The organism is Ornithinibacillus liuyingii (assembly GCF_055550225.1).
Genome location: NZ_JBPWOS010000006.1, coordinates 115344 through 173014 on the forward strand (window position 1 = coordinate 115344; position 57671 = coordinate 173014).

The window sequence follows — 57671 nt, forward strand, 5'->3', positions numbered from 1 at the left end:
GGTATATATGGTTGATGAATCTAAATTTAGTAATGAAACTTATGAGGCATTAGAAAAGGTTTACGAAAGTTTACCGTGTTATTTAGGAAAGAAAACAAATTTTCCTAGTTGGTTCGGTGATGAGGAAAAGGGAGATAACCATTTTATTACAGTTTCATTTGAACCTTCAGGGTTACAGTTTTGGGGCAAACTACCTATTTCAGATTTTTTAAAATGGCAAAATAAATTCCATGAGCTGATAGCAAACTTTCCGTTTAAATATGAATATTAGAAAGTTGAATTATTTGTATAAGTTTTTTTGTACTTAAGCAAACTGGTGTATTTAGTTTAATAAGTTGATTTGTGAAGCCATTTAAAGGAATCTTAAGTCTAAAATAGAGGGGTGATTACATGAAGGGATTTTTGTGTTCACTACTATTTTTAGCTATATGTATTACACTTTTGTCTGCGTGTGATTCAGACCAAGTTGACGAAACAGAAGATTGGGAACCCACTGAATATGAAAGTGTCAATAGCTTGGATGGAGTAACCATGATTGTAAAGGAGGGAACGGTATCTTCAACTGGATTAACCGTAATGTTTGAGAATAAATCCGACAAAAGGTGTATATATAGCGAAGATTTTTTGGTGGAAAAGAAGATAGAGGGAAAATGGTATCAAGTCCCCTTTATCCCAGGAGCTTCCTATGGCTTTGGTGATCCTGGATATGAGTTAAATTCATCAAATGTTAGTGATTGGACAGTCGATTGGGAGTGGCTCTATGGAAATCTGGATAGTGGAGAATACCGTATAGTGAAGAGAATACTGGATGTTAGAGAGCCAGGAGACTATGATGAGCATAATCTGTTTGCGGAGTTTACTATTAATTAGTTAATATAATTTTATAAAACGTAGATTGTGAAAGATTCTACTTTAAGTAAAGATTGCTTTACTTAACAGAGCGATCAAATTTAAGATATTACTATATGGGAGTACAACGATTGGAAAATTGCATTAGAATTGAGGTAGAGGTATTGAACTATCTGAGCAAGTTAATTTAAACGAACATTAATTTTACAAATTAAAAGACGTGCTGTTATTTGCACGTCTCTCCTGTATCCGCACTAATGAAGATTACTTTTCCAATAGCCATTTTAACATATTATTTTCTAAGCCAATTCGCTTCATCTGTAACTTTTCTAGCACTCTTATTGAAGGGGCGTTATCATCAAGACATTCAGCAACTATCTTCGTTACGTTTTTATCTGAAAAAGCCCACTCTACAAGTTTTTGAACAGCTTCAGTTGCATAGCCTTTCCCTTGTGCGGAAGGTACAATTCCATATCCAACTTCAACAGTGTTTGCTGAGTTAGGTTTTCCCTTAAAACCAATATCACCAATAATGTTGTTATTTTCTTGATCTATCACAAACCATACACCCCAACCCAATAGAGTAGGATCTTCTCTTAGTTCTCCTAAGTACATATTTATATGTTGACCCACTTCATATTCTTCTGACGTGCTTATTATGGATATTGACTCCTCTGTACAAGGAATTAATTTTAGTCTTGCTGTTAGTAATTCCATCATTTATCTCCTTTTTAAAAGTTATATCACCTCAGTAATATTTAGCGAAATAATAGTCTCAATCATATTCCTATCCCCTTCCAGTTCTTCTCCTTTTATTTTATGCTAAAATAGGGATTGTATATATTAATATTAACACTTTTATAAAAATTCACATAAAATATAAATAGTTGTATTGCTTAGATTTAGAGAAATGGGAATGATAGAAGGGGATATACTAAGATGTGGGAGCAACGTTTAATTGAAACAGCGAGAGGAACTTTTGAAGTTTTCCAAAGTGGAAATGGACAACCAATATGTATTACTCATTTGTATAGTGAGTATGATTCGAGGGGGAATCTATTTGCCAATCTATTTACGGAAAATTATTCCGTGTATTTAGTGAATTTAAGAGGCTGTGGAAATTCAACGGATGATATATCTCTTTACAATTATAGTTTGATAGATAGTGTTGAGGATTTAGAAGCTATTCGAGAGGCTTTAGAATTCGACAAGTGGATTTTTGCAGGTCATTCTACAGGTGGAATGCTTGCATTAAAGTATGCTATCCATTACCCAAATAGTTTAGTACATATTGTAGCGGGAGGACTTTGTGCTTCCTCTGAGTATATGCGACATCCTGATAGCATTTATTGCACTGATAACCCTAATAATAAGCGTATTAGAGAAATAATCGCAATACTTCGAAACCCAAATTCAACAAAAGAGGAACGAAGAGCTGGTAGTAAAGAATGGTCGTTGATGTCTTTATATTCTGAGGCAAGTTATGAAAAAATGATTAGCCGACCTAATAGTGGAAAAACCGTCTCGAAACGTTTAGATTATTTTTCGTATGAGGAATTACCCACTTATGATTTGCGCCCACAATTACCGAACGTTACATTAAAGGCTTACATATATGGTGGCAAATACGATGCTCAATGTCCCTACGAATTTGCAGTGGAGGTAGCGGAATTGATGTCCAATGCATTATTAAAAACGTTCAACTACAGTAACCATTTTCCATTCGTTGAGGAAGAAGAGGAATTTAAGCGATTTTTGAGAACAACTTAATTAAGTTATGGATTAAAAGGATTATGGAGGAATTAATTTGTCCAAAATAAAGTTAATCTTATTTATTGTGCTAGTGTTTTTGGTGGGCTGTGAGAATTACGAGTCAGACGCTGTTGATAAAACTATAGATGACTATTTTACAAACATAATAAACGAAGATTATAAAGAATCATTTGAAGTGGTTAAGTTTTATACGGATGAGCCTAATGTGTTATTAGCTGAAGAGGCATTTGACGTATGGTTAGATCGTGTTGAGGAAGCTAGGAAATCAAATACGTATATCACGAGTTATTCTGTTGAATCAATAGATGTAATAAAAAATGAACCATTTGCTAGTTCAAAGGTGCTTTTACATTTGGTAGAGAATGGTATAAAAAATACACGCACTATCTATTTGCATTTAGAGAAGGTTGACGAAACATGGAAAATAGAAGGAATTTGGAATGAAAATCAGGAAGACCCTGATGAATTAAATGCTATATTTGGAGGCTTTATACCATAACAATAGATAAAATGAGAGAATTAGGAATTCAGGAATTCTCTCATTTTCTTATGTTTCTTGGAGATATAGTATCTTCATTAAAAATGAATGATTTATAACAAGTAAGAATCCATTATTTGTGCCTTTTATTTAAGACTTCATTCTCTTCGGATAAACCTTAATAATGTTAAACAAAAGTAAGAAAGTCCAAACTAAAGATAACAATAAATATGTATCTTCAATTGGATAAATTAGGGCCACTACCGTATAAAGTATAAACGGGATTGTTGTCGTATACGCAATCATCTTCCATAAAATTTGTAGCTTTAGCTTACGATGCATAAGCTTCGCAACCCATGTAAAGAGATAGCCAAGGAAGGTAATAAATAGAAATACCATAATCGTTAACGGCAAATAGTAAAAAATAAAGAAGTAAATGAGTTTAAAGATGACATTCATATCAGAGCCTATCCCGGTAGATCTAGTTAGCTGATCAATTAAAGAAGGAATAGAAACAATAAACAGCAAAATAAACATATAGAAAACCGTTATATCCATCGGAATTCGGTTTAAATGAAAGACAACCTGTTTTGCTGGGAGCTTGATACTTAATAGAAATGTTTTCCATAAAAGCATTATTTTCAATCCTTTAAATATGGTTTCCTTTATATTATAATGGAAGTTGTCATATAAAGCTTGAACAATTACCGAAATTTCTTCTTCTACTTCACCTATGCCCTCATTATAAAAGCAATCGCTTAAAGATACTCAGTTCTATTACCATTTACACAATTAAACATGTTATCATATTATAATAAACTTTTTTTAAAGCATGAGGTGCATATTGGATGAATAAATCAAGACAATTAAGAGATGGAGCACTACTCACAGCAATATATATCGTATTATTATTAGTATCTATTTTTATTCCGGTATTATCAGTAATTACGATGCTATTACTAGCTGTTCCATTTATTATTTTTGCCGCTAAATATGATTGGAAGCCTTCCTTGATTATGTTAGGGGTTGCGACCATATTATCGATACTGTTCGCTTCTATTATCGTGTTACCTATACCGACCGTTGCGGGAATTGGTGGTGTCATGATTGGAACAGCGATTCATCGTGAATTATCTCCATATGAAACATGGGCTAGGGGAACGATTGGATTTGCTGTAGGCCTACTCTTGACCTTTGTGTTTTTGCTTTCCGTATTAAATATAAATGTAATAGAGGAATTTTCCCAACAAGCAGATGAGGTATTAGAATTAAGTAAAGATATGGCCAATCAGCTTGGGATGGAAGCAGAGGCAGAGTTTACTGTCATGGAGCAGCAGTTGAATTTGTATAAACAACTTGTACCTGTATTTGTTGTGCTTGCTTCTCTTTTACTGGCACTATTAAATCAGTGGGTTAGCTATAAAATCCTAAATCGATTGGAAAAACAGCGACTACGCTTTCCGAAGTTTAGAAATCTGCGCTTTCCAACAGCAATACTTTGGATTTACCTATTAGCAATGATTTTGATATTTATCCAAGGTGAGCAAGATGGAACACTGGTTGTTGCCTTACAGAATGTTATGATGCTTACTGGGTTGTTTATGGCGTTACAAGGACTTTCCTTTATTTTCTTTGTTTCCCATCATAAAAATATATCGATTGCCATCCCAATTGTGCTGGTAGTTGTAACGTTGATATTTGCACCATTACTTCTTCCTTTGGTACGAATCTTGGGTATAATTGATTTAGGGTTTGGACTAAGAGATCGTATGGTAAAATAGAAGTTAATAATTATATTAGCGCTCATTTATAGGAGCTGAATGTTCAATGTCAGATAAGTTGAAACGACCAACGTTAAGCAAGCATTTATGGCTGATTTATGCTGTATCTGTCATCTTACTTGGAGTCATATGGTATTATGAATGGATACTCGGGATTATCATGACCGTGCTTTTAATGCTGTCGTTTTATTATACGATTCAACGAGAAAGAAAACGATCCGATGAAGCGGAGCAATATATTGCCACGTTATCCTATCGTGTTAAAAAGGTAGGAGAAGAAGCGTTATTAGAGATGCCGATAGGGATTATCTTATTTAGTGAAGATTATACCGTGGAATGGACGAACCAATATATGAACCAGTTTACGGAAGAGGATACGATTGTTGGTCAGTCTTTAAATGTTATTTCAGAGGAACTTATTCCGATGATAAAAGAGAATAATGAAGAAGTTCGTATCCGCTTAGAGGATTTTGAGTTTCAAGGGATAATCCGTAGGGAAGAGCGATTAATTTATTTATTTGATCGTACAGAACAAGCAGAACTGGAAACCTTATACCAAAATGAACAAACGGTATTATTTATTATTTTTCTTGATAACTATGACGAAATTACCCAGAACATGGATGATACGATAAAGAGCCAACTAAACTCGGAAGTAACAGCCTTTTTAAATCAGTGGTCACAGGATAATGGCTTATATTTAAAGAGAACGTCACAAGACCGTTTCTTAGCTGTTGGAACGAAGGAAATATTACAAGAGCTAGAGAAAACGAAATTCGATATATTAGATGAAATGCATGAATTTAACAATGAATTAGATATCCCGATCACCTTAAGTATTGGTGTAGGTGTAGGAAATGCACCATTACCAGAGCTAGGGAAGCTCGCCCAGTCTAGCTTGGATCTAGCGCTAGGACGTGGGGGAGACCAGGTGGCCATAAAGGACGATTCTGGAAAAGTTCGCTTCTATGGTGGAAAAACCAATCCAATGGAAAAACGAACGCGTGTAAGGGCAAGGGTAATTTCCCATGCACTACGAGATCTCGTCAAAGCAAGTGACCGTGTCATAATTATGGGGCATCAAGCTCCTGATATGGATTCGATTGGTTCTGCGATAGGAATATTGAATATTGCCCAAACCAATCAAGTAGATGGGTATATTGTATTTGATCCGGATGATGTAACGACAGGGGTCAATCGTTTAGTCGAGGCAATTAAATCAGAGCCGAATTTATGGCAGCATTTTGTGAGCCCAGAAACGGCAGAGGACCTTATTACGAGTAGGAGCTTAATTGTTGTAGTCGACACCCATAAGCCTTCTATGGTAGTAAGTAAGCGACTATTAGGTAAGTCAGAATACAAAGTAGTCATTGATCATCACCGTCGTGCAGAGGAATTTATAGATAATCCTACATTGGTATATATGGAGCCATATGCTTCATCAACTGCTGAATTAGTGACGGAATTACTGGAGTATCAGCCAAAGGGCGAGAAGCTTAAGATGCTGGAGGCAACGGCATTACTGGCTGGTATCATTGTAGATACGAAAAGCTTTACATTACGAACTGGCTCTAGAACATTTGATGCAGCCTCTTATTTACGAGCGAAAGGGGCAGACACCGTTCTGGTGCAACAGTTCTTAAAGGAAGACTTGGATTTATATGTGAAACGGAGTAAACTAATTGAACGAACGGAGATTTATCGTAACACTATTGCGATTACAAAAGGAGCACCCGGTGAAATCTACGGGGCGGTACTAATTGCACAGACAGCAGATACATTGCTGACTATGACGGGCATTTCTGCTTCATTTGTTATTGCAGAGCGTAGTGATGGTAGGGTTGGAATCAGTGCCCGGTCATTAGGGGAAATCAATGTTCAAATCATTATGGAGCAAATGAATGGTGGAGGTCACTTAACAAATGCGGCTACCCAATTAGAGGATATGACAATTGAAGCTGCAGAAGCACTTTTAAAAGCTATATTAGATGAGTATTACGAGGGGAGAGAAATAGAATGAGAGTAATATTTTTACAAGATGTGAAAGGTAAAGGTAAAAAAGGCGAAATTAAAAATGTTTCAGATGGCTATGCTAGAAACTTTTTATTAAAAAATAAATTAGCAGAAGAAGCTACTCCTGGGAATTTAAAGGCTTTGGAAGCTCAAAAGCGAAAATCTAAGCAGTTAGAACAAGAAGAGAAGAATGAAGCGGAGAAATTAAAAACGAAGCTTGAAAGTCTAGAAGTTAAATTGAACGCTAAATCTGGTGATGGTGGAAGATTATTTGGTTCCATTACAAGTAAACAAATTGCCGATAGTTTAAATAAAGACCATGGGATTAAAATTGATAAACGGAAGGTCGAGCTGGATCAACCAATTCGTGCTTTAGGATATACCAATGTCCCGGTTAAACTTCATCCGGAAGTTATGGGGACGGTTAAAGTACATGTTGTGGAACAGTAAGTTGCCGATGCTTACGGTTAAAGGAGGAATAAATCATGAGTGAGTGGAACGATCGAACTCCGCCACATAATATAGAGGCGGAACAAGCTGTCCTTGGAGCCATCTTTCTTGAACCAGAGGCATTTTCAACAGCGTCTGAGCTACTTTTGCCAGGCGATTTCTACCGAGCAAGTCACCAGCGCATATTTGAAACGATGCTTAAGCTATCGGATAGAGGAGAACCAATTGACTTAGTAACGGTTACGACGTCATTAGCAGATAGTAAGCAAATCGAAGAAGCTGGTGGTGTTTCCTATTTAACGCAGTTAGCAGAAAGTGTACCGACTGCAGCAAACATTGAATACTATGCTAAAATCGTGGAAGAAAAAGCAGTTCTTCGTCGTCTCATTCGAACGGCAACGGATATTGTCACCACAACATTCGCCCGGGAAGATGAGGTAGAGGATGTTTTAAACGAAGCGGAAAAAAGTATTCTAGAGGTTTCTGGTCGTAAGAATACGGGTAGCTTTAAGGAAATCAAGGATGTACTAATCGAAGTATACGATAAGATTGAAATGCTTCATCGTAATAAAGCAGACGTCACTGGTATCCCGACAGGCTACCGTGACTTAGATAAAATGACATCTGGATTCCAGCGCAATGACTTAATTATTGTGGCAGCCCGACCATCTGTAGGTAAAACGGCATTCGCCTTAAATATTGCGCAAAATGTTGCCGTAAATACGGATGAAAATGTTGCGATATTTAGTTTGGAGATGGGTGCAGACCAGCTCGTACAACGTATTCTCTGTGCAGAAGGAAATATCGATGCCCAGCGTCTACGTAATGGTGCACTCGAGCCAGATGATTGGACAAAACTTACGATGGCAATGGGGAGCCTATCCAATGCGGGAATCTTCATTGACGATACACCAGGTATCCGTGTAAGTGAAATTCGTTCCAAATGCCGTCGCTTAAAGCAAGAGCATGGATTAGGAATGATTTTAATCGATTATCTTCAGTTAATCCAAGGTAGTGGTAAGCCTGGCGAAAACCGTCAACAAGAGGTATCGGAAATCTCACGTTCCCTAAAGGGGTTAGCTCGTGAATTAAATGTTCCATTAATCGCATTATCACAGCTATCACGTGGTGTAGAACAACGTCAGGACAAGCGCCCGATGATGTCTGACCTCCGGGAGTCTGGAAGTATTGAGCAGGATGCGGACATCGTTGGCTTCCTATATCGTGATGACTATTATGATAAAGAGTCTGAGAAACAGAACATTATAGAAATTATTCTGGCTAAACAACGTAACGGTCCAGTTGGAACAGTAGAATTAGCCTTTGTAAAAGAATACAATAAGTTCGTGGATTTGGATCATCGCTATCAAGCTAGTGATATCCCACCAGAACCTATTCATGCCTAACAGCCTTGAGAGAGGCTGTTTTTTTGTGGTTATATAACATAACGTTCGTGTTCTGTTTATACCCCTCCCCCTTTGTTTATTTTTACAAGACTATAAATAAAGCGGATATTCCACCACGATAGAGTTAAACTAACGATAATAGCTTGTCTTTCACCAAGCTCGAAAATATTATTACAAATTGCCGAACGATATATGATTAAATCAAATTATTATTCGTGTTTACATTGACTATTAGCTGAAACATTGGTACACTTACCAATGGAATTAAACCAAATACATATAATGTATAAAATTATGGAGGTGCGCTATGTCCTCAGTAGTAGTTGTTGGAACCCAATGGGGTGACGAAGGTAAAGGAAAAATCACAGATTATTTATCACAAAACGCAGAAGTGGTTGCTCGTTATCAGGGTGGTAATAATGCTGGTCATACTATTAAGTTTGATGGAGTTACTTATAAGCTTCACTTAATACCGTCTGGAATTTTCTTTAAAGAAAAGATATGTGTATTAGGTAACGGTATGGTTATCGATCCAAAAGCGTTTGTTGAAGAAATTGCTTATTTACATGAGAGAAATGTTTCAACCGATAATTTACGAATTTCAAATCGTGCCCATGTTATTTTACCGTATCATTTGAAATTAGATATATTACAAGAAGAAGAAAAAGGTATCCATAAAATTGGTACAACGAAAAAAGGAATTGGACCTGCTTATATGGATAAAGCAGCAAGATCAGGAATTCGTATTGCGGATTTACTTGATAAAGAGGTGTTCCGTGAGAAGCTGGAGCAGAACTTAAAAGAAAAGAATCGTTTATTTGAAAAGGTATATGAAGTAGAGCCATTAAATGTGGAAGATATAGTAGAAGAGTATTATGAATATGGACAACAAATGGCGAAGTATGTTTGTGATACTTCCGTTGTGTTAAATGATGCGCTTGATGAAGGCCGTCGCGTTCTATTCGAAGGTGCACAAGGGGTTATGCTGGATATTGACCAAGGGACTTATCCATTTGTAACATCCTCTAACCCAATTGCTGGTGGGGTAACGATTGGTTCTGGCGTTGGCCCGACGAAGATTAAGCATGTCGTTGGTGTCTCTAAAGCCTATACAACGCGTGTAGGAGATGGACCATTCCCGACGGAACTACATGATGAAATTGGTAATCAAATTCGCGAGGTTGGTCGCGAATATGGTACGACAACAGGAAGACCACGCCGTGTTGGCTGGTTTGATAGTGTCGTCGTTCGCCATGCAAGAAGAGTAAGCGGAATTACCGATTTATCATTAAACTCCATCGATGTATTAACTGGAATTGAAACATTGAAGATTTGCGTGGCGTATAAATATAAAGGGGAGATCATGGAAGAATTCCCTGCAAGCCTTAAGGTACTAGCAGAATGTGAACCAGTTTATGAGGAAATGCCTGGTTGGACAGAGGATATTACGAATGTGAAGAGCCTGCATGAACTACCAGCGAATGCACGTCACTATTTAGAAAGAATATCACAATTAACACAAATCCCATTATCCATCTTTTCAGTAGGACCGGACAGAACACAGACAAATCTGGTTCGCAGTGTATATGGAAACTAAGCAGAAGGAGAGCAGAGATGCTCTCTTTTTTTGTTGGCGTAAATAGTCGATTTTCTATAATAGACGAACCGCAGACGATCGTATTGTTCCCTCAAAAGTCGTGTTACACGAATGTAAACAAAATGTATAAAAATGGAAGAAATACCCCATTTTTCAACAAAAATCGGATAAAAATACAGTGATTTTAGAAAATTTTGTTGCTTATTATACAATTAGTTTACAAAAAGGCGGATGATGTTCCTTACCCTATAGGATTATGGTAGATTAGTAGAGGGTAGACATAGGTCTTTTAATCTATAAAAAAATAACCATTTATATATATATTACATATAGTAATAGGGGGAAAGCATGTGTTCTCGAGAAAAAGAAAGCAAGCTAAGCAGAAAAATAGTCTGCTTAAGAAAGCCATCATTAGTACGGGGCTGGTAACCGTCTTAGCGACAGGAGTCGTCTTTGCGGAGGAGACAGATACGGTAGACAAGGTGCATCACGTTTATATTAATGGCGAATATATCGGCCAGGTAAGCGATGAACAAATTGTTAACCAAGTCATCGATGCCAAGCTTCAAGTAGAGGAAGAAAAATATCAGGATATTGATCTAAGCATAGGAGAAGACGTTAAATTAGTCTCCGAATTAGTGTTTAATCCGACCTATAACAACGACTCAATTAAGGAATATCTAGAAAATCATCTTTCTGTTCAAGCTCAAGCGGTTGAGCTAACCATTGGTGATAAAGTAGTAGGATATTTTGAAAATGAGCAAGACGCCCAAAAGGTAATAGAAGATTATAAACTAAAGTATACGGATAAAGATACATTAGATTTACTAGAAGCTGCTAAATCAGCGTCGAGTGATACACCAAAAGAACTAGTAGACCTAGAGGTTGGTGAATCTACTATTGTAGACGTTACATTATCGGAAGATGTTTCATATTCTACTAAAAAAGTGAATCCAAAAGAGGTTTTAACAGTAGCAGACGGTCTGGCGTTACTGGAAAAAGGCACCCTTAAAGAAGAGACACATGCAGTTCAAGAAGGAGAAGTGCTAGGGGAAATTGCCTCTCAATACGATTTAACGATAGAAACTTTGTTAAAGTTAAACCCATCACTTAAAGAAGATTCGCTTCTTCAAATCGGACAAGAACTTCATGTAACAGAGTTAAAGCCTTTTGTTGATGTAATCGTGACAAAGGAAGAGAAGAAAAAGGAAGATGTTTCGTTTGAAACCGAAGTCGTTGAATCGGACGAGTTGTATAAAGGCGAAGAAGAAGTACAGCAAGAAGGCTCTGATGGTGAGAAAGTCGTTCATTATGCGATCGAAATTCGTAATGGCAAAGTAACATCTACTGATGTAGTAGATGAAGAAATGGTGAAAGAGCCGGTTAATAAAGTCATTGTCAAAGGAACTAAAGTAATCCCATCCAGAGGGACCGGCGACCTATCCTGGCCAACGGTTGGCGGATACATTTCCAGCCATATGGGAAATCGTTGGGGATCTTACCATAAGGGAATTGACATTGCACGGCCATCGAATCGTTCTATATTAGCTGCTGACAATGGAACAATTGTATCTGCCGGCTATCAAGGTGGATTTGGTAATAAGATTGAAATTAACCATAATAATGGTATGAAAACAATTTATGCACATCTTTCATCTATTGATGTAGAGGTCGGACAAACCGTTGAAAAAGGCCAACAAATCGGTGTCATGGGATCAACAGGAAATTCAACCGGTGTTCACTTACACTTTGAAGTGTATAAAGATGGCAAATTAGAAAACCCTGTAGACTATTTGAAATAGCATTAGAAAACGCTGACTCATCATGATGTAATGAGTCAGCGTTTTTAGTGATAGCTTTTTCTTCATATATTTGTTGCATGAGGGAAAGCTTAGACCAAGTTACCGTCTTTCATAAAGCTGTTACAACCTACATCGGTCTTTAGAAACAAGACATTTAACTTAAAGTACGTTAAAATAAAGGAATACCAACCTAATAAACAACTAACTTTGAATATATATTAATGAATAAAGAAGAAAAGGATGTGTTCATATGGCACAGAAAATTTTAGTAGTAGATGATGAACAACCAATTGCAGATATATTGAAATTCAATTTAGAAAAAGAAGGCTATGAAGTAGTCGTGGCAAATGATGGTGACGAAGCAATTAAATTGGCTGAAGCAGAAAATCCAGATTTAATCTTATTAGATATTATGCTACCGAATAAAGATGGTAATGAGGTATGCCGTGAAATCCGTAAAACGAAAACGACACCTATTATTATGCTAACAGCTAAGGATTCTGAAATTGATAAGGTATTGGGTCTGGAGTTAGGTGCAGATGACTATGTTACCAAGCCATTCAGTAATCGAGAATTAATTGCCCGGGTAAAAGCCAATCTTCGCAGACAACAGCAAGTACCTGAAGATGATACAAGAGAAAATAAAGACATTACAATTGGATCCCTTACGATTCGCCCGGATGCCTATACGGTGTCACGTGATGGAAAAGAAATCGAACTAACCCACCGCGAATTTGAACTATTACATTATTTAGCTCGCCATATCGGGCAAGTTATGACCCGAGAACATTTACTTGAAACGGTATGGGGCTATGACTACTTTGGTGATGTTCGTACGGTCGACGTAACCGTAAGAAGACTAAGAGAAAAAATTGAGGAGAATCCAAGTAACCCAGCGTGGATTGTGACACGACGTGGTGTTGGATATTATTTACGTAATCCTGATCAGGAGTAGGTTTTATGCATAAAGTCGGCTTTTTCCGTTCGATACAGTTAAAATTAATCCTTATTTATATCTTGCTAATCTTATTAGCCATCCAGATTATCGGTTCTTATTTTACTACTTCCTTGGAAAGAGAGCTAACGTCTAACTTTAAGAGCTCCATCGATGGCAGAATCGAAGTGTTAAGCCATTATTTACAAGAAGCTTTTAACAAGGAGCGCACCGATGAAGAAGAGCCAACTATCCAAGAGGATGTCCAGGGGATTATTGGCGATATCGAAACCGATAGCTCGTGGAAAAATCTAATCGTTGTCAATAATCAAAGTAAAGTGTTGGCTACAAACAATTATAGTCAGCAGGATAAGATTGGCAAAAAAGATACGCGAGACATCATTCAAAAAGTATTACTTTTCTCCGATGAACAGGTTCAGGATAGAAAAGATTCAGATGGGAATCGTATACACGTTCAGGCAACCCCCTTATTTGATAACGAAGAGAATATGGTCGGTGTCATTTATTTAGAAGCATCGTTACAAGACATTTATGATCAGTTATCGGAAATCAACCAAATTTTTTATCAGGGGACAATATGGGCGATATTAGTATCTGCCATACTTGGAATATTAGTGGCTAGAGCCATCACAAAGCCGGTTATGGAAATGCGTAGGCAGGCCCAAATTATGGGGAAAGGTGATTTTACGCAAAAGGTTAATGTTTATGGTACCGATGAAATCGGGCAGTTAGCCATCGCGTTTAATGATTTAAATGATCAGCTGAAACACTCCTATGCTAAGACAGAAGAAGAAACGAGGAAATTAAACTCTGTTATTGAAAATATGTCTGACGGGGTAATTGCAACTGATGAGACGGGTGCTGTAACCTTAATGAACGAGCCAGCAGGTATCCTTCTAGGGGTGAATCCAGAAGAGATATATGGCCAACGAATTATGGATGTATTAAAACTAGATGAAAAAGTAGTAGATCCATCCGAATTACCGGAAAATGGCTCCATGATTATTGACTTTAGTGAAGACGATGATATATTCCTCATTCGGGCGAACTTCTCTACGGTAACCGATGAGGATGATGACGTTACGGGCTTTATTACGGTTATTAGTGATGTTACCGAACAGGAAAAGATTGAACAAGAGCGTAGAGAGTTTGTATCGAATGTATCCCATGAGCTAAGAACACCATTAACAACGATGAAAAGCTATATGGAAGCATTAATAGATGGCGAGTGGAAAAATGAAGACATCGCGCCTAGATTCTTGGAAGTGACACAAAACGAAACAGAACGCATGATTCGAATGGTCAATGATTTATTACATCTTTCTAAGATGGATAATAAAGAGCATCAGCTGCAAAAAGAACGAACCGAGTTTATCCAGCTATTCCATCATGTTATTGATCGATTTGAAATGAATTCGCCTGAACATATTGAGATTGTTCGGGAATTACCAAATGAAAAGCTCTTTGTCTGGATCGATCAGGATAAGTTAATCCAGGTTATTGATAATATCATTTCAAATGCTATTAAGTATTCCCCTGAGGGTGGCAAAGTTACTTGCCGCGTAATTAAACAAAGACATCAAATCCTAGTGTCTATTACGGATGAAGGTATGGGAATTGCTTATGATAAGCTGGAGAAAATCTTTGAACGATTCTACCGAGTGGATAAAGCGCGTACGAGAAAGCTTGGCGGTACCGGATTAGGTCTTGCTATCTCGAAGGAATTAGTAGAAGCACACCATGGCAGAATTTGGGCGAAAAGTAAAGAAGGCAAAGGAACGACGATATTATTTACGCTCCCGCTAATGGGTAAGAAGCGGAGGAATAATTCATGAAGCTAGAAGTGATCAAAACTTATATTTTAGCTATACTAGTCGGAATTAGTCTTATTCTGTCCTATAGCCTTTGGAATTATAATCCGGATAAAGAAACGTTAGAGGAAGAACAGTTATTAGATCCTAATGAATTAGACTTAGGTGGTACGACGGAATTAAGGAACTCACTCGTGGTGCCCAGTCAAATGATTTTTAGTAAATATGAAAATAATTACTTTAGTTTTTCCAATCCAGAAGAGCGTACGAAATTATTTCAGGACATGACCTCGTGGGTTCTGTATAATTTCCGAATTAGTGAGGCAAATGGAAGGCCGAATGTAACACAGGGATATCTAGTAGAATTAATTTTCCCAGAAGCGTTACCGATGGATGTCATTCCGAACTTTTTTACCGTAAATAATCAGGATGAATTTCAGGTTCCAGACAATGAGAGTTTTGAACGGGTTTATGTCACGTTTAATGAAAGCGAGCAATCAATGACATTTAGCTTTCTTTCTGTAGATGGAAAAACACAACTACGAGCAGATGTAAATAATGCACAAAAATACGATCTATTATATAGTACCATTTCGAACTTAACCGATTTAGAAGAATATACGATGCTAGAGTCTTCGGACTACCCGATCTTTGTTCCGATAGAACCTAGTAATTTAATGAAATATGATTTAAGGATCAAAAAATTGCCTTATTCTGTATTAAAGAATGCTCTATTCTTAGATCCTTCAGCGGTAATAGAGAATATTACAGCAGATCAGACACTTTGGTATCAGGATGGTCCTAGATCGATGCAAGTATTTGATGCAGATAGTAGTATTCGTAGTATGGAGTTCATTTATGCCCAAGCAACTAGAAGTCCGATGACCGTTCTTGAAATATTAGATAAAAGTATTTCCGAAATTAACGGATTTAATGGTTGGCCAAATCATTATCAATTAGAGAATATTGACACGCTATACAATGATATTCAGTATCTGATGTACTATAAGGGATATCCAGTTTTTCACCCAGATAACGTTACGATGATTGAACAACGGTTAACGAGTACGGAGATAATAGAGCACAGGCAACCATTATTTTCGATTTCATATGTAGTAGAGGGAGAGGAATATAGAATCCCTTCTGGTAAAAAGCTAATTAATTGGTTGAAGGGTGAGGATTCCCTTTATTCATTGGGGGATATCCAAGATATTAAAATTGGGTATCGACTAAACCCTCTTTCTGATATAGCCATTAGTTTAACACCTGCTTGGTACATTAAAGTTCATGATAGGTGGCTGCAAGTAAATCTAGACGATAACCTACCTAGAAAGGAGTGAGTTAAGGATGCAATGGGGTCAAATAAAATCATTATTTATCCTTTCCTTCTTACTTCTTGATATATATTTGATCGTTTTAGTCGTGCAAAAGCAGGATGATGTAAGCTTATTGGAATCAACGTCAACAGAGGAACAAGCATTTCTGGAAATAGAAAACATAACCATTCCAGAAAATTTACCTGAATCGGTACCGAATGAGTCCTTAATGGCTACAGAGCCAAAACAATTTACCGAGGATGAAATAGCAGAAATCACCGCTAGAGAAGATCAGGATGTGGTAGTTGTCAATGATAGATTTATTATTGCCCAAATGAAAACACCTTTTGCTGTTCCAGAAAATGCTAAAGGAGAAGAAATAGAACAATTGCTTGCTAGTACGGTATACTTAGGGGATGAGTATACGTTTGATTCTTGGGATAGTGATCGGAATGTGCTGATATTCTTTCAGAAAAAGGATACTCGCACCATATACTATAATCAAAATGGCATGATCCTCGCCTTCTTAAATGATAACGATGAAATAGTTGGCTATATGCAAACCTATTTGGGAGAACTGGAAGTAATCAATGCGGAAGAGTCGGTAGTAAAACCTCTATCTGCGATTCGAGAGCTATATAATAAAAACGCATTATTTTCCAATGAAGAAGTGACAGGTTTTGAACTTGGTTACCATACATTCTTCCCTTCTGATAGTGGACGTCAAGTACTAGTTCCAACATGGAAATTTACGATCAATGAATCTCGAAGTCGTTTAGTGGACGCATTTGAGAGAAAAGTTATTCCAGTTAACCATGAATTTGTCGAAAATGTAATAAACTTAAGTATCGAGAATACTTTAGCAATTGCTGGAAATGAAGATTTTAAACAGGAAATGCTAGACCTATTGTCTAGCAAATTAGAGCAATCGGAGTGAATCAACATGGCATTACGTTTTAGTGTCCTAGCATCCGGGAGTACGGGAAATGCTTTTTATATCGAATCAGATAAAGAGAAGCTGTTAGTGGATGCGGGCCTGAGCGGAAAACAAATGGACAAGCTCTTTAGCGATGTTCACGTTTCACCGTCAGACTTATCCGGGATCCTCGTCACACATGAACACAGTGATCATATTAAGGGATTAGGGATCCTAGCGAGAAAGTATAATCTACCAATCTATGCAAATGAAAAAACCTGGAAAGCGATGGAAGGCTCCATCGGTAAGCTATCGCTCGACCAGAAATTTATATTTAATAGAGAAGAAGTAAAAACATTCGGTGACATCGATGTGGAATCATTTGGCGTTTCTCATGATGCAGCAGAGCCGATGTTTTATGTCTTCCGCAATAACGGAAAAAAGGTAGCACTGGTTACCGATTTAGGATACGTGTCCGAGCGAATTAAGAAAACCGTTGAAGGTGCCGACGCCTACATCTTTGAAGCCAATCACGATGTCGGTATGCTCCGCATGGGCCGTTACCCATGGAGCGTCAAACGCCGTATCCTAGGCGACTCCGGCCACGTATCCAACGAAGACTGTGGACTAGCTTTAACAGATATTATTGATAACAATACAAAGCGGATTTACCTAGCACACTTAAGTAAAGACAACAACATGAAAGACCTCGCCCGCATGTCAGTAGGAAACATCTTAGAGGAGCGAGGAATAAAGATAGATTTACATGATACCGACCCAGCCGTACCAACACCAATGTTTGAAGTGGGGTAGGATTGGGATAGGATTTTGATTTGGGTTTGGGAGAGCGACCGGGGGCGGGGCGCTCTCTTTTTTGTGCGGATGGGATGGAGGGGGGCAGTCTATGGCCTTTTTTGGATGCTAGCGGGGATAAAGGTAACAGAGGAAGAGTATCAGAGCTCTTTTTCGGTTGAGCGGGGTGAAAAAGGTAACGGAGAGGTGCTGTCAAAGCCCTTATTAGGTTGAGTGAGAGTCAAAAGGTAATAGAGAGATGCTGTCAGTGGCTGTTTTTGGATGGTAGCGGGGAAAAGGTAACAGAGAGGAGCAGTCAGTGCCCATTTTCGATTGGGCGGGGTGAAAAAGGTAACAGAGAGGAGCAGTCAGTGCCCATTTTCGATTGGGCGGGGTGAAAAAGGTAACAGAGGGATAGTATCAGTGCCCATTTTCGGTTGAGCGAGGCGGAAAAGGTAACAGAGAGGAGCAGTCAGTGCCCATTTTCGATTGAGCGGGGTGAAAAAGGTAACAGAGGGATAGTATCAGTGCCCATTTTCGGTTGAGCGAGGCGAAAAAGGTAACAGAGAGGAGCAGTCAGTGCCCATTTTCGATTGAGCGGGGTGAAAAAGGTAACAGAGGGATAGTATCAGTGCCCATTTTCGATTGAGCGAGGCGGAAAAGGTAACAGAGAGGAGCAGTCAGTGCCCATTTTCGATTGAGCGAGGAGAAAAAGGTAACAGAGGAAGAGTATTAGTACCTTTTTCTGGATAAGTATCGTCAAAATAAGCGTTATTCATGCCCTTTTTCTTGCTAACAAACACAAGAAGGTAATAGATACGGGCAGTCTGAGTTCGTTCTCCATCTGATAAGCATATTCCAAAAGGTAATCCACCCTAAAGAAAAAAGTTCAAAAGGGAGTAGTTAGTCCCTTTTGAACCAAGTTACTGATAGTAAGACCATCGGTTGACGTTTATTAATGTATATTTTTTTGTTAATATTCTTCTGAGTTTTTTCTTAGAGGTGGTGATTCTGCACCAATCGTAGATAAGGGGAATGGTGATTTTTTTATTTGGGAATAGCAATCTTAACTCTTCTATACTTCGTAAAACGGCATCGTCAATGAACTCCTTGTGATTACAATTGGAACAAATACAATGTTTACCTTCAACTACCAGTTTGATCCTCCCACAGACTTTACAGCTAGCACCCTTTCTCAGCTCCTCATATTTATACTTGGGCAACTTGGAATATGGAGATTCCTTCAAATGAAGGGAAGCTAACTTTTTGGCCAGTGCAAGATGCTTCTTGGTTAGCCGGGATGAGATGGTATTAAGTTGTTTTACATGACGCTTTAGTTGTGTAGGAAAAATGATAGGTTTATCAGATGGTGCGTGATACATGGTGAACTCGGGGTTTATAAAAACAACGGAAGCATGGAGAGTGAAGTTCATTCCGAGGGTCTGGAGTAATTGTCTAAGGAGGGTTTCGGTTCTGTTGAGTTGGGTAAGTGGATTTGCGATTTCGAGTTTATTTCGGTAAATGCGGTCTCTATCGTAGTAAAAATCCCCATCGTAATTTTTGACTTCATACAAGTAAATTCTGTCGGCAATAATCAGGGTATCAATTTGAAATGTTGTATGGTTGACCTGGAGTAGTAAATCATTCAATACATAACAATCTAGATTCAGCTCTCGCGTCACGGCATCAAACATTACCTCTCCTTCATAGCCTTTTTTCAAATGGAGTAAATACTGTTTGTCCTTCTCTGATAACTCTATTCTGTTCTGCAAGATTTCCAGGACTGCTAGTTCCACTGGTTTGGTTCGTTTTTTATATTCCATATGCCACATCCTTTCTACTAAAAATCTATTATATTTCCTTGCTAAATGCAACCTCATGTTTATTCCAATCAAAACAGAACATAATAAAAACTGGAATTCGATATAAAGGAGCTATTATATGGGTTACTACGATCAACATTATCCACCGAATCCCCATCGAAGGAGAAAAAATAATTGGCTTCCTATTTTGCTCGGTGCTGCTATTGGGGTGCTAGTGATGGCGATAGCGGTTCCGAGAATCCAAGAGATGGGGCAAGAGGATAATAATCATACGAATATGGTAAACAACACGGAGGAACAGCTCGTTTCCTTAGATATTTCCACGCGCATCACGGAGGTGGTGGAGGTTGTGTCGCCTACTGTGGTTGGGATTACGAATCTACAGCATAAGGCCGATTTTTGGGAGCAACAGCAGGAGAGTGAAGCGGGAACGGGATCTGGGGTAATTTATAAAAAAGATTCCCGCTATGCGTATGTCGTCACCAACCATCATGTCATTGAGGGGGCGGATGACATTGAGGTGATGCTCAATGATGACACGGTATTACAGGCCGAGCTTTTGGGAGCGGATTTGTTCTCTGATTTGGCGGTATTACGGATAGATGGGACTAATGTAGACCGGACGATCGAGCTTGGATCAACGGAGCATTTAAAGGTTGGAGAGCCTGTTATTGCGATTGGCAATCCGTTAGGGCATATGTTTTCTGGGTCTGTGACGCAAGGGATTGTGAGCGGGACACAGCGGACGATACCACAGGATTTTAATTTAGATGGTCGAGCAGATTGGCAAGCCGAGGTTATTCAGACGGATGCAGCGATTAATCCTGGGAACAGTGGTGGTGCCTTAATTAATATGGATGCCAAGCTCATTGGTATTAACTCGATGAAAATTAACCAGGAAGCGGTTGAAGGAATAGGCTTTTCCATCCCAATTGATACGGCAAGGCCCATTATGGATGAGTTAGAAAAAACCGGGCAAGTAAAACGACCATACTTAGGAGTAGAAATTTATTCGCTTGAAGAGATCCCTAGAATGGAATGGTCTGAGACGCTAAATCTTCCAAGTAAAGTGGAAGGTGGCGTGTATGTGTGGAGTGTGGAGCCGCGCTCACCTGCAGATCAAGCAGGGTTAGACCGACTGGATGTTATCACCCATCTAGATGGAAGACAAATCATGAATATGATTGATTTACGAAAAATCCTGTACCAGGAAAAAGAAGTCGGGGATGAAATTCAGGTGACGTATTACCGAGAAGGTAAGAAAATCGAAACAACGTTAACATTAGATGTACAGCGATAAGGACAGGAAAAGGGCATCTTGATTCCGAGTGAAGGAGTCAGGATGCTGTTTTATTCACAGCTAAGTTTCATGTTTTCTGTGTAAAGACCCACAACTTATCCCCATTTTCAAAAAGTTATTCACAAATTATGTGTATAAATCAGAGTGCACTCTATATTTTGTGTCAAATAAAATCGAAAACACAAAATATCTGCGAACATTTGTGCATATGTGGATAAAAATGTGTATAACTAAACAAAACTAAGTTGATAATCTGTTAATATCTGAATTTCCTCTAAAACTTTTTCCAGGGACATGCTTGATTAATAATAGAAGCAAAATAAGAAGTACAATATCTAGCCGAGCTTGAAAGGCAAAAGCAAGAAAACCATCTACCGCTATCAACGGAAGTTTTGAATAATAAATCGCCCCTACCATAATTACGAGCAAAGGAATGCTTGCTTTTCGAACATACATCCCACCCGCTATTAATGCCCCGCAGCCTAATTCGGTAACAGCTACTAGGAATAAGGTCGTTTCAGGAAATGGGACACCTAGAGAATGAAAGGTGGCTCGAAAATCGGTATTGATTAACTTCATCACCCCAGAAGTAATAAACACATAACCAACCGCGTAACAAAGCCAGGTTGCCATATTCAAGGACACTTTTATCGGAATCTCCCCCTTTACGAGATGATACTCCCTACAATGTATGCGAAAAGGTGGACAAAATTGACAAGCAATCAAAAGTTTCACTTCTTGAAAAATTCTAATCATAACATTTTCCTTCTGGTAAACAAAAATGTATAGTATAAAAAGAGACTGAATTGAGAAACGCTGATTCTATAGTGTTTTGTTTATGGTAGATAGGAAAGAAAAGGAATCCTTTCCGACTGCTAAGAAAAACCCCTAGAGTGAATGGGCGTTTATCTAATAACAGAAGGAAGTGCAACAGATGTTAAGACGTTTTTTCTCTTACTATAAGCCTCATAAAAGGCTTTTTATTATTGATTTTACTTGTGCGGTATTTGTAGCTATTTTGGAATTAGCCTTTCCAATTGCCGTACAGCAGTTTATCGATAAATTACTCCCTACTGAAAATTGGGATATAATCGTGCTTGTTAGTGTATCGCTATTAGCGGTTTATTTATTAAGTACGTTTATGCAATATGTCGTGACCTATTGGGGTCATAAGCTTGGTGTCAATATTGAAACCGACATGCGCCAGGATTTATTTCAGCATGTACAAAAACAGTCGTTCCGTTTTTTTGATAATACGAAAACAGGACATGTTATGAGTAGAATCACCAATGACCTTTTTGATATTGGGGAATTTGCTCACCATGGGCCAGAGGATTTATTTATCGCGTTTATGACATTTGTTGGTGCATTTACCCTAATGTTCAATATTAATTTCCATTTATCGGTTATCATCTTGATTATCGTTCCGATCCTCATTTGGTTAATTACATATAGTAATATCAAAATGAATCAGGCTTGGAAATCCATGTATGAAGAGATTGCAGAGGTAAATGGACGTGTAGAAGACTCTGTTTCTGGTGTACGTGTTGTCCAATCATTTACAAATGAAGATTACGAAATGAGCCGTTTCACAAAAGATAATTACAACTTTAGAAAAGCAAAGGTTGGCGCTTATAAAATCATGGCATTTGTTCATTCCAACATTTACATGATGATGCGGTTAATTGTCTTAGTTGTTTTAGTTTACGGTGCATGGCTAACCTTTAACAACCATATGTCGTATGGGGAATTAGTAAGTTTTATTTTATTTACGAATGTATTGTTTAACCCAATCAATAAAATTAGTGCCTTACTTGAAATGTATCCAAAAGGAATGGCAGGATTCAAACGATTTATTGATATTCTTGATACAGAGCCGGATGTGCAGGACAGACCAAATGCTAAACCAGTGAAAAACCTAAAAGGCTATATCTCTTTCCATAAGGTCACCTTTGGCTATGAGAAAACCCAAGGCCCGGTAATAAAAGCAATGAATTTCCATATTAATGCAGGAGAGACGGTCGCTTTTGTGGGTCCATCTGGGGCAGGAAAAACAACAATCTCTTCCTTAATTCCACGTTTTTATGATGTGGATAGTGGGCAAATTACGATTGATGGCATAGATATTCGCGACATGACAAAACGCTCTTTACGTGAGCATATTGGGATTGTGCAGCAGGATGTGTTCCTCTTTACTGGTACACTGCGTGAAAATATCGCCTATGGTAAGTTAGATGCAACAGAAGAGGAAATTCGCGAAGCAGCGAGACGAGCACATTTAGAAGAATTCATAAATGAACTACCAGATGGATATGAAACTCAAGTTGGAGAGCGTGGACTGAAGTTATCCGGTGGTCAGAAGCAGCGGATTGCAATTGCTCGGATGTTCTTAAAGAATCCACCAATTCTAATTCTGGATGAAGCAACGTCCGCATTAGATACGGAAACAGAAATGATTATTCAACAAGCATTAAATGATTTAGCCAAAGATAGAACGACACTAGTTATTGCCCATCGACTTGCGACCATTCGCAATGCAGATCGCATTATGGTCGTGACGAAAAAAGGAATCGAAGAAGAAGGAACACATGATGAATTAGTGAAACGAAATGGTGTCTTTGCTAATTTGCATAAAGTACAAATGCATTAAAGGGAAGAGAAGATTTGCTACGGAAAACGGGCAAATCTTCTTTTTTTACAAGATAAAAACGTATAAAGTCAAAGCGGTCTAGCTCCGGTCACTTGCGACTGGCGAGCACCCCACCACCGTACGATAAGTCAACATCAGCTTACTCCGGTCACCGCGTTCCCTTTCTCTCTACAGTTAAGTCTAGTCCGTACGTCGCAAGTGGTCGCACTAGCTTTTCTCATGACCCAAGGGAATCAGAGAAAATACTATCAAATTAGTACCAAACCATTCTTTAATCGTTTAGACTAGTAGTAGATGGAATTTCTTTACGGAATAGGAGGTTGTCATGTGGTAGCTGAAAATAACAGCTCGACTAAGTTTACGGTGTTAGCCACTTTCTTTAATTGTTTACTTTTTATCGTCTCAGTAGTAGGTATCATTTATGTGGCCTTTTTAGAAAATCAGGATGTTAATAAATCACTCTTTTACATTACTTTCGGATTGTTGACGATGAGCTTTGGAGGCCGATTCATTTTGAACATCTTATCGCTAAGAAAAGGATAACGTGTAGAAATCCTAGGGTATCATGTTAGCTTCCAGGTACTAGTAAAGTATGTCCTGTCTACTGCACTAGTACCTTGGGTTATAGGTGGTCCATTGCCTTGAACTACCCACCACTTATCGACCTTATGGTCTGATTGAAGTGCAGGATTCCTAAGAACACCAACCTATTGGTTAGTTATGGATTAGGCTATCCCCGCAGTTCCTGCGGTTAATCGTAATGCTTCGTTACGAAGATTCAAACTTGCGTTAATATCTCTATCGTGACGGGTTTTACAGGTAGGACACTCCCACTCACGCAAAGCAAGATTTTTAACGTCTTTATACTTATGACCACACGTTGAACAAAGCTGACTGGAAGGGAAATTTTTCGCTACGGTCACAACCTGTTTTCCGTACCAATTTGCTTTATATTCCAACATTGTGCGAAATTGTGACCAAGATACCTCGCTGATAGCCTTAGCAAGATTATGATTCTTTAACATGTTTTTGACAGACAAATCTTCAATACCAATGATGTCGTGGTTTTTGACAATTTCGGTAGAGATTTTATCTAACATATCCTTTCTAGCATTTGCTATCTTTTCGTGAAGTCGTGCCACTTTTACTTTTTGTTTGTTCCAATTGGAAGAACTAATTTGTCGTCTTGAAAGAATACGCTGTGCTTTTGCTAATTTTCCTTCTAATGTTCGGAAGAATTTTGGATTTGCATACGTCGTTCCATCCGAAAGTGTGGCAAAGTCTTTTAATCCAACATCAATTCCAATTGCGGAACCTGTTTTTCCAAGTTGTTCAACTTCTGTTTCGGCTAAAATCGAAACGAAGTATTTTCCCGAAGAGTTACGTCTAATCGTTGCGTTCATAATGCGACCTTCTACTTCACGACTTTTCGCAAAACGAACAAGACCTAATTTCGGTAGTTTCATATGCTTATCCAAAACAGCAATATTCCCATTTACAAATTTTGTTGTATAGGATTGAACAGGATTCTGTTTTGATTTGAAACGTGGTTCGCCGTTTTGTTTTTTGTAATATCGAGTGTAAGAATCGTTTACTATTTCAACTGATTTTTGAAGGGCGATACTATCGACTTCTTTTAAAAACGGATAGTGTTTCTTTAATTCACGAACTGCCTTAATGGATTGGTTTTTATTGAAAAACTCACCTTTCCAATTATTTTCAGTCAGTTGACCGTTCTGCACCATTTCATTGACGATGTACCAATAAGCATCTTTACCTTTTTGTTTTCCAACAAAATAGTTGTAAACAAAGCGAGAACATCCAATTGTTTTGTTAATCAGTTCCATTTGCTTTTTACTTGGATAGATTCGGAACTTGTAGGCTTTTTTCACTACCATTGATTTTCACCTCCTTCATTATGTTGGATGGAAACGAATGGATGACTTTACAGAAAAAAGGTTTTACCACTCGTACCAAGCTATTATTTATCTCATCAACACGCACTCGAACAGTCGGACAATCAATCGAGATGGCAAGTAAGCCATCCCTTGTCCGAAGGCGATTCATCCCCCACTTACTCATTGGGCTTTACCCTTCTCATTCCTTGAAGTTGGGGGTTTTCTCGCCTATTTTAGATAAACCCCTAAAGGAGATGCTCGACACTTAGTCATAATCCCTATTTTGAAGCCGTAACAAATCCTATAACAGCCTTCTTAAATTCTTCTGGACAATCAAGATATGGATGATGCCCACTGTCTAATGGTTGATAAGTCGCATCTTTAAAATCAAACCCCTCTTGATGGACCGGTCCAATCGCATGATCATATTTCCCCGATAATACTAGTACAGGTTTAGTTATTAGTGGGGTAAGCTTTTTAAAGTCTTGAAAATACTCCTCAGAAGAAAAGATATGCTGCTGGAAATCTGGTTGGGTGTCTAATTGAGCATCTATTTCATCCAATTTTTCCTTATCCGCGATAGACCTAAATTGGAGTTTATAAAATAGATTCTTCTCCATTAATTGCACGGCGGTGGAAAAGAACGTATCTACTAAATCGTGGATACGATATTCCTCGATATCAATGCTGTCATGCTCTAGTCCAAGTAGCTCCCGTCCTTTCTGAATCTGATGTGCAAAGGATTCCTTCATATGTAATGTCCCATTGGAAAGGATGATGCCTTTCACTGCATTAGGGTATTTCAGTGCATAGTTCATGGCGAGCAATGCTCCAAAGGAATGCCCCATCACATACCATTCTTTTATTTGTAGCTTCAATCGGACCTCTTCCAAATCCAGGAGTAGCCTGTCTAATGTGTAATCCCCATTCTCTGCTAAATCAGACCGTCCGCACCCTCGTTGATCTAAATAGACTAGATTTAGATCCTTATGTAGTAAATCCCCTGCAAGATGCTGAAAGGATTTACTCCAATATCCAGGCCCGCCATGAAGATATAGACATGGCATCCCAGCTCCTTCTCGTTCAACATATAGATTTACGCCATCACTCGTTTTTATCATCATGTTGCTCTTTCCTCCTTAAATAATCCTCGAAAAATCACATTGGCCGATACTGGCTTCAGATTTAGCTCTCTAGCCCAGATCGATAGTTGGCCGATATGATGAATTTCATGTGCAATAATATGATGGAGAATTTCATGACGTGTAAAACTACCTTCCATCCAAGGCGCTGTAACACGTTCATTAGAGATTGCCTCATTGGATTGTAAAAAGCCCTTTATTTCATCACGACATTGGTGAGATAACTCTCTAACCTGATGGACTTCCCCGTAGCTGCTGAAATCCAACGGGATATCCTCCTTTTGTTGCATCGCACGGACCCAGCTATATTCCACATCGATAATATGTAATAACGTATGGAGGATATTGTGATGTCCCCCAATTCGTTCTTTTAAAAGTTCTTCTTTAGCGAGTTGTTCACACCAGGTAAACCACTCATCCCGAACCTGCCAATTATATTGAAAAAATGTATACATTAGCTTAACTTCCTTTCCATTCTGATTCGACAACGTATGTCGATATTTCCCGGGAAATGGGAATGCTATATTCCTTCTAACATCTCATCTAACTCCAGAAGATGCTCGGAAAGCCAGATCATTTCCTGTGTAAATCGTTTTGGTGGACCTTGACGAACATCCATATTTGCATCCAACCACCATTCACTCTCTAAGTACCAGACTAATATTAAGGCATCCGTAATAAATCGAACTCCAGTTGGATAGAAGTGGCCATACCCTTGGACAAAGGCTTTAACGCCATCGATACGAAGCGAATCGTCATCCAATGCCCCAGAGAGAACAGCCCGTCCGACATCCAATAGAAGATGGTCAACGTCCATTCGGTCAAAATCAAGTATTGCTGACAGATGACTATCTTGGAACAACAGATTATCCACCCATAAATCGCGGTGACACCAGCCTATATAATCAAGCTGAAGCTGATCCAATGGAAAAGCTTCCGTCAACTTCGATTGTTTCTCTATGATCGGTAACAGCGCTAGTTTCTTTGCTTGATCAATTTCTTCATATACCTTATTCCAATAGGTAATCCGTTCTTCTTTAGTAGGGGGGAGGAAAACGGGTTTTGCTTTAGTAGGTAAACTCCCATCATTTAATAAGGAATGCATTTTACCTATGTAAAAGCCTAAATAGTACATTTGCCCATCGGTTAACTTGCCAGGTGAAGCTAACTGACCAGCACAGAATTTCATCATGATAAATTGTTCGCCACTTGATGATTGGAAGAAGACCTCATCCTGATTCGAAACTATTTCAGGGCAGGGAAAGCCAAGGTGTTGGAGACGGTTTTGCTGGGTGAAAATTTGTTTGAGCTGCGGGATCGAATACTTTTTCAATCGGTCTTTGTTATACTGCTTGAGTAGAAACTCCCCTTGATCCGTGTAGACTTTCCATTTTAAATTTAACCAACCTCGTTTAATCGGTTCAGCCTGGAAGAAGTCCATATGAAACCGGGAGCGGACGGTATCCAGTATTTCTTCTAGTAACGCATCTTCGGATAGGATATTTTTCTTGGGAAACACCACTTTTCAGAAATTTTCTATTATTAATTATAAACTAGTCCTGAAACAAAAACAAGAACATATATTCGTAAAACAAAAAAAGCCAGTGACCCATATCAGGTCCTGGCTCTACTTTAATTGATATTGAATTAGTTGGGTATCCACACCTAAATAGCTATCCGTACCAATTCTACTAATTTCTTTAAACCCTAGTCGCTCCAGCATTTTGCGAGAACGGGTATTGGATTCGTGGGATTCTGCATAAAACGTCGTAATCCCGAAGTTCTCAGAACCATAATCGATCATCTTCCTACAGGCATGATACCCGAGTCCCTTTCCCCATAAACGACGCTCTCCGATAGCAATTCCTAATTCCGCCGCATTGTCCGCTATTTCTGCCAAATCTGCGTAACCAATGAGCTGGTCCTGCCACGTCACCCCTAGGCGAACAAAATTATTCTTATTCCTTTCCACACAATGCTTCCACCACTGATATAATTCCTCTGGGTCCCGGTGAAGCGCCCATCCATTATACGAGCAAAATATATCATCCCTACTCCAGCGAAGGATTGTGTCGTAATCAGCTAAAGCGAGTGGGCGTAATTTTAATTCCGTCATAGAAAAGTCCCCATATCGTTAATTACCAGACTGACGGTCATAGTTTCGTAGCATCATAGCGGTAGACTTTTGCATCCCAAATCGCTCATAATAAGGGACTAGGTCATCGTCACATGCCAAATCAATCATATATAGATGGTTTAAATCTCTTAGCATGTGCTCCACCAATTTGGTGCCAATCCCCTTCGCCTTGTATGCAGGTAGAACTTCAAGAAGCGGAATATAAGCGGAAAGAACGCCATCACTAATGGCGGTAATAAAACCAACCACCTGATTTTGCTCCTCATCAATTGCTATCACGACATGACTACTTTTTTCTAACAAGCTTAAATGGGTCTTCGGACTAGGTGGGTTGGGCCAGTCGACAAAGAACCCCTGCAACATTTCTTCCGTTATTCCTTCTAAGGAATTAGTATATTTCATAGGATTCACTCCAATATGTTAAGCCTTCGTTATTTGTTTTAAATGATCGATTCGATTATAATCCTGGATTACCCAGTTATTATCCTGCCAATAAATCGTGGAGATGCTCGTATTCTCAATTTTTCTTCCGGAAAGATTGATTTCCGTCTCGGAAAGATTGGATAGAATACGATAAATAACAGCACCATGGGCAACTAACAATACCCGTTTATTCGGATGCTTTTGGCGAACCTTTTCCAAGCCATTCATTACTCTCGTGGAGAAAGCTTCTAATTCCTCCTGATTCGGATACTCATGATTTGGATAAAGCTCATTACGCTCATCAAATGTTAGTCCCTCAGCATCACCGAAATGACGTTCCGCAAAATCTTCCATCACTTCAAAAGGAAGTTCTAAGTACTGATTGATGATCTCTGCCGTTCGCTTTGCTCGTTGTAATTGACTAGAAATCACTACATCATAATCTTCCGGCTTCAGTGCAGCACCACAAAGTGTTGCCTGCTGTTCACCTTTATCATTTAGCGGTATGTCTGTTTGACCTTGCATTCTTTTTTCCGCATTCCAATTCGTTTCCCCATGTCGTACTAGATATATAGTTGTCACCCTATTTCCTCCGTCTCTATTTATTTCTCGATTGATACGATAGCATCGATAAAGGAATCAATGCTCCCATTATGATGCTGAATACCGTCTACATAGTAAAAGGTCGTAGCTGTAGCCGGGTCTATTTTTTCCTTGGAATACAGATGAATCTCCTTCTGCATGCCAAGTGCTATCCCAAGCTCCGTGTGTGTCCCCCTTCCTCCAGGAAGAAGCACCAACACAACATCACTTTCCATGACTGCTTTCCATTCAGCGGTACCAATATCGCGCAACGCATCTTCTGTTGTTGCCCGTTCATTTTTCGTCCAGTCATATGTCTGATGATGCCCCGCCTGTAAGAGACGATCTCGAACATATTGGACTAGCTTTCTATTTTCCAATCCAGATGCAAGGTAAAACTTCATACTAATTTCTCCTTAATAGTCCCATTCCGATGCAAGCATCCCGTATAGGACGAGGTCTACATAATGGTCATACAACCATTCCCCTTGGCGAATCCTTCCTTCTATTTGGAAGCCTAATCGCTCGGGTATTGCCCGGCTTTTGACATTTTCAAAGCCTGCTCGTATTTCAATTCGATTCAAGTTGAGCTGGTTAAAGCCATAATCAATCATGGCCGTTACTGATCTCGTCATAATCCCATATCCTTGGAAAGGACTCCCTAGCCAGTAGCCAATAATGCCAATACGGTTCACCCAGTCAATGGTATTAAAGCCAACCATCCCAGCAAGTCGCCCACGGTAAAATATCCCTACTATTAATCCACTTCGTTCCTCAAATATAGCCCAATTCGCTTCGATAAATTGTATCGAATGATGAATCGTAGTCGTACTATCGATCCACCCTAGCCACTCTCGTAATTCATCACGAGAATAATTTATTAAATGCAACAGTTCTTCGGCATTACGCTTATCTAATAACCCTAAGGTAATTTCACCATCCACATCAAATGAAAACAAGCTATCCTCTCCCGTGCATTTATAGTTAATCTTATCATATGTATAGATAACTAACATTAGAAAAATTCTGTATAGACAAACAAAAGTGGTGAGAAATTGTTATAATAGTAGTATGTATTTTCAGATAAAGGGTATTTAAACAGTATAAGAACAGCAAAACAGAAAGAGGGGTTCCAGTGAAAATTAGAAAAGCAGTAATTTCAGATGCAGCAGGTATTGCCAAAGTCCATGTTGATAGTTGGAGAACAACCTATCGAAAAATTCTCCCGGAGTCATTCTTAAATAATTTATCCTATGAAAAGCGCACGGAACTATGGAAGAACAATATTGCTCGAGAAGATAATTATGTATTGGTAGCGGAAACGGATGAAGGAGAAATTGTTGGATTTGCAGATTGTGGCAAGAGAGAGGACAATCATGTTCCGAACTCCGGAGACATTACGTCAATTTACTTACTAGAAGAATACCAAGGAAAAGGAATTGGGATAAAACTACTAAACCAGCTTTTCCAGCATTTACAGCAACTAGGCTATAAGAAAGTGTTTGTGGAAGTGTTAGAGGCAAACAGCAGCCGTTATTTTTATGAACGCTACGGCGCTACGCTAGCGAAAACGGAGAAAATTAAAATGGCAGGAGTAGAATTGAATCTATTAACCTATGAATGGAATGATTTAGGGAAGGTTCTCGGGTAGAGGGATGGCATTATGTACTTATATGAGGAATTTTTGAGGGTTACAAAGGTGTTAATTAGGAAGGGTCCAGGGTTGCCGTGAAAGGTAGTATCTGGGGATGCCTACTCACGGGTCCTTCCGCAAATTTACGTTGATCCTTGTAGTGTGTGTGGCGAGGAAAAGGAACTACGAATGTATGGCGATGATGATTCGGACAAGCGTTGCTATGGGTGTGGGAAGGAATAGGCTGGAGTTATAGATGAAAGAGGAGAGAAATCCAATGTAAACAAAATCCCTTACGTACAGCATTAATTGAATAAACAAGATAAGGGATGGTTTGAGCATGCGTTTAATTAGAAATAGAAACTTTTTGATTATGTGGATCGGTCAGCTTGCCACAATCTTTGGCAATCGCTTTAGCGAAATTGCAATTCCTTTAATTGTCCTGCAATTTACAGGTTCCCCTTGGCAAGCAGCTTTGGTAGTTGTTTGCTCACAAATTACTCCACTCATTCTAGCACTTCCGGTAGGTTCTTGGGTGGAGACGAGATCGAAAAAGAACATTGCGATGATGGCAGAAATCGTTAGCTTTTTAACGATGAGCTTATTAGTCGTGTTCGTCTGGTTAGAGCTATTAAATATGTGGGTACTAGCAGCGGGCTTACTCGTAATGGGAGCGACAGGGCTCTTTTACCGGGTGTCCTTTGGGGCAATGGTTCCGATGGTGGTCGGAAGGAAAAACCTAGTTCATGCACATAGTTATTTTGAGGGAGCAGATGCGATTAGCACATTCCTTGGACCGGTAATGGCTGGTGTCGTTCTATCCACCCTTGGCGTTGCAGCGGTATTAAGTGTAGATGCGATGACCTATTTTATTTCATTTTTAGGAATAGCTTTCCTATCTGTGAAAGAAAGTAGAAAAAGAGAAGAAACGAAAACAAAAACAACCTATCTATCCTCCTTCCAGGATATAAGTTATTTATTTGCGAATGGCTATCAAAGATTTATTTCTTTTAATCAGTGTATCCTCAGCTTTTGCACAACAGCTGTCACCTTAACTGTAATTGTGTATACGAGCCAGACATTGAGCTTAAGTGAATGGCAGACAGGATTAGTACTATCCTCCGCGGGGGCAGGTAATATGATCGGGGTGTTCCTATTACATCGGGTAAAAGATTTTTCTTGGAAAAACCTATATGCAGTATTAATGCTTGTATCTGGGGTGGGATTATTTTTAATCCTGCTTACCGGATATTTACCACTTATTATGCTAGGTATGTTTATCTTTGATGGCGCCCTTTCCATGGCATTTGTCGTCAATGGTTCTGCAAGACAATCGATAACACCAGATCACTTCTTGGCACGAATTGGTGGCGGAGCTATTTTGATTTCAGGAATAGTGGCGATAAGTGGAAATTTGTTTTCGGGTGGGGTTTCTGAGGTGTTAATGCCACAAGCAATTTTAGCATTCTGCGGGTTCCTTCTTCTAGTAGCCTCGCTCGTCTCATTGTTATTTAAGCAAGGGAATAAGCGTATACAGGAACTAGTACCAATGGAGCTGGAAGATAGCTTAACGAAATAAAATTACTCAAGTCACACTCCATATAGCCATATCATGACCACCGACAGTAGTCTCACCTACCACACTACGGTATCTTGATAATATATAGTAACGAGATCCGTCTAAATCGAAAAAATGGAGTGTGTAAAGTGAGCTATTTTATAAGTTATGTATTATCTGTTACCCTAACCTCCTTGTCTTACTACGTGGGGAGTCATGTAGTGAAAAATGGTATAGCACTCTGGAAGGCGTTTGTTATCGGTACCGCTGTTGTAACCCTTGGTGCCCTTACCGAGGCATTTGGTGCGCCTATCTGGCTCATCGTGTTAACCCCATTTCCAGTAGGAATGCTGCTATTATATGTATTCCTGAAGAAGCCATTTCTAAAGTGGCTGTTAACTTATAGCACAATCTTGCTTATTTATACGATTGTTCATATCATCATGAGTTATTTTTTTGATTTCCATTCGTTAATTCCGGCTTGGAAATTATCGTAAAGCAGTTCATATTTCTAGGTTGACATGGAGTTCACTCCATCTTTTATGATAAATGAAATAAAAGAGAGGAGTGAACAGCTTGGTAATCATTACATATAGTTTAGCGGGGTTGTATGCCGTATTAACAGGGGTAGGGGCAATTGCACAATGGAAGGAAAAGGGATTTCAAATCCAGCGATGCTTATTCTTATTGGTATCCATTAGTATGCTTTTCATCATGTGGATACCCAATAAAACAAACGTCGTCATATCCTTTGTTCTAGCGTTTGTTTTCCTGCATGTATTAGCAATTATAGAGGGAATGAAAACGCAGGGGAGAATTAATTGGAGGCATCATATGACACGCTTTGCCTTCCACACTTTATTAACCTTTTTACTTATCCGCAATTTACTTTAGTAGGTGAAATGATGAAATTAGCTCAATTTTCTAAGCTAACAGGTCTCAGTAAGGACACCATACGTTATTATGAAAAAATAAGCCTCATCCAACCTGTCATGAAGCAGAAGCACCGAGATTATTCCGAGGAAGATAAACAAACAATCGAAACGATCATTAAATTAAAAGATACTGGTTTTGCCCTTCAGGAGATCAAATTGCTGTTCGATTGGTCAAAGGATGCTGATCCGGAAAGAAAATTGACTGAAGCGGAATACGATAATATCCTGCAAATCAAGGATCTTTTCCAAGTGAAATATGAGGAAATGGAGCAGAAGGAAAAAAGGATAAAAGAGATGAAGCGTGTGCTTTTGAATGCGGATGAGAAGCTAGAGAGCTTGCTGCAGAAGAATAGTCGATGGAAGTAATGGCGCGTGAAAAATAAATTTAGTAAAGACATAAAAGGAAGGAATCACTAATAATAGAAATTCCCCCTTTACACTGCTATCTATCCAACACATAATCCACTGCCTCAGACAGCAGTCCTGTAAAATCACTCGGAAAAAAGTGCCCGAGCCCTTTAATGGTAATCAAGTTACACGGTATACCATGCTGCTTAAACAGCTCCGCCAATTGAACCGTCTTCTCATAGAATGGATCCTGGTCTCCGGTAATGATTACACCACGCACGGTGCCACGAGAATTTTCCGCAATTATCCTCTCGAATCCGGAGAGGTCTTGTATTGCTGGGATAACGGCAATAAATCCCCTCGTCTGAAAGGTTTGCTTCAGCGATAATTCAATCGCTAGCTTGCCACCTTGTGAACCGCCTGCTAGTATATCTTTCGTTGTATTCCCTTTTGCCTGGTATTCTGCATAGGTTTTCGTTAGGTCTTCTAGCATGAGCTCTTGATTGTCCCAACAAAATGCATTATAGCCAAAGACTTGTGAGGATTGTGGAAAGCCGAAAAAGTAGTCCTGTGACGTCTGTTCATCTAGCCAATACGGTGCAAAGTCAGCGGCATTCGTCCCCCTCATATGTAATGAAAATAAGCCAATTTCTGCCCGTGCATTCCCATAGGTAAAAAGTGGAGAAGTAGCGGCTTGCTTCGTACTTTCCACGATCGCTTTACATCTGCTAACAATGGTTTGAAATTCATCTAATGCTTGCAGTTCTTTCAAATCTGGGTCGTGCGTAAGGATGATGGGATTCCACCAAATCCCCTTCGCTAACCCTTCTTGAAGCACGGTTAGGGCATCGGTAAGCTTATGTTCCGTCGCATAGGCACATGCTTTCCAAAAGATAATTTTATCTAATCGATTGGGAAAGGTTTGCTCTGCCTTTTCAATCAGCGGATAAACGCGAGCGATACTCCCCTCCTGAAAAAGCTGAAAGAGTTCATTCTGCAATGCGATAAACTGAGCTTCTGACATCTACCAATCTCCCCTCTATGAATTAGCCACAATCTTTTCTGTTTTTTTCTTATTAGTTCCTTTTTCATCGCTATCGACGATGACACTGTTTCCATTAAATATCCCACCATCCTCAATGATGATTCCGCGTGAGGTGGCAGTACCGGTTAGTTTTCCTTTTGCCTCGATTTGAATCTTTTCCGATGTTTCGATATCGCCCTTTACTTCCCCGGCAATGACGATATTCTTTGCTTTAATGCTTGGCTCGACATAGGCGTTTTGCCCGATGTAGACATCGCCACTACACTCAATTTCACCAAGTATTTTACCGTCTACGCGTAGACTAGTTGGTAGGGTGATTTTTCCTTCAATGACAGTTTCTGAACCGATAATCGTCTCGATTACCTTTTCCATTTTCTTCTTATTCAATATTCCCATGACATCCTTTCTGAATGGCTATTCGATATCGAATTCGCCGTAAATATTAAAGTATGGCTTCGGATCAACAGGCTCGCCATTCTGTAGTACCTCGTAATGCAGATGTGGTCCAGTGCTGCGACCGGTACTACCAATCTCGCCGATAATATCGCCCTTCTTCACCATATCGCCTTGCTCCACGTCTATGCTCATTAAGTGACCATATAAGGTTTCGTACATGTCGGAATGTTTAATTTTGACCGTATTTCCATAGCTGCCATAATACTTCGCTAACGTAACCCTTCCATCAGCCGTAGCGTAGACTGGTGTCCCATACTGACCACGAATATCGACACCACTATGGAAGGAAGAGGAACGATTTAGTGGATCATTGCGAATGCCAAAATCAGAGGTGATGGTATTCGGGTTCGTGGGCCAGGAAGTTGGTGTATACTGTAGCTCCTCACTAATCTCGTCTACCATGGCAAGTGTCTGCTTATATCGTTCTAGTAGCTCAGACGACGGAACCATTAGACCATCTTCTGTTTCGACCATATTCGTTTCATCTGCTAAAACCTGTAGACCACCGCTCGGTTCTACGATCGTAGGCAATTCATCGATGTATTGGCGCATTTGCTCCTCCAGCGCGGTTAACTCCACGAGCCTTTCCTTTGTTTCCCCGGTTTCTTCCTCTAATATCGAAACCGTTCGTTCAAGCTTCTCACTTTTCGCTGTTTCTAGCTGTAAGTGAGCGGTTAGCTCTTCGATTTCAGCCTGACTATGTTGATTCATCGTCATGAAGTAAATGAGTGCGATAACTGGAATAATGGGAAGCACCATCAGGCTGTAAAAAAAAGCTTTGTTCATATGGAATCGTTTGACGACCTGATTCGCATCATTCGATAGAATCGTAAAGGTCAGCAAACGATTCTTGTTTCGTTTCCTTTTCAAGCTCTTGAACTCCTTTCCCTGTTATTTCTGAATCTATTGTAATGAAACAAGCTGTAAGCCTTGTTCTTGTAAATAGGAAATAATCTCCGGTAGTGCCTCCACGGTTGCCTCGGTCTCATGAAGTAGAATAATAGAACCAGATACGTCTTGTGATTTAACCTGTTGGAGGATGTTACTGGCATTACGTGATTCCCAATCCTTGGGGTCATTATTCCATAGGACGATTCGCTGTCCTAATTCACGCGAAAGTTGCTTTGTATCTTCATTCATTTGGCCATATGGCGGGCGGAATAAGGTCACCGCTTCTCCAGTGACAGCCTCTATCACCTCAATGGATTGCTGCAGTTCCCCTTTTTGCGTTGCTAAAGAGCTGCTGGCAAAATTAATATGATTCACCGAATGGGTGCCAATCGAGAAGTTATTGTCGTGGATATATTCCACACTATCCGGATGCTCGTCCATATTGGACCCAATCAAAAAGAACGTCCCACCAGCCCCGAATTCCGTTAAGATATCGACAATCTGCTTCGAAAAGTCGGAAGGCCCATCATCGAACGTAAGGGCAACCATTCCCTCATCAAGCCCAGAGGAAATCTCCGCATCTAATGCGACAGCAGGAATTGCCCTTTCTTCCTCCAAGGGCATCGTATCCTCAGGTAGCATGGTCTCTGGCTTCGGCTCTTCTTGTATAGACTGTTCTGTTGTCTCTTCCTGTTTATCTGAGTCTGCATTCACATTGGTAAAAATCGCGTGGCAAGTAAAGGAAGACAAGATAGCAAGTAGTAAAATGAAAGTAGCAGTAAGTGGCCAAGGAAGCTTGCGTTGTTTTCGCTGCTTTCGGGAACCGGACAAGCTAGTTTCCTGTTTAAATGCTAGATTACGAGATAAAAAGGCTAGCTCCTCCAATTGTTCGGTAGATTTCGCATGCTGAATCTGTGTAAGCTGTTCTGCATAACGCTTGGAACAAATAAAACCCAAATTCTTGCTTTCGTTACGATATGTCTGGGTGATGTGACTTTGACGATGGTTCGTTTCCCATGATAGCTGGTAGAAGTACCCTTTTGAAAAATCAGTAATGGCTTGCAGCCGAATTGCTGTCTCCCGGTCTACTTGCCAGTAATATGTAATCTTCTCGTTGGAATGAAGCATGATATGTAAATAGTGTGTATCAGCCTGCCTATGAATATGAATCAACTGGAGCAGCTTAACTTGATGCACGATCATCCCCCTTTCTAATCAAGTGTTACTACTAATCTAGTGTGTAGCGCCTTCTTTTTCATAAATGCACTTCTATTGTATCGGCATAGGTTCTTTTAAAATGAAGTAAGAAGTTATTTCACTACAGAAAATCCTAGTAATTGGCTAGGATACTATTATCCCGGTAGAAAAATATAGAATTCTCTAAGTTCATTGTAAATATATGTCGATGAATGTCAATGAATAACCGTGTGTTGGGGCTATATACAAAAGCGGGGACAGGTATGATAGATACTTAAAATTAGTGAAAGGCGATTCCTTATCAAACAATTCTAGAGCGATCGCAACTCATCTACCTCATGTAACCATAGTATTTCAGCCATTATAATCTCCTAATTACCATATAATGAAATTTTTTCCATAAATATTATTGACACACTTATATTATACGTCATATAATATGTGCAGAAAGTATATTATATGGCGTATAATATTATAAAATAAATATGGAGGTGTTTCCATGTCATTCCAGCTGGGTTCCTCATTACTTGATGCATGTGTTCTTGCCGTATTGGCGAGAGAGGATGCATATGGTTATTCTCTTACTCAGCAGGTGCGTGAGATTATGGATATATCAGAATCGACACTTTACCCTGTACTGCGTAGATTGCAAAAGAAAGAATATTTAACAACCTATGACCAGCCATACCAAGGCAGAAACCGCAGATATTACCGAATCACAGAAAGCGGTATGGAAAAACATAAAGAATTGACTCAAGAGTGGGTGGAATATAAACAAAAAATTGATTCTGTTTTATTAGGAGGTAAGAATGATGAGTAAAGACGAGTATCTAAAGAAACTACGGTTGAAAATCAAAAAGCTACCAAAACAAGAAATAGAAGAAGCCATCAATTATTATCAAGAATATTTTGAGGAAGCAGGAGAGGAAAATACAGCTTCTGTTATTGCCAGATTGGGCTCCCCGTCCTCTGTTGCTTCACAGATTTTAGCTGATTATGCGGTGAAAGACTTAGGTACGGATCATGATTCAACGAAAAAAAGCTTATCTGCAATTTGGTTTATTATACTGGCAATACTAGCTTCACCTATCGCATTGCCTTTATTAGCTGTCGTCATTATCTTTGCACTTACCTTGATTTTAGTGTGTGGGGTGACGGTTCTTACGTTATTTGTTTTTGTCATTGGGTTACCGATTTCTGGACTTGTCAGTACCATATCTGGGATTGCAGTATTCTTTCAGCATTGGCAAACATCGATATTCTTTATTGGCCTCGGTTTAATTGCATTTGGAATAGGAATGCTGTTATATTCCCCAATTGTATATTTCTCCAAAAAGGTTAGCTCTGGTTTAGTGAAATTACTAAAAGGGCTAGTGGACAAAATCACACACCGAAGCAAGGAGGCGAGATAAATGAAAAGATCAAAGAATCGGATAAAAATAATTGGGAGCGGATTTATTGTATTAGGTATCTTTCTTGCAGCCATTGGCCTTATTGCTGGGACGAAGTTTGCGATAATTCATACTAGTGATGGGTTTAAAGCAATAGGTGAAAGTGACCGGATAAAGGAAGAATTCTCATTAAATGAATTTAAGCATATCAACATCGATCTTACTGATGCGGATGTAGAGGTAATTCCTTCAAATGAGTACAAATTAGAGATTGAAAGAATGGAGATTACGGAAATAGCGCATACCGTAGAAAACGATGTGCTTAGCATTAGCGATACTTCGAAATCTTGGTTTCGATTTAGTATGAATCTAGGTGTCTTTATCGATAAAACAACCGTTAAACTCTATATACCGGAGGATGCTGAATTAGTAGATGCCAAGCTATCTAGTGATTTTGGCAGTATACAAATAGAAGGAATAGCAGCAGAACATTGGAATATTCAATCTACAGATGGCGATGTAGTGATACGTGATATTCAATCGAATAGCGTAATAGTTGAAAATAAGTTCGGCGATTTAACAGCCTCTAATGTGAACACACAGGAATTAAAGGTTGAAATGAGTGATGGGACTGCAGATTTAGAGTCTATTGATGCCATGAATACGAGCTTGAACAATTTGTATGGTGACACTTATTACAAGAATTTTACTAGTCGTGGGGCAATTTTAGAGAGCGTAGATGGGGATATAGGCATTCACGGAGTGCTTCTTGGCGAGACCATAATTGAAAGTAAATTTGGTAGTGTTAACTTACAATTGGAAAATAAAGAATCCGAGCTGAGTTATACCATTGAGTCTACATTTGGCGAGGTTTCAGTGAATGATAGCGAATTTAATTCAAAAGCATCCCAATCAGTTGAAACAGATAATAAAATGGACATTAGCTCAACAGATGGTGATATAGACGTTATATTTAAAGGAAACTAGATATTAGACCTTTGACAATAGCCTATGGCTCAGACTTTACCGTACATCGCAAAGTGGGTGCCTTAGGCTTTTCTTATCCTTTAGGGGGAAAATCACGTTGGGTACACTTATAGAAAGAGTAAAAGGTAAGTAGTATTAGAATATTACAAGATTATAGAATAAAAAATACTAGGAGCGAAAAGTGAATAAATTTACATTTATCTTCCTTGCTACTGCAGCTATCCTTGTTGTTCTAATGGTATGGTATCCTAACAAGGAACAGCAGCAAGATATTTATGTGGCACAAGATGGAAATGACGAGTATGATGGATCAAAATCAAAGCCTTTTCGTACACTGAAGAAGGCTGCATCCGTAGCGAAGGCGGGGACAACGGTCCATATACGTGAGGGAATCTATCAGGAGCAGATCATTGTTCAGCATAGTGGTACGAAGTCAAAAGAGATTATCTTCCAACCTTATCAAAATGAAAAGGTTATTCTGAGTGGAGAAAATCTTACAAGTGAGGAAGGGGATACGTCCATCATTACGATAGACAATAAATACTATGTGACGATTAGTGGCTTAGTCATCCAGGATTTAACGACTGATTTATCAGATGAGACCGTTATAGGGATATTTGTGACAGGCTCAAGCAGTCATATAACACTAGACCATAATCATGTAAGGCATATTGAAACCCATGCAGATGATGGGAATGGCCACGGTATAGCGGTCTATGGAGCAGGCGCCATGAAAGATATCACGATTACCAACAATACGGTAGAGGACCTTATGCTTGGAGCAAGTGAGGCGCTCGTTATGAACGGAAATATTGATGGGTTTATAATCGACCATAACATAGTGAGAAGGAATAACAATATCGGGATTGATCTAATTGGCTATGAAGGTGTCTCCACGGATAAAGAAGCAGACTATGTGCGTAATGGAGTAGTCTCCAATAATACTGTATATGACATTTCCACCTATGGAAATCCAGCATATGGCAAAGAGTATAGTGCTGGCGGGATTTATGTTGATGGTGGAAAAGATATAACGATTAAGGAGAATACCATTTACCATAGTGACATCGGAATTGAAGCTACCTCCGAGCATAAAGGGAAATATGCGGAGAACATAGACATACTAAACAATACCATCTATGAAAACCACTACACTGGTATATCAATAGGTGGATATGATGAAGAAAGCGGCGGGACAATCCATTCCAACATATCGGGAAATATAGTATATCGAAATGATACAGAGGGGCTTGATGGTGGACAGTTAATGATCCAGCATGATGTAAGAGACAATACGATTGAGAAAAATATACTAACAGCAGGCCCTAATCGCAAATTTATCGTAAATTATTTCACCACCAATGAAAATAACGAGCTAAGGCATAATGTGTTTCATAAGGAAGCAGGAGAAGATGGGATATGGATTTGGAAAGATGTAGAATACCATTCATTCGCAGCTTTTAAAGAAGCCTCTACTAGTGATAAGGAAACGAGTTACATCGACCCAGGCTATGTCGATTCAGATAGTTATGATTTCCGATTAAAAGAGGGTTCCCCCGCTAGAGAAATTGTTGAGTAGTGTAGTAGGTATGGTCATGACCAAATTTTATAGATTTGTACGGCTATAATCTAATTAATTTTTGATTAGCCCGGTGCTTTTATTGGAGCCTATCCGAGCATAGCAATTAGGGATTATATCCAAGGAGACTATCATTACATTACTATCGTGAAATGGAAAGGAGAATCTGGCCTACTGGAGATTCTCCTACTTTCATTGTGTTATTTAGTAGGATCACAATCGGGAGGGGGATTATTAGTAGATTCAGCTAGTTTATTCAAATAATAGCATTCTTCTCTATACATATGATCTGCCATCAGTGCAGAGAAGGTACTTAATACCGTATCAGATAATTCCATTTCCTCCACTTCATGAAGAAACGTGCGGAATAGGTTGATTTCCACCTCTACATCATTATTAAATCTATTCAAGGCTGGAAAGGTTGTGATATTCGCTCGCAAATAACCCGTCAGTTCAACAGCCTTTAAATAGAATTCTTCAAAGTGCTTCGCAAACTCCTGACTCTTTTCCTTTAAGCGCTTCTCCACACCATCTAGCTCATCATTAATCGCACCAGCATGGCCCGACGCATCGGCTAGCCAGATTAAGTGATGATGTAATTCATGAAAGATAGGAGCGGGTTTGCCCTCCTTTAAATAGCTTATCACTAAAACATATTCATCTAATTCATTCACCATATGGTTGATAAAGGTTGGTGACAGGTGAATGCCAATGTCCCCAGTTAAATGCCTTTTTATGATGGAAAGCTTAAAGTCCCTCATTTTCTTTGTAATCGCCTCTGCTTCCATTGTAAACGCGATAACATTATGGTTGGATAGCTGTTCTGTCTGTTCCAATAAGGCTTCGTATGTATCCATAAACTCTTTTGCCTGCACAATATCCTTCTCCTCTGAAGGATAGAGTGAATCATGTATAAACCGCGCATGATCATGTAGTACCCTCAGCCAAAATCGATGCTCGAATGAAGCACTCTCTATATAACTCTTCAAATGACCTCACCCCCTTTTTCTTCATCCATTTCATTGTATTCGCTATGTGTGACGATTATTAACTAAATATTAACGAAGCATTTACGAATCAATGCCATGTAGGGTATGGGAAATTAAATACAGCATTTAGAAGATAGGTCGATAAGTGTGAAAACAGGCTGGATTTGATACACTAATGAAGACAGCATGTGAAAAGGGCGGGAAATTAATGAAAATAACGATTATATCGGTTGGAAAATTAAAAGAGAAGTATTTAAAACAAGGTATCGCGGAGTATTTGAAGCGATTGTCTGCCTATGCCAAGGTGGATATTGTGGAGGTAGCGGATGAGAAGGCACCGGAGAATATGAGCGAAGCGGAAATGGAGGAAGTGAAGCGTAAGGAAGGCGAACGGATTCTCTCCCATGTGCAGCAGGATACGTATGTGATTACATTGGAGATTAACGGCAAGATGATTAGCTCGGAACAGCTGGCGGATAAGATGGATCAGCTAGCTACTTACGGGAAGAGTAAGATTGCGTTTGTGATTGGTGGGTCGCTTGGGATTAGTGAGGCGGTGCAGAAGCGGAGTGATTATGCGCTGTCCTTTTCGAAGATGACGTTTCCTCATCAGTTGATGCGGTTGGTTCTGCTTGAACAGGTTTATCGGGGGTTTCGGATTTGGCGGGGGGAGCCTTATCATAAATAGGTTTGTTTAAAATATAAACCCTTTATGATGAAAGGAGTAGGTTTTCTAAATCTTATACAATATTTTTGATAAATGAAGGAATCGAATTACAGGAATCTCGAAATAGAAGTAATGTAATATACACAGTACGAATGAACTATTATCTATGGTAAGACAAAAAAGTAGTTATATAGTATAATTTCTTTTGAAGGGGAGCAGGAAATAATTGACTTTCGTGGTGAAATCGCCACGGTAATATACTAAGGTATGTTATAGCCTTATTATGCGAGTTTTTTCGCTATTTATATATGTGTTTTTTATAGAAAGGTAGAATTATACTGCTTCCCGCTTCTAAATAAGGTGGTTATTAGTAATGAAAAAAAGTATGAAACCTAATCTACTTACAGATAAAAACACCTTTATAGATAAATTTAAGTCCTTGAAAGATTTTGAGGACATAGCGAATATGCTAGATGTACCCACCAAAGAACTATGGAATATATTGGTGGCATCAAAGAAACAGAATTACAGCACATTTGTAATTAAAAAGAAAGATGGAAATGATAGAACGATTTACGCACCTAAGAAGAATCTATCTATCATTCAGAAGAAATTTTCAATGATTTTGACCCTTGTCTACACTAACCACCCGAATTCACATGGCTTTATTGTAGGACGAAGTATAAAAACAAACGCATCAAAACATGTTCAGCAAAACTATATTTTGAATTTTGACCTAGAAAATTACTTTGAAAATATAAATTTTGGACGAGCTAGGTCAATGTTTACTTTTTATTTTGGTTTCAATAATGCTGTTTCTTCAACTCTTGCAAATATATGTTGCCACTATAAAGGATTTTTACCCCAAGGAGCATCAACATCACCTATAATATCCAACATCATTTCATATAAAATGGATAGAGAGCTATCCAAACTGGCGACAAAGAATAACTGTATATACACCAGATATGCAGATGATATTACTCTTTCTACGAAAAGCGAATTTTTACCCAAAAGAATAGCACTTATAAAAGACAATTCCGTTAGTCTATCGAAGGAAATTAATAACGTAATTAAGAAAAATGGCTTTTTAATTAATGAATGTAAGACTAGATTAAGAAGCAAATATAACGACAAACAGTTACTGGGATTACAGTAAATAAAAAATTAAACGTGAATAGAAGATACATTCGTAGAGTCAGAGCAATTTTGCATTGTATAGAGAAAAATATAGATGATATTGAAATTGCAAAATCTATATTTAAAGAAAAATACAAGTTTCGTCAACAAAAAAATAATAGTGTTCCTGATATGTTTGATGTATTAAGAGGAATGATCTCATACATTGGACAAATAAAGGGAAAAGAAGACGATGTATTTTTGAAGTTCGTTAAGCGATACAGCGAGATACTTAAAAGTAATGAGAACTTGAAATTTCCTTTTATAAGATTGCCTATTTCTAAAAGGAAATTTCAAGAAGATAATACATTTGTAATTGAATCATTATACTATAGTTTTTCGTTTGATGATGGCGATAAAGATGAAGTTATTGTTGAACACAGGGGACGGGTTTTCTCCTAAAAGGGATTGGATTGGTTACAAATGCACACGTTTTCAAGAGTTATATTGAGATGATAGATTTTGGGGCTAAGCCTGATACAAGGATAAAGATAAATAGATCTAAGTACTCGTCTAAATCATATTATGCAAAACTATTAAGTTACGACACTATTAAAGATATAGCTATATTAGACGTAAGTGGTATTGATATTAAAGGTCATGGTTTTGATTTCAACAAATCAATAGAAAAAGACCAAAAGATACAATTAATAGGTTATCCAAATTACCGGGAAAATATGGATATTAGCATTAAAGATGGGATTGTTCTTGGTGAAAGGTATACAGATAAATCCCGTATCGGAACAATAGAAAAACGCTTTGAAATAAGTACAACTATTTATGGGGGTAATAGTGGAGGCCCAGTTGTAAATGAGTTGAATGAAGTAATTGCAGTAGCTGTAAGAGTGATAACAGAACATGGTATGGTTCCTAGTGAAGTAATTCCAATTATAGATGTTATCGAACTAGCGTCAAAAGAAAAGATATATAGTATGGAAAAGGTTGAGGAAATTGAAATCTAATAGCGGTCTATTAGTGACCTTTAATACTTTTACTATAGTAAAATTTTATACAAGATTGGGGAATATGTTGAATGATAAGTAAGAGAACAATTCTCGTCTTTTATGATGTTTTAACTACTTTTAGTACATTGAATAGAATACAACAACTTTTTGAATCTGAGCACATATTTGAATCTGAATCACATACATCAAATTTAAGTGGTCAGAGGAGGACATTAGCAGACTCATATGTATCCACCCTTGACCTTAATAATCCAGGTGACACCAGAAAATTACTAAATGTATTTGAGTTGTTTTGTATAGAAAACTCTGACGATAATTATTTTCTAGTTGATTCTTCGTGGAAGCAATTTCTTATGTTACTAGAAAGAGATGGCTTTATATTTAAAAATGGGAAGATACATGAATTAAATGAAACGAATATACAATTGGATGTTAATGTCTATACGAATAATTACAAAATTCCTCATGTTCAAAAGGACTGGGAAAGAGCATTAACTCAGGCGAAAACTGATCCAGAGGATTCAATTACAGCAACAAGATCCATGCTTGAAAGTACTCTGAAGTGGATTCTTGATGATGCTGGTTTGGAATATGAAGAAACAGAAAGTTTAAATCAGCTTTATAAGAAAGTGGCAAACAAACTTAAATTGTCTCCAGATCAACATGGTGAGGATATATTTAAACAAATATTAGGTTCAATGAATGGTGTAATTGGTGGACTAGGCTCTTTAAGAAATGCTTATGGTGACTCACATGGCAAAGGCAAAGTATACTATAAACCAAGTGAACGACATGCAAAATTTGCAATTAATTTAAGCGGGACAATGTGCATCTACCTTTTGGATACCTATTTTTCCAATAAAGAAGTTCCTACAAATTAAAGTAGTCTATCTCCTTAGGGTGGTAATAAGGTGAATAGTATTTACTGAGTGATTTATTTTAGTCAGTAGCTTATAAATGGCTTTTAATTGAGCAATTTTATTATGTATATGCTCTATATTCAACTATGAAGTCCGGTTATTAAATATCAATATAAAATGGTAATATTTACATTATGTAGAATGTAGGAAAATTAGGGGGAGAAGAGATATGTTACGTTTAGGTTTGTTAGAAAATGCAATGGACTCCTTTGATGAATCAATTTCTTATTTTATTAGGGCTGAGGATGAGGGAGAATCCAGATATTATAAATACTCGATACTATTACTTGCTCATACTACTGAATTGATGCTAAAAGAGATATTAAAAGAAAAAGGACATCACCTTCTTATATACACTGAGATAGATAAAATTAAACCTAACAGATTAAGTGATGCCCATACAGTAAATTTGGAGCAATCATTAAATAGACTAAAGTTAGTAGGTATTAGCATCCCTGACTACATTGATAGAAAAATAAGGGGTATATATAATGAGAGAAATAAAATCCAACATTTTGAAATAGATTTGAGTGAGGGAGAGGCTTCAAAGATTGTATCGGAAGGTATTGTTGCCATACAGTATTTATTAGAAGAGATTATTGGTGATAATTTAAATGATTATTTAGAAGAAGATTTGATTGAAGAAATAAGAGAAATACAATCTCAATATGATTCTTATATCCAATTGGCTAAAGATAAGATATCTAATAAAAATCTTTCTCTATTAACATATGAATTATTTCCAGATAGAATGGTTAAACTTCCATGTCCAACATGTGGTGAGAAATACATTGTAGAAGAAGATAGTGTAATAAAATGTTACTTTTGTTCAAATGAATTTGAGAATATTAAAGATTGCATAGAGAACGATGAGCATTGTTATATATCTGATGTTTGTGAAAGAGAACTTAATAAGCGGAGAAATAGTGGGAAGTACCTAATAGATTATTGTAAAGATTGTGGTACTGATAATTATTATTACAATGAGAATAAAGATAGTTGGTTTTGTGTTACATGCTTCAATGACTACGAAAATACACCATGTAATAATTGTGGAAACCCTACCTTACATAAACAAGTAGGATTTTATTATGATAGTGAACAAGACCTTGAACCAGAATATATTTGTAGTGACTGTGCAAATAATTCTACAAAATATTTAGAGGTTAGAGATTGGGACTAGGTAGCGGATTATTCATCTCATAATCAAAGAGTTGTTCCGAAAATATAACGGAACTTATTAACGTTTTTTAGTTTCCGCTATAATTGGAATATAGTAATACTTTATATAGAGAGAGGGATTGTTTGATTAATAAATCATTTTTTGTCATTGAAAAAAACAATGAAAAGGTTACTAAACTACCGTATTCACCAATAAAAGAGTCTTTGTTGTTAGATTTAAAAACTAAGATTGAGAAGGGTGAAGTAAAATTAAGTTGTAAATGTTCCGATGAAATAGAACTTAAAATTTCAAACGCAAAATCTCCATATTTATATAATGCTACAAGACAATATAAACATTCTAAGGATTGTTGTCGACATCCTGAATTTGTTGGTTCAAGTCCATATGAGAAGGCGTGGAGTTACGATGAAGAAAAAGGGCTACATATTGTCAGAATTGAAGGAATATACTATGCTACCCAGTTACCAGAGATTAAAAAAACAAATAATAAAGTAAAGAATAATGTTATTTATCATGAAGGAACAGGATCTAATAAAGGTGTATCAACAGTTTTTGGATTAGCCACAAAAATTAATATGATGGCATGGGAAGGTATGGTGTTGGGAAATAAACAAAGAATTCCAATTGATAAATATGAGTTAGCTAAGCATGTCTATGGTATGGCTTCTCGTATAAAATTATCAAGTAAAAGAAAAACACTAAACGAGATGTTTTATAAACAAGTAAACATAAGGAGCGTAAAAGTCAAAAAAGATGTCTATTTTGTTTACATGTATGTAGATCATAACAGATTAATAGAGGAAGATATTCTACATGATAAAACAAAAAAAGATATCTTGTATTGTAAAGATGCTTTTGGTAAAACTAATCGTTTTTATGTAGAAAAAGAAGAATTTGAACAAAAGAGAAGAATAGAACCACATAGTTCTGAATATGTAGTAGCAGGATTCGTACATAATGAAGATTTGTACCATAAATGTATGACTCTATATAATTACTGTTTAATACCAGTATCTGATAGGGGCCTATATTCTGAGAGTAGTCACGAAAAAAAAATTTATGATCAATTATGTAAAAAGGAACTAAAGTTTTATAAACCCTATCTACCAATTGAAGAATATGGTGGTTTTATACCAGATGGTTTAATTCTTGATACGAGAAAGGATATAATTTTTGAGGTGTTCGGTATTACGGGGATGCCCTCCTATGATATAAGAAAAAAAGAAAAGATTGCAGTATCTAAAACTGAAAAGTTTAAAAGTAAATTTAATTTCAAAAGCTGGGAAATAAATAAATGAGAGTTTTTATTTTTCGAATCAGTGAAATGTTCACGTTTAACCGTAGCTAAATAATTAAACTATTAAAAAAGGATGGGTACTAATATTACACCATCCTTTCCCTTTGTTTAAATATAATAAATTTCAAGTACTTTATTCATCGTTATTAGCTATCCTTAAAGTGTTACAGTGATCCCTATCATAAGTGATAAGTATACTTGTAAATCTAAGCAGTTTCTGTAAACGATATATGCCTCTCTGTAAGGAAAGGATAGATCCATTTTCCTAGCAGAAAGGCAAACAAGTTATAGGTAAATTAAAAACTTCTTCTTAGTAAGTCTATTTTTTGGCCAAAATACCAATAATAAAATTATAACTTTTGAAATAACAAATTTATTAAGATTAGCTAGTTACCTCATTATTAAATTTCTCAAGCTCGGTTGTAATAATATTATTTATTGTTAACAACCAAAAATTTATAGTATAAAGTTGTTTATATAACTCTTTATCATTTTCGTGTACTTTCGAACTAATATTATCATTACCAATTTTATAAGGGCCAAATAGTTCCAATAATTTTTGTTGATCTTTTTTTTGAGTGTGAGCAAAATTGTTTCTAATCTTTATTAAGTTTATTACTGTATCACGGAATGATAATTGGATTTTACTATTTGGAGTCGGATCTGGGATATTTAATGCATCAAGAGTATTGTATTGTTCGGAAAACCTTACCAGTTGAATCAAACTGATATCGTTCAAATAATCTGAGTTATCCCGTAACTTTAATGAACTACCACCGATTTCAAGCTTATTCTCTGTTATCTTTAATACTTCTACTCGTTTCCTTGTCAGTAAACCCGCGATAAAATGCCACCGATTTTGGTAATCATGTACATTTTTATCGATTAACAGGAATATATATTTCTTACATATTTCCTCGAACTTAATATATAGTCCCCAAAAATCAAAGAATACTTCTCCTAGTGATTCAGGTGCCTTTTCAGGATCTTTGTAATTGTTCATAGACAATATTTAACCTATCATTAACTTTTGAAGTTGTAGATGGGGACTTCTCAAAAGTTTTTAGGAAACTAATATTTTTAAATAAACTATCTAGGATTTTAGTTATCTCATCTTCACTATACTTATCAAATAATGAAATAAGACAATCAATAGCGTATTCGGTAGTAGTAGGAATATCGTAAGCTTTCTCAATCTCTCTATATTTATCTTTACTTAATTCAATTTTTAAAAGGTAAGTTTTTCTACATATCTCCTTTATTTCTTCAATTTTCACAAATGTATGATTGTGTTCGCTCTGAAACTTTTGCATTACATAATTAATCATATCTCTGGGACGTGATTTATAATCTAAGAAGAAAATGTTTGCTTCATCCAATTGCTGTGCAGCCCTAAACTGTTCTATATAAGCAATGCTCTGATACATTCTATTTAAATTCTTATTTCGCTTTATATCATTTGCAGTAAATGGATTTTCGAAGTTTTCTTGTTCTTCTATTTCTTTAACAGATTTATAAACTTCAGTAGTCATTTTGGAAGAGAATATGGCTTTCCTAAGTTCTGCTTGTGTTAATTTAATATTCCCCTGATTTAATCTGGCAAATACATCGTATTTAATCTCCGGGTCTGCATTTTGGCCAATAACATACATATCAATTACTGAAGACAACATGGGTTCTAGTTCGCTTTTGTATTCCTCCTCAATTTCGGCAAATGTTTTTCCAGAAAAAATATCACCATAGTATTGCAATTCGCTATCCAGTTTTAGTTGATTTGTAAAAAATTTATAAATTGATGTTAACCTCTGTTTACCGTCAACGACTTCATAAGTTATAGAGCCCAATGACTCGTTAGGCTTTATCTCTGCTAAATAGATAGGAGGTATCATTATGCCAATAAATAGGGATTCTATAAATTGGGATTGTGTTTTAGTAGTCCAAACTTCCTCGCGTTGGTAATCTGGGCCTAAATCAATAGTTTTATTTTTAATCTTTTGATAAATCTCAATCAAACTCCATGAGTGCTTAAGAATTTTTAAATCGTGAAGTTTTTCCCTTCTGGTTATAAATTCATCTTTAGCATCATTTTCTAAACTAATATTTCTATTTTCTCCAATTAATAGCTCCATTCTTTCATCTTCTAAAATACACTTATCTGCTTGAAAGGAATCTCTTATTTTCTCAGACATAATAACAGTACCTCTTTCTCTTTTAAACTGATCTTATATTATTTTTATTTAAATTGTTTCCTAACTCGTTCTGAATATTAACATATGCATCTAGTAAATTTTGAGAAGACTCCCAGTGTGATCTACTTGCTGAGTATATTTTTTTACTAATTTCGTATTGAGTAGATTCAGCAGGAATAGGAATATAAACGTCATTAAGTAAATCCTCTGGTTGAACCCTTGCTCTAGAGGAAGAAGATCCCGACGATAGCCTTACGATTTGACTTTTTACATATTCTGACTGAAGTAATGGTATAAGTACATATTTGTTTTTATCTGATATATAAGGATTATCATTTTTTAAAATTATTCTGTATACTTCTTTAGAGACAACTCCGAAATTATTGATTAGAGGTGCAATACTAACTCTACTTTTTCTAGGATTAATTCTAGTAAATAAGATATCACCAGGATAGAACATATATAGGGAACTAGCTGTTATTTGAGAACCTTGTAAATATCTAATATTACTAATGATTCCTGTTTCTGATGATATATCGGGAACTTCTAGGTAATGATACTTTGTATCATCCTCAATATTAATTGAAATATTTTCAATTTCACATACTTCCTTTAGAGGAACTAAATTATTAAATGCTTTTTTTAACTGTTCTCTATCTATCTTATTTAGTAAAAAACTAGCATCAAAACGATATGGAGTAATTAAAGATTGGTCTATCCACCCACACTCTCCGCCGTTTTCAGTTGTTTTAATATCATTATATATTTCTTTAGATTTACTTAAAAAGTATGCCAAATCATTCTTATCTTTAGCTTTATAAATCTTCTTTCCCGTTTCATATCCTACTTCGATAGCTCTACCTAAGAATACATTCTTTGGTTTGTATAAGTTAGTATTATTTTGATCTTTCTTTCTCAAACCCAATATACAAGTCTTAGACACAGATCCGCCAAAAGGAATGAAGGCACCTTCAGGGAGACTAATTGAGCAAACAAGGTATGCTTTATCTAATAACCATTCTCTAAAGTAATGATATCTACTTAAATTCAATAAACCTTCTGGAAGTACAATAAATAAATCTCCACCTGGTTTTAATAAATTCAGACTCTTTTCTACAAATAGAATGTCCAATTCTTCACTATCTTTAGCTAAGCCTAATTCGTATTGTGATAGGACATTAGGGAAGTTGTACTTAATTGTAAAAGGTGGATTAGTTAAGATTAGGTCGAAATAATCATTTGGTAATTTGCTAGAACTTAATGTATCACCTTGGTAAATATTATTCCAACCATCACCATGCATAATTAAATTTATCTTTGCAAGAACATGTAAATCATAATCAGCTTCGTGACCCCAAATGTTTTTGTCGATTAAATTCGAAAACTTCTTCTTTCTTTCTACCTGAGAATCAGGGCTATCTATAATCTTTTGATTAACATAATTAAAAGCTTGAATTAAGAAACCACCAGATCCGCATGCAGGGTCTAAAAACACATCATCAACTTTCGGGTCAGAAAATCTCACGATAAAATCTACTATCTCTCTGGGTGTAAAGTATTGATCAAAATCACCTCTTAAAGTAGATTTTAGGAATATTTCATAAACTGTGCCTTTTATATCGTCCCCAGTTCCTAGAAATGAGAAGGGTTCTAATAGTTTTATTACTTCTAATAAACAATCATTATCACTTATTAAGAGTTTCTCATCTTCATTTGTATAAATATTAGGATATCTTTGTTTGGCAAAATTGAATAAAGTGTCAAAAACCTCGGTTATTTTAATTTTGTTTTTATTTGATGATAAACTAAAGTAATCAATACTGAATCTGTTATAACCTTCATTAGTTTTTGCTCTACGTTCTTCATTCATTTTAACTAGTAATATTTTAGTCATTTCCTTAAAAGATTGGTCTGATCTGATCAACCCTTTTTTTTCAATTATGTTTTTACAATTATTGATTACTTTATAAAGTTCACTGGGCTCTAATAATGTTAGAAGAATACTTTCAATCTCTCGAATTTCAAAATCCTGGTAGACTTTTTTCTTTGATTTATCAATCATTCTTAACATTTCTGCTTTACTTGGAATTGCACTAACTCTTTCACCAGTAATAGTATTGGTTGCTATGCAATCTATTCCGTTTGTAGTAACAGCAAACAAAGCAGGTGGTGTGGACACAAGTTTTGCATAACTACTAGATTGTAATATATCCTGTTCTGAAATAGATTTACTCGGTCTTTTTACATCAATTATTAACTCAATGCTTCCATTGATATAAATAGCTATATCAGACCTAACCGTTGTATTTTTGGTACCTATAACGACCTTAATGCTCTCTTCATATTTAAAATCCTCTTCTGTATAACCTAATTCCTTTAAAATAGGTAAAACAACTTTTATCTTTAAGTCTTCTTCTGATTTTACAAAACTATTAAAATCTTTTATATTACTTGAGATCCATTCTCTAATATTAATCAAAATAAATTCCTCCATAAACACCTATATAGCTTATTATATCAAAAATGATGTCTAAAATTATAGTATATTCTAACTGAGCTCAAAAAGGTAGACATATAATTTGTTTTTTTGGCATTTATGTAAACAAAGATATAGAGGATAGTATTTTGACATGTAGTAAGCGGGTTATATATTTTGGATATTTTTTCCGGTAGTGGTTTGTACTGATGAGTTAAAAGAATGCTTAAATAAAGTTATATTTAAAATATGCAAATATATTCAGAATTTGGTATTATAAATAGTATTAACTAGACTATTAACATATTTTAAGCTGGGGGGGATAAAATGATAACTTTAACAGAAGAAATAGAAGATATAAAGATTGAGATTGAGACTATAAAAGAAGTAGGTAAAAAATTTTCAGAAACATTAACAGATGAACAAGCTTTTAATATACTAATTATGCAGTATTATTGTTTTAAAGAAAATGAATTGGAGAACATTTGGTTTGATGTGAAGAGCTGCATTACTGACGGAAGTAATGATGGCGGTCTTGACTTTGTTTATTTTGATGAGGAAGAGTATAAAGTAATAATTGGACAAAATAAATATACCACAGATATCAACGTTCAGGATTGTGTTTCGGATATCCATAAAATAATCAATACAATTGAGGATTTTTATAAGGGACATACTGGAAAATATAATAAAAAGGTTAAAGAAATCTTTCAAAATTCAATAGATAGATTAACAGATGAAACTGAAGGAAATATAGAAATTGTATTCTCTTCTTTAAGTCAATTTGATTTTGAACGGACTAAAGAGCGATTAGGGGAATCAGAGAATAAAGTTTCGCAAATAGTTATTTATGCTCCAAGTGACATAAATGATACTAAAGAAAAGGTTAAATCAAGCTTTGAGGTTGTTCCAGAAGATGTTGTGAAGATTGATAATGCTAAAAACTGGCTGGAATATGAAACGGATAAACAAAAGGGATTGTTTATTAATGTTAGTTCGCAGTCAATTGCGAAGTTATTTAATAAATATAATAATAAGGGTTTATTTAATTTGAATATTAGAAGGTATATTAGAAGTAAAAGTGTAGATGATGGTATAAATAATACACTGAATAAAAATAGAGATGAATTCTGGTTTTTAAATAACGGACTCACAATTGCCTGTAATGATTTTTCTCCTGACGGAAATACGGTTAAATTATACAACTTTTCAATTGTGAATGGCGGACAAACAACAACTCTAATTGGATCGTATAAGGGGAATAACAAAGAAGAGTTTTATATTCCATGTAAAATTGTTGCAAGTAAAGAAAAGATGCGCCCCGAACATTCAATGAAGTTTTTTAATAAGATTGCGGAAGCAACAAATTCGCAGAAGCCTATTCAGCCTAAGGATTTAAAATCAAATGCTCCGGAAATGATAAATTTACAAAGACTATTAAAAACATATGATATAGGGTTAGAGATTAAGAGAGGGGAGCAAATACCAAGAAATTTAAAAATAAAAATTAAGAATGATGTATTTGCTCAAGTAGTATATTCATTCGTAAATCAAAAGCCAGGAACTGCTAGATCTAATAAGAAGTCTTTATTTAATAATAATAAATCGTACAAACAAATCTTTAGGAAAAACTATGAACAGACTGAGAAAAGGAACTTTGTAATTGATTTAATTGAATTGAACGAACGATTTGAAATCTTGTCTAAGGATTATAAAAAGAAAAGTTCTTATGAATTTACTTCTGAAGAAGCAAATGTGTTTAGTAATGGGAAATATATACTCTTTGGTTTATTCGGTGTTATTTACAGAATTATCAATAATGATGTTCAAGTTGCTGAATTAAGAGAAGATCCAAGTATCATAGACAACGATGATTTTGTATATGATAGTTTTATTTCAAATTATAGTGGAGACGATGTAGATCAAAAGTTAGATTCCTTGATAAAATTTTTAGTCGAAATATTATCTACAGCATATTCAATTCAATATGAGTCTGGAAAAGTAACAAGTGTTAGCAACTTCTTTAAGACTGACAAAAAATATTTAGAGGATATAGTAAAGACATTTGTTTCTAAGTTAAATAGAGACATCTATTTGAAGGAATTAATGGATTACGGCGAGATATTTAAAAGAAGTTAATTTAGGTCACTTGCTAGTAGGCAACATCTCTACTTTGCATAACTATCTAGACACTTTAACAGAAAAATTTAAAGGACTTATATCATCATAGGGTATAGTCCTTTTTATGAACTTATTACCTAGAGAATCACCCAAATTACCTGACCTATACTCTCTAAATAAAGTGGATAGAGGGGGAAATACAATACAGTTCTAAGAGATAAAGTTGTCATAAAGGTAGAATTTATTTGGCAAGCAAAAAATTATGAAATGGCATTTGTATGCTATTTGCCAGCCCCAATTTTATCTATGTAATAAAGATTCTTTGTAACGAAAACTGTCCCCTGTAAAAAACAGTAAATACGAATGATAAATCAGTCCATCAATCACAGCCCTGATTAGTATTGAGTCCAAAGACGTGATTCCATTGACCAAAACTTAAGATAGTAGTTATGAACCTTCATTATGAAGTGGAATATATCCTAGTTCGTCTAATACTAATAAATCCAGTTTTTCAATTTCATGATAGCTCTTTCTTATCCAACTTAATTTTAAGCGTTTGAATATGCTTCTTTTTGTTCATTCATCTAATGTTCCCCTCTCTGAAAGAAGGAATCGTAATGTCGTAATGTGATATTCCTATTTATCTCTGATTCCCTCGGTATTGACATATTTGACTTAATTCTTATGTGAGGAGTATCTTGATTAAGTAATATGTAAAAACTGTGTATATTTTGTACAACACTTGGGTGTCCACGAGTAGAAGCTGCTTGTAAAGCTTCATTTAATAATGAAAAGTCATTATTCTTTACTATCTCTCTTAATAAACGCAATGCACTTTTTGTTCTTCTTCGGTACAACAATCAAATAGTCAGACCATATGGCTTGAAATTGTTCATATAAGCTTGAATATTTAATGACTCTCGGACGTTTTGATAATAAATCCAAGTATGGCTGCCATATCATTGATTCGCTTCTAATACCATATAATCGTGAATGCTTTACTATCACTTGGTTATGACCATTTAAGATAATCACTGTGTTATATGTAAATCAAATGTTTACTTTCTGTTTTTCGAATCTGGGAGAAGTAGAATATTGCTTTTTATCTATTGTAACGATTCCATATTTGTTCGCTTTTACATCTTGATAACGGGCACATTCAAACTCTTTTTCCAGAAATACTAGACAATTTTATTTATCTCCCTCGTACCAGTTTTGATTGAATAATATCTTACTCATTATGTCGACGTTCACGATCTTTTTCTACCAATTCCCACAATGTGTTATTGAATTGATCAAAGTCTAACATTGTGCTTTCAGGTAATAAGAAGTTGTTCCTCACATATTTAACCATTGCCTCCACATACCTTTTTCATTGCCTTTACCTGGATTACAGAATTCATATGCAAATCCATAGTGTTAAACTAATATTTCAAATGTATCAGTTAAATCACGTTCTCCTTTTGCACGTACATTCTTGACGGCGGAGTATAAAATATTAAAATGAATTGTTTTAGGAACACCGCCCATATGCTGAAAGAAGCGTTGAAAGCCTTTTAGTAAACACTTCGTATTTTCCGAAGGAAACAATTGAAAGTAAAACTATTACTGTAAGGTAAATGATATTATGTGATTTTATGGTAAAATATTTAATGGAAAATATAAAAAATTGAAATGTTAAGACTCTTAAATGTAAGAATAGATAATATTAGAAGTGATTTCGTAAGGATTCATTTAGTTCTATTTATAATATAAAGATCAGACATACTAA

59 protein-coding genes and 1 pseudogene (1 of these 60 only partly in view) are annotated in these 57671 nt (G+C 36.9%); 36 read left to right on the plus strand and 24 right to left on the minus strand.

The window, feature by feature from the left end; genetic code table 11:
- Both ACSKT4_RS09680 and ACSKT4_RS09685 read left to right on the plus strand, forming a co-directional pair.
- Positions 1 to 271 carry the 3' portion of a hypothetical protein gene (locus ACSKT4_RS09680; RefSeq protein ID WP_465823254.1) on the plus strand. Its footprint begins 77 nt before the window's first position, so the window shows 271 of its 348 coding nt (coding positions 78-348); the start codon falls outside the window, past its left edge; the stop codon is at positions 269 to 271.
- 119 nt (positions 272 to 390) lie between these two features.
- On the plus strand, positions 391 to 870 hold the full coding sequence (locus tag ACSKT4_RS09685) for an immunoglobulin-like domain-containing protein (RefSeq protein ID WP_465823255.1): 480 nt from the start codon (positions 391 to 393) through the stop codon (positions 868 to 870).
- A gap of 243 nt (positions 871 to 1113) precedes the next feature.
- On the opposite strand, the gene ACSKT4_RS09690 is transcribed toward ACSKT4_RS09685, so the two are convergent.
- Positions 1114 to 1566 (minus strand): GNAT family N-acetyltransferase, encoded by a 453-nt coding sequence (locus ACSKT4_RS09690; protein ID WP_465823257.1) that lies wholly within the window; start codon positions 1564 to 1566, stop codon positions 1114 to 1116.
- 222 nt (positions 1567 to 1788) lie between these two features.
- On the opposite strand from ACSKT4_RS09690, the gene ACSKT4_RS09695 reads away from it, so the two are divergent.
- Entirely contained in the window at positions 1789 to 2619 is an 831-nt protein-coding gene (locus tag ACSKT4_RS09695; protein ID WP_465823258.1) for an alpha/beta fold hydrolase, read from the plus strand.
- A gap of 37 nt (positions 2620 to 2656) precedes the next feature.
- Complete coding sequence (locus tag ACSKT4_RS09700) at positions 2657 to 3121, plus strand: hypothetical protein (protein WP_465823260.1); 465 nt, start codon at positions 2657 to 2659, stop codon at positions 3119 to 3121.
- Between the two features lie 129 nt (positions 3122 to 3250).
- Here ACSKT4_RS09700 and ACSKT4_RS09705 read toward each other — a convergent pair whose 3' ends face one another.
- Positions 3251 to 3736, minus strand: a complete 486-nt coding sequence (locus ACSKT4_RS09705) for a hypothetical protein (RefSeq protein ID WP_186871205.1) — start codon at positions 3734 to 3736, stop codon at positions 3251 to 3253.
- A gap of 212 nt (positions 3737 to 3948) precedes the next feature.
- Here ACSKT4_RS09705 and ACSKT4_RS09710 point away from each other — a divergent pair, with 212 nt between their 5' ends.
- From ACSKT4_RS09710 to ACSKT4_RS09765, 12 genes are all read left to right on the plus strand, one after another.
- Positions 3949 to 4881, plus strand: coding sequence for a YybS family protein (locus ACSKT4_RS09710; protein ID WP_186871204.1), 933 nt, complete (start codon positions 3949 to 3951; stop codon positions 4879 to 4881).
- A gap of 46 nt (positions 4882 to 4927) precedes the next feature.
- Positions 4928 to 6901 carry a DHH family phosphoesterase gene (locus ACSKT4_RS09715; protein WP_186871203.1) on the plus strand — a complete coding sequence of 658 codons (1974 nt, stop codon included), beginning with the start codon at positions 4928 to 4930 and terminating at the stop codon, positions 6899 to 6901.
- Complete coding sequence (gene rplI / locus ACSKT4_RS09720; RefSeq protein WP_465823263.1) at positions 6898 to 7344, plus strand: 50S ribosomal protein L9; 447 nt, start codon at positions 6898 to 6900, stop codon at positions 7342 to 7344. Before ACSKT4_RS09715 ends, rplI begins: the two co-directional genes overlap by 4 nt.
- 35 nt (positions 7345 to 7379) lie before the next feature.
- Positions 7380 to 8750, plus strand: coding sequence for a replicative DNA helicase (gene dnaB, locus ACSKT4_RS09725; protein WP_186871201.1), 1371 nt, complete (start codon positions 7380 to 7382; stop codon positions 8748 to 8750).
- Positions 8751 to 9057: 307 nt separating this feature from the next.
- Entirely contained in the window at positions 9058 to 10347 is a 1290-nt protein-coding gene (locus ACSKT4_RS09730; RefSeq protein WP_186871200.1) for an adenylosuccinate synthase, read from the plus strand.
- Between the two features lie 350 nt (positions 10348 to 10697).
- Complete coding sequence (locus ACSKT4_RS09735) at positions 10698 to 12149, plus strand: peptidoglycan DD-metalloendopeptidase family protein (RefSeq protein ID WP_465823264.1); 1452 nt, start codon at positions 10698 to 10700, stop codon at positions 12147 to 12149.
- Positions 12150 to 12399: 250 nt separating this feature from the next.
- Positions 12400 to 13104 (plus strand): response regulator YycF, encoded by a 705-nt coding sequence (yycF, locus tag ACSKT4_RS09740; RefSeq protein ID WP_186871198.1) that lies wholly within the window; start codon positions 12400 to 12402, stop codon positions 13102 to 13104.
- A 5-nt stretch (positions 13105 to 13109) separates the two neighbouring features.
- The gene (gene walK / locus ACSKT4_RS09745) at positions 13110 to 14939 is read left to right on the plus strand and encodes a cell wall metabolism sensor histidine kinase WalK (RefSeq protein ID WP_186871197.1); all 1830 of its coding nucleotides are present in this window, start codon (positions 13110 to 13112) and stop codon (positions 14937 to 14939) included.
- The gene (locus ACSKT4_RS09750) at positions 14936 to 16255 is read left to right on the plus strand and encodes a YycH family regulatory protein (RefSeq protein ID WP_211740817.1); all 1320 of its coding nucleotides are present in this window, start codon (positions 14936 to 14938) and stop codon (positions 16253 to 16255) included. The genes walK and ACSKT4_RS09750 overlap by 4 nt, the downstream gene beginning before the upstream one ends.
- Before the next feature lie 7 nt (positions 16256 to 16262).
- Positions 16263 to 17168, plus strand: a complete 906-nt coding sequence (locus tag ACSKT4_RS09755; RefSeq protein WP_465823266.1) for a two-component system regulatory protein YycI — start codon at positions 16263 to 16265, stop codon at positions 17166 to 17168.
- 6 nt (positions 17169 to 17174) lie between these two features.
- Positions 17175 to 17960, plus strand: coding sequence for an MBL fold metallo-hydrolase (locus ACSKT4_RS09760; RefSeq protein WP_465823267.1), 786 nt, complete (start codon positions 17175 to 17177; stop codon positions 17958 to 17960).
- A 209-nt stretch (positions 17961 to 18169) separates the two neighbouring features.
- Positions 18170 to 18337, plus strand: a complete 168-nt coding sequence (locus ACSKT4_RS09765; protein ID WP_465823269.1) for a hypothetical protein — start codon at positions 18170 to 18172, stop codon at positions 18335 to 18337.
- Between the two features lie 525 nt (positions 18338 to 18862).
- Here ACSKT4_RS09765 and ACSKT4_RS09770 read toward each other — a convergent pair.
- Complete coding sequence (locus ACSKT4_RS09770; RefSeq protein WP_186871193.1) at positions 18863 to 19762, minus strand: nuclease-related domain-containing protein; 900 nt, start codon at positions 19760 to 19762, stop codon at positions 18863 to 18865.
- Positions 19763 to 19880: 118 nt separating this feature from the next.
- Here ACSKT4_RS09770 and ACSKT4_RS09775 point away from each other — a divergent pair, with 118 nt between their 5' ends.
- The gene (locus ACSKT4_RS09775; RefSeq protein ID WP_465823270.1) at positions 19881 to 21062 is read left to right on the plus strand and encodes a S1C family serine protease; all 1182 of its coding nucleotides are present in this window, start codon (positions 19881 to 19883) and stop codon (positions 21060 to 21062) included.
- Positions 21063 to 21302: 240 nt separating this feature from the next.
- Here the strand turns inward: ACSKT4_RS09775 and ACSKT4_RS09780 are convergent, their stop codons facing one another.
- Positions 21303 to 21695, minus strand: a complete 393-nt coding sequence (locus ACSKT4_RS09780) for a DoxX family protein (RefSeq protein WP_465823371.1) — start codon at positions 21693 to 21695, stop codon at positions 21303 to 21305.
- A 301-nt stretch (positions 21696 to 21996) separates the two neighbouring features.
- Here ACSKT4_RS09780 and ACSKT4_RS09785 point away from each other — a divergent pair, with 301 nt between their 5' ends.
- Both ACSKT4_RS09785 and ACSKT4_RS09790 read left to right on the plus strand, forming a co-directional pair.
- Complete coding sequence (locus ACSKT4_RS09785) at positions 21997 to 23712, plus strand: ABC transporter ATP-binding protein (RefSeq protein ID WP_465823272.1); 1716 nt, start codon at positions 21997 to 21999, stop codon at positions 23710 to 23712.
- 327 nt (positions 23713 to 24039) lie between these two features.
- On the plus strand, positions 24040 to 24255 hold the full coding sequence (locus tag ACSKT4_RS09790) for a hypothetical protein (protein WP_339217704.1): 216 nt from the start codon (positions 24040 to 24042) through the stop codon (positions 24253 to 24255).
- Between the two features lie 182 nt (positions 24256 to 24437).
- Here the strand turns inward: ACSKT4_RS09790 and tnpB are convergent, their stop codons facing one another.
- The 10 genes from tnpB to ACSKT4_RS09840 form a co-directional block, all read right to left on the minus strand.
- Positions 24438 to 25610, minus strand: a complete 1173-nt coding sequence (tnpB, locus tag ACSKT4_RS09795; protein WP_465823274.1) for an IS200/IS605 family element RNA-guided endonuclease TnpB — start codon at positions 25608 to 25610, stop codon at positions 24438 to 24440.
- Positions 25567 to 25794: a hypothetical protein gene (locus ACSKT4_RS09800; protein WP_465823275.1), complete on the minus strand. Its 228-nt coding sequence runs from the start codon at positions 25792 to 25794 to the stop codon at positions 25567 to 25569. Before ACSKT4_RS09800 ends, tnpB begins: the two co-directional genes overlap by 44 nt.
- A 94-nt stretch (positions 25795 to 25888) precedes the next feature.
- Positions 25889 to 26734, minus strand: coding sequence for an alpha/beta fold hydrolase (locus ACSKT4_RS09805; protein WP_465823276.1), 846 nt, complete (start codon positions 26732 to 26734; stop codon positions 25889 to 25891).
- A complete protein-coding gene (locus tag ACSKT4_RS09810) occupies positions 26731 to 27207 on the minus strand; it encodes a DinB family protein (protein ID WP_465823277.1) in 477 nt (158 codons plus the stop codon). The genes ACSKT4_RS09805 and ACSKT4_RS09810 overlap by 4 nt, the downstream gene beginning before the upstream one ends.
- Positions 27208 to 27272: 65 nt before the next feature.
- Positions 27273 to 28271, minus strand: coding sequence for a phosphotransferase (locus tag ACSKT4_RS09815; RefSeq protein ID WP_465823278.1), 999 nt, complete (start codon positions 28269 to 28271; stop codon positions 27273 to 27275).
- A 108-nt stretch (positions 28272 to 28379) separates the two neighbouring features.
- Entirely contained in the window at positions 28380 to 28868 is a 489-nt protein-coding gene (locus ACSKT4_RS09820; RefSeq protein ID WP_465823280.1) for a GNAT family N-acetyltransferase, read from the minus strand.
- Between the two features lie 18 nt (positions 28869 to 28886).
- Complete coding sequence (locus ACSKT4_RS09825) at positions 28887 to 29291, minus strand: GNAT family N-acetyltransferase (RefSeq protein WP_465823281.1); 405 nt, start codon at positions 29289 to 29291, stop codon at positions 28887 to 28889.
- Between the two features lie 18 nt (positions 29292 to 29309).
- Entirely contained in the window at positions 29310 to 29894 is a 585-nt protein-coding gene (locus ACSKT4_RS09830) for a histidine phosphatase family protein (protein WP_465823282.1), read from the minus strand.
- 20 nt (positions 29895 to 29914) lie between these two features.
- Complete coding sequence (locus tag ACSKT4_RS09835) at positions 29915 to 30298, minus strand: nucleoside 2-deoxyribosyltransferase (RefSeq protein ID WP_186871182.1); 384 nt, start codon at positions 30296 to 30298, stop codon at positions 29915 to 29917.
- 12 nt (positions 30299 to 30310) lie between these two features.
- Positions 30311 to 30853, minus strand: a complete 543-nt coding sequence (locus ACSKT4_RS09840; protein ID WP_186871181.1) for a GNAT family N-acetyltransferase — start codon at positions 30851 to 30853, stop codon at positions 30311 to 30313.
- Between the two features lie 176 nt (positions 30854 to 31029).
- Here ACSKT4_RS09840 and ACSKT4_RS09845 point away from each other — a divergent pair, with 176 nt between their 5' ends.
- The 5 genes from ACSKT4_RS09845 (at position 31030) to ACSKT4_RS09865 (ending at position 34386) form a co-directional block, all read left to right on the plus strand.
- Positions 31030 to 31545, plus strand: coding sequence for a GNAT family N-acetyltransferase (locus tag ACSKT4_RS09845; RefSeq protein ID WP_465823284.1), 516 nt, complete (start codon positions 31030 to 31032; stop codon positions 31543 to 31545).
- Between the two features lie 322 nt (positions 31546 to 31867).
- The gene (locus tag ACSKT4_RS09850) at positions 31868 to 33106 is read left to right on the plus strand and encodes an MFS transporter (protein ID WP_186871179.1); all 1239 of its coding nucleotides are present in this window, start codon (positions 31868 to 31870) and stop codon (positions 33104 to 33106) included.
- Positions 33107 to 33306: 200 nt separating this feature from the next.
- On the plus strand, positions 33307 to 33582 hold the full coding sequence (locus tag ACSKT4_RS09855) for a hypothetical protein (RefSeq protein ID WP_465823286.1): 276 nt from the start codon (positions 33307 to 33309) through the stop codon (positions 33580 to 33582).
- A gap of 79 nt (positions 33583 to 33661) precedes the next feature.
- Positions 33662 to 33979 (plus strand): hypothetical protein, encoded by a 318-nt coding sequence (locus tag ACSKT4_RS09860; RefSeq protein ID WP_186871177.1) that lies wholly within the window; start codon positions 33662 to 33664, stop codon positions 33977 to 33979.
- Between the two features lie 11 nt (positions 33980 to 33990).
- Positions 33991 to 34386, plus strand: coding sequence for a helix-turn-helix domain-containing protein (locus ACSKT4_RS09865; RefSeq protein ID WP_339217717.1), 396 nt, complete (start codon positions 33991 to 33993; stop codon positions 34384 to 34386).
- Between the two features lie 76 nt (positions 34387 to 34462).
- Here ACSKT4_RS09865 and ACSKT4_RS09870 read toward each other — a convergent pair whose 3' ends face one another.
- From ACSKT4_RS09870 to ACSKT4_RS09885, 4 genes are read right to left on the minus strand one after another with little or no spacing between them, the layout of a single operon-like run.
- Positions 34463 to 35392 (minus strand): alpha/beta hydrolase, encoded by a 930-nt coding sequence (locus ACSKT4_RS09870; protein ID WP_465823288.1) that lies wholly within the window; start codon positions 35390 to 35392, stop codon positions 34463 to 34465.
- A gap of 15 nt (positions 35393 to 35407) precedes the next feature.
- Positions 35408 to 35809, minus strand: a complete 402-nt coding sequence (locus ACSKT4_RS09875) for a bactofilin family protein (protein WP_465823289.1) — start codon at positions 35807 to 35809, stop codon at positions 35408 to 35410.
- Between the two features lie 18 nt (positions 35810 to 35827).
- Positions 35828 to 36739 (minus strand): peptidoglycan DD-metalloendopeptidase family protein, encoded by a 912-nt coding sequence (locus ACSKT4_RS09880; protein WP_465823291.1) that lies wholly within the window; start codon positions 36737 to 36739, stop codon positions 35828 to 35830.
- A gap of 33 nt (positions 36740 to 36772) precedes the next feature.
- The gene (locus ACSKT4_RS09885) at positions 36773 to 37957 is read right to left on the minus strand and encodes a polysaccharide deacetylase family protein (protein ID WP_465823292.1); all 1185 of its coding nucleotides are present in this window, start codon (positions 37955 to 37957) and stop codon (positions 36773 to 36775) included.
- Between the two features lie 499 nt (positions 37958 to 38456).
- Here ACSKT4_RS09885 and ACSKT4_RS09890 point away from each other — a divergent pair, with 499 nt between their 5' ends.
- The 4 genes from ACSKT4_RS09890 (at position 38457) to ACSKT4_RS09905 (ending at position 41914) form a co-directional block, all read left to right on the plus strand.
- Entirely contained in the window at positions 38457 to 38777 is a 321-nt protein-coding gene (locus tag ACSKT4_RS09890) for a PadR family transcriptional regulator (protein ID WP_186871171.1), read from the plus strand.
- A complete protein-coding gene (locus tag ACSKT4_RS09895; RefSeq protein WP_465823294.1) occupies positions 38770 to 39369 on the plus strand; it encodes a DUF1700 domain-containing protein in 600 nt (199 codons plus the stop codon). The genes ACSKT4_RS09890 and ACSKT4_RS09895 overlap by 8 nt, the downstream gene beginning before the upstream one ends.
- Positions 39370 to 40335, plus strand: a complete 966-nt coding sequence (locus ACSKT4_RS09900; RefSeq protein WP_465823295.1) for a DUF4097 family beta strand repeat-containing protein — start codon at positions 39370 to 39372, stop codon at positions 40333 to 40335.
- A gap of 181 nt (positions 40336 to 40516) precedes the next feature.
- Positions 40517 to 41914 (plus strand): DUF1565 domain-containing protein, encoded by a 1398-nt coding sequence (locus ACSKT4_RS09905; RefSeq protein ID WP_465823296.1) that lies wholly within the window; start codon positions 40517 to 40519, stop codon positions 41912 to 41914.
- A gap of 200 nt (positions 41915 to 42114) precedes the next feature.
- Here the strand turns inward: ACSKT4_RS09905 and ACSKT4_RS09910 are convergent, their stop codons facing one another.
- The gene (locus ACSKT4_RS09910; protein ID WP_465823297.1) at positions 42115 to 42903 is read right to left on the minus strand and encodes a DUF2935 domain-containing protein; all 789 of its coding nucleotides are present in this window, start codon (positions 42901 to 42903) and stop codon (positions 42115 to 42117) included.
- 208 nt (positions 42904 to 43111) lie between these two features.
- Between ACSKT4_RS09910 and rlmH the strand changes: the two genes are divergently transcribed.
- The 7 genes from rlmH (at position 43112) to ACSKT4_RS09945 (ending at position 49115) form a co-directional block, all read left to right on the plus strand.
- Complete coding sequence (rlmH, locus tag ACSKT4_RS09915; RefSeq protein WP_465823373.1) at positions 43112 to 43591, plus strand: 23S rRNA (pseudouridine(1915)-N(3))-methyltransferase RlmH; 480 nt, start codon at positions 43112 to 43114, stop codon at positions 43589 to 43591.
- 352 nt (positions 43592 to 43943) lie between these two features.
- Positions 43944 to 44729 (plus strand): reverse transcriptase domain-containing protein, encoded by a 786-nt coding sequence (locus ACSKT4_RS09920; protein ID WP_465823299.1) that lies wholly within the window; start codon positions 43944 to 43946, stop codon positions 44727 to 44729.
- A gap of 14 nt (positions 44730 to 44743) precedes the next feature.
- Positions 44744 to 45151, plus strand: coding sequence for a hypothetical protein (locus ACSKT4_RS09925; RefSeq protein WP_465823300.1), 408 nt, complete (start codon positions 44744 to 44746; stop codon positions 45149 to 45151).
- An 11-nt stretch (positions 45152 to 45162) separates the two neighbouring features.
- Positions 45163 to 45711: a S1 family peptidase gene (locus tag ACSKT4_RS09930; RefSeq protein WP_465823301.1), complete on the plus strand. Its 549-nt coding sequence runs from the start codon at positions 45163 to 45165 to the stop codon at positions 45709 to 45711.
- A 71-nt stretch (positions 45712 to 45782) separates the two neighbouring features.
- Complete coding sequence (locus tag ACSKT4_RS09935) at positions 45783 to 46595, plus strand: abortive infection family protein (RefSeq protein WP_465823302.1); 813 nt, start codon at positions 45783 to 45785, stop codon at positions 46593 to 46595.
- Positions 46596 to 46803: 208 nt separating this feature from the next.
- Positions 46804 to 47817 carry a hypothetical protein gene (locus ACSKT4_RS09940; RefSeq protein WP_465823303.1) on the plus strand — a complete coding sequence of 338 codons (1014 nt, stop codon included), beginning with the start codon at positions 46804 to 46806 and terminating at the stop codon, positions 47815 to 47817.
- Positions 47818 to 47939: 122 nt separating this feature from the next.
- Positions 47940 to 49115 carry a hypothetical protein gene (locus ACSKT4_RS09945; RefSeq protein ID WP_465823304.1) on the plus strand — a complete coding sequence of 392 codons (1176 nt, stop codon included), beginning with the start codon at positions 47940 to 47942 and terminating at the stop codon, positions 49113 to 49115.
- 381 nt (positions 49116 to 49496) lie between these two features.
- Here ACSKT4_RS09945 and ACSKT4_RS09950 read toward each other — a convergent pair whose 3' ends face one another.
- The 3 genes from ACSKT4_RS09950 to ACSKT4_RS09960 are packed head-to-tail and all read right to left on the minus strand — an operon-like array spanning position 49497 to position 53782.
- Positions 49497 to 50117, minus strand: a complete 621-nt coding sequence (locus ACSKT4_RS09950; protein ID WP_465823305.1) for a hypothetical protein — start codon at positions 50115 to 50117, stop codon at positions 49497 to 49499.
- Positions 50095 to 51303 carry a GmrSD restriction endonuclease domain-containing protein gene (locus ACSKT4_RS09955; RefSeq protein ID WP_465823306.1) on the minus strand — a complete coding sequence of 403 codons (1209 nt, stop codon included), beginning with the start codon at positions 51301 to 51303 and terminating at the stop codon, positions 50095 to 50097. The genes ACSKT4_RS09950 and ACSKT4_RS09955 overlap by 23 nt, the downstream gene beginning before the upstream one ends.
- A 22-nt stretch (positions 51304 to 51325) precedes the next feature.
- The gene (locus ACSKT4_RS09960; protein ID WP_465823307.1) at positions 51326 to 53782 is read right to left on the minus strand and encodes an N-6 DNA methylase; all 2457 of its coding nucleotides are present in this window, start codon (positions 53780 to 53782) and stop codon (positions 51326 to 51328) included.
- A gap of 324 nt (positions 53783 to 54106) precedes the next feature.
- Between ACSKT4_RS09960 and ACSKT4_RS09965 the strand changes: the two genes are divergently transcribed.
- A complete protein-coding gene (locus ACSKT4_RS09965; protein WP_465823308.1) occupies positions 54107 to 55918 on the plus strand; it encodes an AIPR family protein in 1812 nt (603 codons plus the stop codon).
- A 282-nt stretch (positions 55919 to 56200) separates the two neighbouring features.
- Here the strand turns inward: ACSKT4_RS09965 and ACSKT4_RS09970 are convergent.
- Positions 56201 to 56431, minus strand: a pseudogene (locus ACSKT4_RS09970) (ATP-binding protein); the annotation flags it as partial.
- Between the two features lie 267 nt (positions 56432 to 56698).
- Positions 56699 to 56935, minus strand: coding sequence for a hypothetical protein (locus tag ACSKT4_RS09975; protein WP_465823309.1), 237 nt, complete (start codon positions 56933 to 56935; stop codon positions 56699 to 56701).
- Positions 56936 to 57671: the final 736 nt, after the last annotated feature.

What these genes read in the sequence shown, in the direction of transcription:
- ACSKT4_RS09750 (WP_211740817.1), top strand. Translation starts at nt 14,936, where the DNA reads ATGAAGCTAGAAGTGATCAAAACTTATATTTTAGCTATACTAGTCGGA.
- ACSKT4_RS09850 (WP_186871179.1), top strand. Translation starts at nt 31,868, where the DNA reads ATGCGTTTAATTAGAAATAGAAACTTTTTGATTATGTGGATCGGTCAG.
- ACSKT4_RS09820 (WP_465823280.1), bottom strand. Translation starts at nt 28,868, where the DNA reads ATGACGGAATTAAAATTACGCCCACTCGCTTTAGCTGATTACGACACA.
- ACSKT4_RS09950 (WP_465823305.1), bottom strand. Translation starts at nt 50,117, where the DNA reads ATGAACAATTACAAAGATCCTGAAAAGGCACCTGAATCACTAGGAGAA.
- rlmH (WP_465823373.1), top strand. Translation starts at nt 43,112, where the DNA reads ATGAAAATAACGATTATATCGGTTGGAAAATTAAAAGAGAAGTATTTA.
- ACSKT4_RS09900 (WP_465823295.1), top strand. Translation starts at nt 39,370, where the DNA reads ATGAAAAGATCAAAGAATCGGATAAAAATAATTGGGAGCGGATTTATT.
- ACSKT4_RS09810 (WP_465823277.1), bottom strand. Translation starts at nt 27,207, where the DNA reads ATGTATACATTTTTTCAATATAATTGGCAGGTTCGGGATGAGTGGTTT.
- ACSKT4_RS09835 (WP_186871182.1), bottom strand. Translation starts at nt 30,298, where the DNA reads ATGAAGTTTTACCTTGCATCTGGATTGGAAAATAGAAAGCTAGTCCAA.
- dnaB (WP_186871201.1), top strand. Translation starts at nt 7,380, where the DNA reads ATGAGTGAGTGGAACGATCGAACTCCGCCACATAATATAGAGGCGGAA.
- ACSKT4_RS09875 (WP_465823289.1), bottom strand. Translation starts at nt 35,809, where the DNA reads ATGGGAATATTGAATAAGAAGAAAATGGAAAAGGTAATCGAGACGATT.
- ACSKT4_RS09805 (WP_465823276.1), bottom strand. Translation starts at nt 26,734, where the DNA reads ATGATGATAAAAACGAGTGATGGCGTAAATCTATATGTTGAACGAGAA.
- ACSKT4_RS09705 (WP_186871205.1), bottom strand. Translation starts at nt 3,736, where the DNA reads ATGCTTTTATGGAAAACATTTCTATTAAGTATCAAGCTCCCAGCAAAA.
- ACSKT4_RS09775 (WP_465823270.1), top strand. Translation starts at nt 19,881, where the DNA reads ATGGGTTACTACGATCAACATTATCCACCGAATCCCCATCGAAGGAGA.
- ACSKT4_RS09800 (WP_465823275.1), bottom strand. Translation starts at nt 25,794, where the DNA reads ATGAGTAAGTGGGGGATGAATCGCCTTCGGACAAGGGATGGCTTACTT.
- ACSKT4_RS09920 (WP_465823299.1), top strand. Translation starts at nt 43,944, where the DNA reads ATGAAAAAAAGTATGAAACCTAATCTACTTACAGATAAAAACACCTTT.
- ACSKT4_RS09825 (WP_465823281.1), bottom strand. Translation starts at nt 29,291, where the DNA reads ATGAAATATACTAATTCCTTAGAAGGAATAACGGAAGAAATGTTGCAG.
- ACSKT4_RS09870 (WP_465823288.1), bottom strand. Translation starts at nt 35,392, where the DNA reads ATGTCAGAAGCTCAGTTTATCGCATTGCAGAATGAACTCTTTCAGCTT.
- ACSKT4_RS09780 (WP_465823371.1), bottom strand. Translation starts at nt 21,695, where the DNA reads ATGGCAACCTGGCTTTGTTACGCGGTTGGTTATGTGTTTATTACTTCT.
- ACSKT4_RS09890 (WP_186871171.1), top strand. Translation starts at nt 38,457, where the DNA reads ATGTCATTCCAGCTGGGTTCCTCATTACTTGATGCATGTGTTCTTGCC.
- ACSKT4_RS09965 (WP_465823308.1), top strand. Translation starts at nt 54,107, where the DNA reads ATGATAACTTTAACAGAAGAAATAGAAGATATAAAGATTGAGATTGAG.
- ACSKT4_RS09940 (WP_465823303.1), top strand. Translation starts at nt 46,804, where the DNA reads ATGTTACGTTTAGGTTTGTTAGAAAATGCAATGGACTCCTTTGATGAA.
- yycF (WP_186871198.1), top strand. Translation starts at nt 12,400, where the DNA reads ATGGCACAGAAAATTTTAGTAGTAGATGATGAACAACCAATTGCAGAT.
- walK (WP_186871197.1), top strand. Translation starts at nt 13,110, where the DNA reads ATGCATAAAGTCGGCTTTTTCCGTTCGATACAGTTAAAATTAATCCTT.
- ACSKT4_RS09685 (WP_465823255.1), top strand. Translation starts at nt 391, where the DNA reads ATGAAGGGATTTTTGTGTTCACTACTATTTTTAGCTATATGTATTACA.
- ACSKT4_RS09710 (WP_186871204.1), top strand. Translation starts at nt 3,949, where the DNA reads ATGAATAAATCAAGACAATTAAGAGATGGAGCACTACTCACAGCAATA.
- ACSKT4_RS09770 (WP_186871193.1), bottom strand. Translation starts at nt 19,762, where the DNA reads ATGGAATATAAAAAACGAACCAAACCAGTGGAACTAGCAGTCCTGGAA.
- tnpB (WP_465823274.1), bottom strand. Translation starts at nt 25,610, where the DNA reads ATGGTAGTGAAAAAAGCCTACAAGTTCCGAATCTATCCAAGTAAAAAG.
- ACSKT4_RS09730 (WP_186871200.1), top strand. Translation starts at nt 9,058, where the DNA reads ATGTCCTCAGTAGTAGTTGTTGGAACCCAATGGGGTGACGAAGGTAAA.
- ACSKT4_RS09755 (WP_465823266.1), top strand. Translation starts at nt 16,263, where the DNA reads ATGCAATGGGGTCAAATAAAATCATTATTTATCCTTTCCTTCTTACTT.
- ACSKT4_RS09955 (WP_465823306.1), bottom strand. Translation starts at nt 51,303, where the DNA reads ATGTCTGAGAAAATAAGAGATTCCTTTCAAGCAGATAAGTGTATTTTA.
- ACSKT4_RS09760 (WP_465823267.1), top strand. Translation starts at nt 17,175, where the DNA reads ATGGCATTACGTTTTAGTGTCCTAGCATCCGGGAGTACGGGAAATGCT.
- ACSKT4_RS09935 (WP_465823302.1), top strand. Translation starts at nt 45,783, where the DNA reads ATGATAAGTAAGAGAACAATTCTCGTCTTTTATGATGTTTTAACTACT.
- rplI (WP_465823263.1), top strand. Translation starts at nt 6,898, where the DNA reads ATGAGAGTAATATTTTTACAAGATGTGAAAGGTAAAGGTAAAAAAGGC.
- ACSKT4_RS09690 (WP_465823257.1), bottom strand. Translation starts at nt 1,566, where the DNA reads ATGGAATTACTAACAGCAAGACTAAAATTAATTCCTTGTACAGAGGAG.
- ACSKT4_RS09895 (WP_465823294.1), top strand. Translation starts at nt 38,770, where the DNA reads ATGAGTAAAGACGAGTATCTAAAGAAACTACGGTTGAAAATCAAAAAG.
- ACSKT4_RS09865 (WP_339217717.1), top strand. Translation starts at nt 33,991, where the DNA reads ATGAAATTAGCTCAATTTTCTAAGCTAACAGGTCTCAGTAAGGACACC.
- ACSKT4_RS09785 (WP_465823272.1), top strand. Translation starts at nt 21,997, where the DNA reads ATGTTAAGACGTTTTTTCTCTTACTATAAGCCTCATAAAAGGCTTTTT.
- ACSKT4_RS09715 (WP_186871203.1), top strand. Translation starts at nt 4,928, where the DNA reads ATGTCAGATAAGTTGAAACGACCAACGTTAAGCAAGCATTTATGGCTG.
- ACSKT4_RS09695 (WP_465823258.1), top strand. Translation starts at nt 1,789, where the DNA reads ATGTGGGAGCAACGTTTAATTGAAACAGCGAGAGGAACTTTTGAAGTT.